We start from the raw sequence: 57345 nt of genomic DNA on the forward strand, positions 1-57345 counted from the left end.
CCGACCAGGCACGAGGTCAATCAATAAATTGGCATTGACAATGTGCACGCTGTTGAGTTCTCAAGGACCAGACGCACTCCCCGCTCGACCCATCACAGGTTCCGCCAGAGAGGCATTCGTCTTGTACAACGTCCTGGGCGCACAACCAGAGGTCGTGGTTCCGAGGAGTTGGTTGCCTGAGCGGGACCCCGTCCGGACTGCATCTCCAGGTGTTCAACCCGGTGATCGTCTCGGCCGTTCCGTTCTCCGCCTCAGCGGCAACGAGTGATTACTTTACGCAGAGGTGAACGGCAGCGCCAAGCCGGGCCACATCCCGGGCGTGTCGCCCACTGCGCCCGCGCTGAGCACTCCCCCGAGAACGACGAACGGCCCGTTCCCCACCTGGGGGAACGGGCCGTTCGGCAGCGCTGTCAGTGCCGGGCGATGACAGGGTTCTTGAGCGAACCGATGCCGGAGATGGTGACCTCGACGATCTCACCGTCGCGGATCTGTCCGACACCGGCCGGGGTCCCGGTCAGGATGACGTCACCGGGCAGAAGGGTCCAGATCGAGGACACGAACTCGACGAGCGACGGGATGTCGTGCACCATCTCGTTCGTCGACGCAGCCTGCCGGAGGTCACCGTCGACACGGGTCTCGATGCGGATGTCCGACGGGTCGATCTCGGTCTCGATCACGGGGCCGAGCGGGCAGAAGGTGTCGAACCCCTTCGCCCGGGTCCACTGACCGTCGCGCGCCTGCAGGTCTCGGGCGGTCACGTCGTTGGCGATCGTGTAGCCGAGGATGACGCTCGCGAAGTCCTCACGCCGGACGTTCTTCGCGAGTGAGCCGATCACGATGGCGAGTTCGCCCTCGTGGTCGACGCGTCCGATGTCGGCGGGGAGGCGGATGGGTTCGTCCGGACCGATCACCGAGGTGTTCGGCTTGAGGAACACCACCGGGTCGTCGCCGGCGCGCTCGTCCATCTCCGAGGCGTGCTCCGAGTAGTTGAGCCCGACGCCGATGACCTTCGAGCGCGGGATGACGGGGGCGAGGAGCTTGGCGTCGGCGAGTGCCACGCGCTCCCCCGTGGTCTCGAACCCCTGGTACATCGGGTCTCCCGCGAGCACCACCAGAGCGCGCTCGTCGAGGATGCCGTACCGGGGGTCTTCACCCTTGCTGCTGAACCGTGCGATCTTCACCGTTCGACCCTACCCACGCCCGCCGGTCGATCAGGACGCGTCGGTCAGCTTGGTCATCCACCCGTGGGGGTCGGGACGACGGCCGTACTGGATGTCGGTGAGCTCGTCGCGCAGGGACATCGTGAGTTCGCCCGCCCCGACGGTCGGCGAACCGATCGTGAAGCCGTCGCCCCGGAGTTCGGCGATCGGGGTCACCACGGCGGCGGTCCCGCACGCGAACGCCTCGGTGATCGAACCGTCGGCAACGCCGTCACGCCACTCGTCGAGGGTCACGCGGCGCTTCTCGACGGTCAGGCCGCGGTCCTCGGCCAGCTGCAGGATCGAGTCACGCGTGATCCCTTCGAGGATCGAGTCGGAGTCGGGCGTGACGAGGGTGCCGTCGGACTTGACCAGGACGACGTTCATGCCGCCGAGCTCTTCGAGGTACTTGCCCTCCACCGAGTCGAGGAACATCACCTGCTGGCAGCCGTGCTCGTAGGCCTCTTGCTGGGGCAGCAGCGACGAGGCGTAGTTGCCGCCGGTCTTCGCCGCACCGGTCCCGCCTTTGCCTGCCCGGGCGTACTGCGTCGACAGCCAGATCGACACCGGCTTCGGGCCCGAGGTGAAGTACGCACCGGCCGGGCTCGCGATGCAGTGGTACGCGACGGCCTGTGCCGCGCGCACCCCGAGGAACGACTCCGTCGCGATCATGAACGGCCGCAGGTACAGGCTGGTCTCGGGCGCCGAGGGCACCCAGTCGACGTCGGTCTGCACGAGCTGCCGGATCGACTCGACGAACGCCTCCACCGGGAGTTCCGGGAGCGCGAGCCGTCGGGCGGACCGCTGGAATCGCCGGGCGTTGGCGTCCGGCCGGAACGACCACACCGAACCGTCCGCGTGCCGGTAGGCCTTGAGCCCCTCGAAGATCTCCTGGGCGTAGTGCAGCACGCTCGCGCTCGGATCGAGGGACAGCGGCCCGTACGGGTGGATCGACGCACTGTGCCAGCCGTCGTCGAGCGTCCACTCGACCGTCGCCATGTGGTCGGTGAAGTGCTTGCCGAAGCCCGGGTCGGCGAGGATCTGCTCACGCTCGGCGGCCGCGCGGCGGTCGGCGGACGGGGTGCTGGCGAACTCGAGTCCGAAGGCGGTGTCGGTGCTCATGGGGAGGACTCCTTCTCAGGCGGTGGTGGTGCGTACCGTGGCCGCGGCGGCGATCGCGTCGCCGATCTCGGCCGTGCTACGCGGCGTGGTGCCCCGGTCGGCGAGGTCGGACTCCACCGCAGCCGTGACCGCGGCCGCCAGGTCACCGCGACCGAGGTGGTCGAGCAACAGGGCGACGGAGCGGATCGCGGCGGTGGGGTCGGCCAGCTGCTGACCTGCGATGTCCGGCGCGGAACCGTGGACCGGCTCGAACATGCTGGGGAAGGTGCCGTCCGGGTTGATGTTCCCCGAGGCCGCCAGACCGATGCCGCCGCTGATCGCGCCGGCAAGGTCGGTGATGATGTCGCCGAACAGGTTGTCGGTGACGATGACGTCGAACCGGGCGGGGTCGCGGACCATGTGGATGGTGACCGCGTCCACGTGCTGGTAGTCGACCGTGACGTCCGGGTACTCGGCGCCGACGGCCGCGACGGTGCGCTGCCAGAGGGCTCCGGCGTGTACCAGGACGTTGCTCTTGTGCACGAGGGTCAGGTGCCGACGCGGGCGTCGGTCCGCCAGCGCGAAGGCGTACCGGACGACCCGCTCGACCCCGAGGGCGGTGTTCAAGGAGACCTCGGTCGCGATCTCGTGCGGGGTCCCGGTCCGGATGGCACCGCCGTTGCCGACGTACGGCCCCTCGGTGCCTTCGCGCACGACCACGAAGTCGACTTCGCCGGGGTCGGCGAGCGGCGTCGGGACGGCCGGGTGCACCGTCGTCGGCCGGAGGTTCACGTAGTGGTCGAATGCGAAGCGGAGCTTGAGGAGCAGCCCGCGCTCGATGATGCCGCCGGCGAGCCGCGGGTCACGGGGGTCACCGCCGACCGCTCCGAGCAGGATCGCGTCGTGCTGCGCGATCGCCGCCATGTCGTCGTCGGTCAGGACGTCACCGGTCTCCAGGTACCGTGCGGCACCGAGGGAGAACGGGGTCTCCTGCACCACGAGGTCGTCCGGCAGGACCGCGTGCAGGACCTTCAGGGCCTCGTCGACGACCTCGGGGCCGATGCCGTCGCCACGGATGACCGCGAGTCGGATGGTCTGCGCGCTGCTCATGTCCGCCACTCCCTAGAGCGTGATGTCGATCTCGCGGAGCGAGGACGCGTCGATCGCCGAGCGGACGTGCTCGAGGATCTCGGCCGGGACCGGCGAGTCGACGGTCAGGACGCTCAGTGCCTGGCCACCGGCGGCTTCGCGGGAGATCTGCATCGCGGCGATGTTGATGCCGGCCTGGCCGAACTCCTTGCCGTAGACCGCGACGATGCCCGGTCGGTCGGTGTACTCCATCACGACGTGGTGCCGGTCGAGCGGCACTTCGACGTCGTGCCCGTTGATCTCGACGAGCTTCTCGACCTGCTTCGGGCCGGTGAGTGTGCCGGACACGCTGATGGCCGGGCCGTCCGACTGGGCACCGCGGATCGTCAGCACGTTGCGGTACTCGGGGCTGTCGGTCTCCGTGATGAGGCGGACGGTGACCCCGCGCTGCTCGGCGATGAGCGGAGCGTTGACGTACGAGACCTGGTCGCTGACGACGTCGGTGAAGACGCCCTTGAGCGCCGCGAGCTTCAGCACGCTGACGTCGTACTCGGCCAGCTCGCCGTGCACCTCGACGTCGATGCTCGTGACGGGCGAGGTCGCCAGGGCGGTGAAGACCTGGCCGAGCTTCTCGACGAGCGGGATGCCGGGACGCACGTACGGGTCGATGACCCCGCCGGCGACGTTCACCGCGTCGGGCACGAGTTCGCCGCCGAGGGCGAGACGGACCGACTTGGCGACCGAGACGCCTGCTTTCTCCTGCGCTTCGTCGGTGGAGGCACCGAGGTGCGGCGTCACGACGACGTTCGGGAGCGCCAGGAGCGGCGAGTCCTTCGGGGGCTCGGCGACGAAGACGTCGAGGCCGGCGCCGGCGATGGTGTTCGCCGTGAGTGCCCGGTGCAGGGCGTCCTCGTCGATCAGGCCGCCGCGGGCCACGTTCACGACGAACGCGGTCGGCTTCATCAGGGCGAACTGGGCGTCCGAGATCATGCCGAGGGTCTCCGGCGTCCTCGGCATGTGGATCGTGGTGAAGTCCGCCCGGCGCAGCAGGTCGTCGAGGGAGACGAGCTCGACCCCGAGCTGCTGCGCACGTGCCGTGGTGACGTACGGGTCGTACGCGATGACCGTCACGCCGAAGGCCTGCAGCCGCTGGGTGATGAGCGCGCCGATGCGGCCGAGGCCGATGATGCCGACGGTCTTCTCGTAGAGCTCCACACCGGTGTACGACGAGCGCTTCCACGCACCGGCGGCCAGCGAGGCGTGGGCGGCCGGGATGTGCCGCGCGAGCGACAGGATGTGCCCGACCGTGAGCTCCGCCGCCGAGATGATGTTCGAGGTCGGGGCGTTCACCACCATCACGCCGGCGGTCGTCGCGGCCTTGATGTCGACGTTGTCGAGGCCGACGCCGGCGCGGGCGACGACCTTGAGGCTCGGTGCCGAGGCGATCGCCTCGGCGTCGATCTTGGTGGCGGACCGCACGAGGACGGCGTGCGCGTCGGACAGCGCCGCCAGGAGCGCCGGACGGTCGGTGCCGTCCACGTTCCGGATCTCGAAGTCGGGCCCGAGGGCGTCGACCGTTGCGGGCGAGAGTTCTTCGGCGATCAGGACGACCGGCTTCGACACAGCAGCTGTTTCCTCACTCGAGACGGTTGGTATCCCACCATGCTATCGACGCGGGCCGGTGGTGACGACCGCGGGAGCGGTCCTGTGGAGAACCACACGACGGCAGGAGGCGCGGGGCGGGGCCGCACCGAGCCTCCTGGCCGTGGGCGGGTCGCGTCAGAAGTCCAGCAGCGTCGGGACGAACAGCTGGAGGTCGAGCCAGAGGGCGCCGGCGCCCGCGAACGCGACCACGAACACCGCGATCGTGACGGGCAGGCTCGCGCGCCGGGTGATGACGATCGCCGCGACGAACGCGACCGGCGCGATGAGGATGTCGAGCACGAGCCACAGCCACGGGGTGCTGGTCTGCAGCGAGTCTCCACCCGAGGTCGTCTGGAGGAACGCGTTGAAGGCGTCCACCCGCTGGTTGATCTGCGTCAGGTTGCCGACGGCCTGCACCGTCATGTACGCGAACAGCGCCGCGAACACGACCCAGACCACGATCTTCGCGAGCACGGGGGCGCTGGTCCGACGGGTCGTCGCCGGCACCGCCCCGGTCACCCGAAGCTCCGCGTCAGGAGGAACGGCCAGGGGAAGAGCACGACGGCCCCGAGGAGCATCCACAGCAGGCGGGTCCGCGTGCGGCTGCTGCGCGCTGCCCAGAGCACCACCGTGAACCAGAGTGCCGGCGCGAGGATCGCGAGGAAGCGGAGCACCTCGACGAAGAGCGTCAGGACCGTGTCGACGCCGGAGACGTACGCGGTCGACGCGGTGAGGAGCCAGGCCACCGTGTAGAGCAGGTAGAGGCCCCCGAAGACACCGAACCCGACGAGCGCGCCGGAGGTCTCGGGCGCCTCGGGGTCCCGCTCGCCGCGCTCGCGCACCGCCACCGGGTTGTGCGCCGCGTCGACGTGGGTGGCGTCGTCGGCGTCACCCCAGCTGAGGGCGGCGGCGTCGGTGTCGACGGCGTTCGGCACGTCCGGGTCGATCGACCCGTCTGGTGGGGATGCTGCCGTGGTCATGCCCCGATTCTACGAGGGACACGACACCGGGGAGACCAGCGGCGCCCGGGAGGCCGACGTCAGACGTCGGCCGGCTGCGTCGCGAGGACCTCGGCGACGACGTCGCGGACGGCCGGGAAGAGCGGGTGGCTCTCCATCAGGCCCGTGAGGATCTCGGTGAGCGCGTGTGCGGTCGCCCCGGAGCGCAGGAGGGCGTGCAACTCGATCGACTCCGGGTCGTTCTCGTCGTCGAACGCGAGCGCCGCGCGGACGGCACCGAGCAGGTGTTCGACGGGCAGACCGCGCTCGGCGAGCTGCGACGCCGGGCCGACGAAGCGTTCACGACGGCCGAGCTTGCGGAGCGGGTTGCGGCCGACGCGCGCCGTGGAGTCCGGCAGGTGCGGGTTCGCGATGCGGGAGAGGTTCGCGGCGACGTAGCGCGCGTGGTCCTCGGGGTCGAAGCCGTGCTTCGCGATCAGCAGTGCGGTGGTCTCGGCGAGCACCCCGTCGACCTCGGCGCGGACGGCGTCGTCCTCGAGTGCTTCGCGGATGAGCCGGATGCCCCGCACGTAGCCGTGGTAGGCGGCGGTGGCGTGCGCCGTGTTGACCGTGTAGAGCTTGCGCTCGACGAACGGCTGCAGGTCGTCGACCCAGGTGACGCCCTCGATCGTCGGCGGTTCGGCGTCGGAGCCGAGGAACGGGGTGCGCTCGATGACCCACTCGTAGAACGGCTCGAGCACGACGTCGAGGCCGCCGGACTGACCGAGCACACCGGACTGGTCCGGGACGATGCGGTCGATCGCGCAGTTCGCGAAGACCGCGGCGATGTCCCGGTCTTCGAGGATCGGGGCTCGGCGGATGCTGGCGTGCAGGGAGTCGGTCGCGTTGAACGCGTTCTCGCAGGCGACGATCGTGACGTCGCCGCGCTCGAGCGGGCGTGCCGCGAGCCCCTCGGCGATGAGCGGCGCGACGAGCGGGAGCGTGCGGGCTCCCACGGCGGTCGTCACGACGTCGGCCTCGGCGATGGCCTGCACCACACGCTCGCGGTCGGTCTTGCTGCTGAGCGCACGGAACCCGTAGACGAGGTGCTCGACCGGCATCTCGCCGACCTCGTGCACCACGAACCGGCCGGCTTCGTTGAGCGCCGAGACCACGCGTTCGTCGACGTCGACGAAGGTGAGGTCGTAGCCGCTCGCCACGAGGAACTGGCCCACGAACCCGCGCCCGATCTTGCCGGCGCCGATGTGGACCGCTCGCTTCGTCACCGCCATCGAACGATCATCCCATGCTGGTCGGGGCGGTCCTGACCGCGGGTGCGCAGCACGGCCGACGGGTGTCGGGAATCGTCCGCGCGCACGGCGGAGGGACGCCGGTCCGCGGCGTCGGGGCTGGAGAAGGGCTGCTGCATAACGTTCGGGTCACATCGCGAGGCGGCGGTGCAGGTGCACCGCCGCCTCGCAGGTCGAGTGGTTCTCGGAAGACTACCGCGCGGCCGAGCCGTCCACGTAGTCGCCGTCGTTCTGCTTCCACGCGAAGAGCGCGCGGAGCTCACGGCCGGTGGCCTCGATCGGGTGGCCTTCGCCCTTGGCACGGAGCGCCTTGAACTCCGGAGCGCCGGCGTCCTGGTCCTCGATGAAGCGCTTCGCGAAGGCACCGTTCTGGATGTCCGCGAGCACCGCCTTCATGTTCTCCTTGACGTCCGGCGAGATCACGCGGGGGCCGGAGACGTAGTCACCGAACTCGGCGGTGTCGGAGATCGACCAGCGCTGCTTGGTGAGGCCGCCCTCCCAGATGAGGTCGACGATGAGCTTGAGCTCGTGCAGGACCTCGAAGTAGGCGATCTGCGGCTGGTAGCCCGCCTCGACCAGGGTCTCGAAGCCGTACTGGATGAGCTGCGACGTACCACCGCAGAGGACGGCCTGCTCGCCGAACAGGTCGGTCTCGGTCTCCTCGGTGAAGGTCGTCTTGATGCCGCCGGAGCGGAGGCCACCGATGGCCTTGGAGTACGACCACGCGAGGTCCCACGCGGAACCGGACGCGTCGACCTCGACGGCGACGATCACGGGGACGCCACGGCCGGCCTCGTACTCGCGGCGCACGGTGTGGCCCGGGCCCTTCGGAGCGACGAGCGACACGTCGACGCCCTCGGGCGCCTCGATGTAGCCGAAGCGGATGTTGAAGCCGTGGCCGAAGACGAGCGTCGCGCCCGGCTTGAGGTTCGGGCGGATGTCCTCTGCGTAGACGATGCGCTGGACCTGGTCCGGCGCGAGGATGACGACGACGTCGGCCCAGGCGGTGGCGTCGCCCGGGGTGTGGACCTCGAAGCCCGCCTCTTCGGCCTTCTGCCGGCTCTTCGAGCCCTCCTGCAGGCCGATCTTGACCTCGACACCCGAGTCACGGAGGTTGAGGGCGTGGGCGTGGCCCTGCGAGCCGTAGCCGATGACGGCGACCTTCTTGCCCTGGATGAGCGTCAGGTCGGCGTCGGCGTCGTACACGATGTCAGTCACGAGGGTGTGTCTCCTTGGTTCTGTGGTCGGTGCCGGGCACCGTCGGCGCCCGGGAAGGGTGTGACGGGCGCTCAGCGCACCCGGTCGGTGATGCTCTTCGGTCCGCGGCCCATGCCGAGGAGGCCCGCGCGGGCGAGCTCCTTGACGCCGTAGGGCTCGAGCACGCGGAGGATCGCCTGGATCTTGCCGGGGTCGCCGGTCACCTCGACGATCAGGGAGTCGGTCGCCACGTCGACGACCTGGGCACGGAACAGGTTCACTGCTTCGAGCACCGCCGAGCGCGTCTGGTTGTCGACGCGCACCTTCACGAGCATGTGCTCGCGCTGGACCGACTGCGAGAAGTCCAGTTCGACGATCTTGATGACGTTCACCAGCTTGTTGAGCTGCTTCGTCACCTGTTCCAGGGGGAGGTCCTCGACGTCGACGACGACCGTGATCCGGCTGAGGCCGTCCACCTCGGTGTTGCCGACGGCGAGCGACTCGATGTTGAACCCGCGGCGGGCGAAGAGTCCGGCGACACGGGTCAGCAGACCGGGCTTGTCCTCCACGAGGAGGGAGAGGACGTGGCTCATGCGGTTTCTCCCGTCATGTCGGCGTCCTCGTCGTCCCAGGTGGGGGCGAGTGCCTGGGCGTACTCGATGGAGGAGTTGCTGACGCCCTGCGGGACCATCGGCCAGACCATCGAGTCACGACTCACGACGAAGTCGATCACCACCGGGCGGTCGTTGGTCGCCAGGGCGAGCTCGATCGCGGCGTCGACCTCGTCGGCCTTCTCGACGCGGATGCCGAGGGCACCGTACGCGTCGGCCAGCTTCACGAAGTCCGGCACGCGACGCGAGTCGTGCCCCGTCTCGAGGTCGGTGAAGGAGTGCCGGCCGTCGTAGAACAGCGTCTGCCACTGCCGGACCATGCCGAGCGAGGAGTTGTTGATGATCGCGACCTTGATCGGGATGTCGTTGATGACGCAGGTCGCGAGCTCCTGGTTCGTCATCTGGAAGCAGCCGTCGCCGTCGATCGCCCAGACCACGCGGTCCGGCTGGGCCACCTTCGCGCCCATCGCCGCGGGGACCGAGTAACCCATCGTGCCGGCGCCACCGGAATTGAGCCAGGCGTTCGGCCGCTCGTACTTGATGAACTGCGCCGACCACATCTGGTGCTGACCGACACCCGAGGCGTACACGGCCTCGGGACCGGAGAGCTCACCGATGCGCTTGATGATGCCCTGCGGTGCCAGGAGCCCGTCGGTCGGCTCGGCGTACCCGAGCGGGAAGTCGGCCTTGAGCTGGTGGAGCTTGGCCCACCACTCGTCGGTCGATGCGCGGTCCTCGACGGCGATGCCGCCCCAGGCGTCGAGCAGGTCGACCAGGACCTCGCGGGCGTCACCGACGATCGGGACGTCGGCGAACCGGATCTTCGAGATCTCGGCCGGGTCGATGTCGACGTGCACGACCTTGGCGTCCGGCGCGAACTCGTCGGCCTTGCCGGTCACGCGGTCGTCGAAGCGGGCCCCGAGGGCGACGATGAGGTCGCTCTCCTGCAGGCCGAGCACCGCGGGCACGGTGCCGTGCATGCCGGGCATGCCGAGGTGCTGCGGGTGCGAGTCCGGGAACGCGCCGCGCGCCATCAGGGTCGTGACGACCGGCGCCCCGGTGGCCTCGGCGAAGCGGAGCAGCTCGGCGGTCGCGCGGGAACGGACGACCCCGCCGCCGACGTAGAGCACCGGACGCTCCGACTCGGACAGCAGCTGCGCGGCCGCGGTGATCTGCTTGCCGTGCGCCTTGGTCACCGGGCGGTAGCCGGGCAGGTCGATCTTGGGCGGCCACACGTACGGCGCCGACTTCTGCTGGGCGTCCTTGGTGATGTCCACCAGCACGGGGCCGGGCCGACCGGTCGTTGCGATGAGGTGCGCCGCGGCGAGGGTCGCAGGCACGTCGGCCGGGTCGGTCACCAGGAACGAGTGCTTCGTGATGGGCATCGTGATGCCGACGATGTCGGCTTCCTGGAACGCGTCGGTGCCCATCAGCGTCGAGAACACCTGACCGGTGATCGCGATGAACGGCACCGAGTCCATGTAGGCGTCGGCGATGGCCGTGACGAGGTTCGTCGCGCCGGGGCCGGACGTCGCGATGGCGACCCCGACCTTGCCGGACGACGAAGCGTAGCCCTCGGCGGCGTGGCCGGCGCCCTGCTCGTGACGGACGAGGATGTGGCGGATCGTGGTCGACGCCATCAGCTCGTCGTAGAACGGGATGATCGCGCCGCCCGGCAGGCCGAAGACGTCGGTGATCCCGAGGTGCTCGAGCGTCCGGAGGACGGCTCCCGAGCCGGTCAGGATCTCCGGCGACCGGCGTGCACCGGCGGCCGCGGACAACGGAGTTGCTTCCGTGGGCATGAGTGGTCCTTGCCTGAGTGGTGGCGGTGGTGCGGGTGTCGGACGCTAGCCCGTGACCGCGCCCTGGGCGGCGGACTTGACGAGCTTGGCGTACTTCGCGAGGACTCCGCGGGTGTAGCGCGGGGGCAGCGGGGCCCAGCCGTCACGGCGGGCCTCCAGCTCGGCCGGGTCGACCAGTAGGTCGAGCGAGCGAGCCGCGATGTCGACACGGATGCGGTCGCCATCACGAACGAAAGCGACTGGACCTGCGTCCACTGCTTCCGGTGCGATGTGGCCGATGCACAGGCCGGTTGTGCCGCCTGAGAATCGACCGTCGGTCAAGAGTAGTACATCCTTGCCGAGGCCCGCGCCCTTGATGGCCGCGGTGATGGCGAGCATCTCGCGCATCCCCGGACCGCCCTTCGGTCCCTCGTAGCGGATGACGACGACGTCGCCCTTCTCGATCTTGCCCTCGGTCAGGGCGTCCATCGCGGCACGTTCGCGGTCGAACACCCGGGCGGGGCCCTCGAAGACGGAGGCGTCGAAGCCCGCGGTCTTCACCACGGCGCCCTCGGGGGCGAAGGAGCCCTGGAGGACGGTGAGGCCGCCGGTCTCGTGGATCGGGTTGTCGAGCGTGCGGAAGACCTCACCGTCGAGCGCCGGCGGGTCGATCTCGGCGAGGTTCTCGGCGACGGTCTTGCCCGTCACGGTCATGCACTCGCCGTGCAGCAGGCCCGCGTCGAGCAGCGCCTTCATGATCACGGGGATGCCGCCGTTGCGGTCGACGTCGACCATGACGTACTTGCCGAAGGGCTTCATGTCGGCAAGGTGCGGGACCTTGGAGCCGATGCGGTTGAAGTCGTCCAGCGACAGCTCGACCTCGGCCTCGTAGGCGATGGCGAGCAGGTGCAGGATGACGTTGGTCGAGCCGCCCAGGGCCATCGCGACGGCGATCGCGTTCTCGAAGGCTTCCTTGGTGAGGATCTGCCGCGCGGTGATGCCGTGCTCGAGCATGTTCACCACGGCCTCGCCGGAGCGGTGCGCGTAGTAGTCACGGCGGCGGTCGGCGCTCGGCGGGGCCGCGGAGCCCGGGAGCGACATGCCGAGGGCCTCGGCGACGGAGGCCATCGTGTTCGCCGTGTACATGCCACCGCAGGCGCCCTCGCCCGGGACGATGGCGCACTCGATCTTCTTGAGCTCTTCCTCGCTCATGGTGCCGGCCTTGCAGGCGCCGACGCCCTCGAAGGAGTCGATGATCGTGACTTCCTTCATCGTGCCGTCGGCCTGCTTCACGTAGCCCGGCATGACCGAACCCGCGTAGAGGAACACGCTCGCCAGGTCGAGGCGCGCGGCGGCCATCAGCATGCCGGGGAGCGACTTGTCGCAGCCGGCGAGCAGGACGGTGCCGTCGAGGCGCTCGGCGTTGACGACGGTCTCGACGCTGTCCGCGATGACCTCACGCGAGACGAGGGAGAAGTGCATGCCCTCGTGGCCCATCGAGATGCCGTCCGAGACGGAGATGGTGCCGAACTGCAGCGGGTAGCCGCCACCGGAGTGCACGCCCTCCTTCGCACCCTGTGCGAGGCGGTCGAGCGACAGGTTGCACGGCGTGATCTCGTTCCACGAGGACGCGATGCCGATCTGCGGCTTGCTCCAGTCCTCGTCTCCCATACCGACGGCCCGCAGCATGCCACGCGAGGTGGTTGCTTCGATCCCGTCGGTGACGACCCGGCTGCGCGGCTTGACGTCGATATCAGGCATGGGATGAGTCTAGGACGCTTTGGGATACCAGCTGTGCACCCCCGTGCATTCTCATGCTCCGGGCCCGCGATCAGCGCGTCGCGCGGAGCCTCGCCAGCTGCTTGAGCACCCCGGTCAGGGCCGCCGGGTCGGCGATGCGGTAGCCGGCACGGGTCTCCCCGGGTCCGACCTTCACCCCGACGTCGCCGTCGCCGAGCACGCGGAACGCGTCCTCGTCGGTGACGTCGTCGCCGGCGAAGAACACCGCGTCGGCACCGTGCAGCTCGCGGAGCCTGGCGATCGCGTCGCCCTTCGTGACGTGGCGGACCGCGAACTCGACGATGTCCTTGCCACCGCGCTCGAGCACCTCCGGGTCGGCCTCGTGCGCAGCACGGCTCGCCGCCGCGTTCGCCTCGGCTGCGACCTCGGCGGAGACGCGGCGCGTGTGCACGCCGTGCCCGGCGGGCTTGTGCTCGATGACGACGCCCGGGAACCGTTCGCCGACCGCGTCGAGCGCGGCGCCGATCCGTGCCACACGACCGACCTCGTCATCGGACAGCGCGGCCTCGTCGTGGCCGTCCACGCGCCACTCGACACCGTGCGAGCCGACGAGCGCCATGTCCTCGGGTGCGTGGGTGACCGCGGCGAGGCTGCCGAGCGGACGCCCGGACACGAGCACCACCTCGGTGTCCTTCGCACGGTGCAGGGTCAGGACCGCGGCCCACGAGCCCGGCAGCGCACCGACCTGCGAGGGGTCGTCGGCGAAGGGGGCCAACGTGCCGTCGAAGTCGAGGGCGACGATCAGTCGCGGCGAAGCCGCGAGCGTCTCGAGGGCCGCGTCGATGGCGGTCGGGTCGGTGGTGGTCTCAGTCATCACGTGCCTCCCGGGTGTCCTCGGCAGCACGCGCGGACTGGGCGTCCTGGTCGAAGATCGACATGTTGTCGGTCTGTGCCTCGCGGTGCTGCTCGCGTGGGTCGGCGGCGGACGGGTCGATCTGGGCGTTCCGCGGTGCGTGGCGGTCGAGCGCCTCGAGGAACGAGCGCGACCAGCGGGCCACGTCGTTGTCGCGGACCCGCTTGCGGAGCGCGCGCATGCGCGTCGACCGCTCGCGACGCGGCATCTGGATCGCGCGCTCGATCGAGTCCTTGAGCGCGCCGATGTCGTGCGGGTTGACGATCACAGCCTGCTTGAGCTCGTCGGCGGCACCGGCGAACTCGGACAGGATGAGCACCCCGTCGTTGTCGAAGCGGGCGGCGACGTACTCCTTCGCGACGAGGTTCATGCCGTCGCGCAGTGCGGTGACGAGCATGATGTCGGCGGCCAGGTAGAGCGCCACCATCTCCTCGCGCGGGTAGCCGTGGTGCAGGTACGAGATCGGCTGGTGGCCGATGACGCCGAGGTCGCCGTTGATGCGGCCGACGCTCAGCTCGATCTCGTCACGGAGCGCCGCGTACGAGTCGACACGCTCCCGACTCGGGCTCGCGACCTGGATGAGGGTGGCGTCCTCGACCGCGATGCGGCCGTCCTCCACCAGCTCACCGAAGGCCTTGATGCGGTGGCGGATGCCCTTGGTGTAGTCGAGCCGGTCGACGCCGAGCAGCACCGTCTTGGGGTTGCCGAGGCTCTCGCGGATCTCGCGCGCACGCTCCTGCACCTCGGGCTTGCGGGCGATCGCCTCGAAGCTCTCGGCGTCGATGGAGATCGGGAAGTGCCGCGCCTCGACGTGGCGCACCGTGATGCCCTTGCGGCTGCGCGGGGCTGCCGGGTCGTCCACCGGGACGTCGATCGTGGTGCCCTTGGTCGTGTAGCCCTTGATGTGCCGGACGGCGCGCAGGAAGTCGCTGGCGTCGTCGTGGCGCTGGAAGCCGATGACGTCGGCGCCGAGCAGCCCGTCGAGGATCTGCGCACGCCACGGCAGCTGTGCGTAGATGCCGACCGGCGGGAACGGGATGTGGTTGAAGAAGCCGATCGTCAGGTCGGGACGCTTCGCGCGGAGCAGGGCCGGCACGAGCTGCAGCTGGTAGTCCTGCACCCACACGATGCCGTCCTGCTCGACGATCTCGGCGATCTGCGCGGCGAAACGCTCGTTCACCCGCTTGTACGCGTTCCACCAGTCGCGGTGGTAGCTCGGGTGCTCGATGACGTCGTGGTAGAGCGGCCAGAGCGTGTCGTTGCTGAAGCCCTCGTAGTACTCCTCGACGTCGTCGTCGGAGAGCGGGACGGGGACGATGTGGATGCCCTCGTTGTCGAACGGTGCGACCTCGACCTCGGCCTGCCCCACCCAGCCGACCCAGGCTCCGTCGTTCGCGCGCATCACGGGTTCGAGGGCGGTGACGAGGCCGCCCGGCGAGTGCCGCCAGCCCTCGTTGCCGTCCTGGTCGACGACGCGGTCCACCGGGAGGCGGTTGGAGGCGACGACGAACGAGTAGCGGGTCTGTTCGGTGCGGTCTGCAGGCATGGGGTGGTGTGATCTCCGTTCCGCCCGGCCGGGGCCGGGTGCGTCGGGTGCGTCGGTGCGTCGGGTGCGACGGCTGGCGTGGTGCGACGGCTGGCGTCGTGCGACGACCGGCGTGGTGCGCCGGGCGCGCTGCCGAAGTTACCAGCGTGGGGACAGCGCATTCACGGCGGATCGGCGGTTCCGCTACGCTGCAGGCACGTGTCGGGGGGACACGGGTGCTGGAGTGCGGCGCCGGCCTCCCGGTCGGAGAGGACCCCCAGCCGTGAGCGAGAACCCGCCCAACCAGCCCGTCCCGCCGTCGCAGCCCGGTCCCGGCCAGCCCGGTTCCGGCCAGCCCGGTCCCGGCCAGTACGTTCCCGGCCAGCCGGCCGGGAACGGCCAGTCCGCCTGGCAGCAGCAGCCTGGAGGCCCGCAGCAGTGGTCGGGTCAGCCCGCCCCCGCCGCGCAGCCGTCCGGTGCGTTCGGTCGCTTCCTGCGCTCGGTCTCCGGTCGCGACTGGCTGGCGGCCGTGCTCGCCGCCGTCGGCGGCTGGGTCGCGGCGTACGTCGTCGCCGGACTCTCACTGCTCATCACCGTGGGCCTGCTCGCATCCGGCGGCAGCGGTTCGGCCGTTCCGTCCACCGGGTCCGGCACCGACCTCGGCGCGGGCTCGGCCCCCGACGTGGAGTCCCTGCTCTCCGGCGTGAGCGTCCTGCTCGGTGCGCCGGCGCAGCTCGTGGCCCTCGCCGACCTCGGCCGTCTGCACCTGTCCGGGTCGATCGGGTTCCTCGGTTCCGGTTCGGGCTCGCTCGCCGTGGTACCCGCACTGGTGCTCACCGCGCAGGTCGTCCTGGCCGTCGTGCTCACCCGCCGGATCCGCACGCGAGGCCTCGGTCGCACGCAGGTGCTCGTCACCGCGGTGGTCTCCGGCCTCGTGACCACCGTGCTCACGAACGTCGCGGCCGCCCTGTTCGCGATCCGGTTCCCGTCGGTGTCCGGCGCGGTCATCGAGCCGGTGCACGCCGTCGGTGTCGGCAGCATCCTCGGCGCGTTCGTCATCGGTGCCCTGGCCGCGCTCCTCGCCCGGCCCTCCGTGCTCGCTGGTGGCAACGTCTTCGCCGCCCGCCTGCTCGGCACACTGCGTGTCGCCGCGTCGCAGCTCACGGTCCTCGTCGTGCTGGTCGCCCTCGTCGTCCTCGTCGTCGCCGTCATCGCCCAGCCCTCTTCCGGCTCCGCGTTGCCGCTGCTGCTCGGCAACGTCGCGGTCGGGCTGACCGCGCTCGGGTTCTTCGGTGGGGTGGGGACCTCCGGCTTCGGGTCCGCCAGCGACACCGCTTCGGTGTTCGGCGGGGCCGGCGGCTGGACCTGGCTGGTCGTGCTGTTCGTCGTCGTCACCTCGGTCGCGGCCGGGCTCGCACTCGCCGTCCGCCGCAACGACCGGATCCGCACCACCCTCGACTGGGTCGTCACCCCGCTGGTGTGGTTCGCACTCGGTCTGCTGTTCTTCGTCCTCGGCACCGGCGTCGCCTCGTACCAGGTGAGCAGCACGAGCTCCGTGGACGCATCGGGGTCGATCGGCGTCGCGCCGTGGACGCCGATCGTCTTCGCCCTGTGGGGCGGCGTGATCGAGGTCGTCGCCCGGTACCTCGCTCCGGTGCTCCTGCCCCGCCTCGGTGGTGCCGCGGTGCTGCGGACGTCGCGTCTGGTCGGGGCGGACCCCCGCCCCGTCGTGCCGCAGGCGTTCCCGGCCGGGCCCGTCGCCGGCCAGGGTGCTCCCGTCGCGCCCACCGCGACCGTCGACCCGGCCGCTCCCGTCGCGCCCGACGCGCCTGTCGCCGCGGACGCGCCGGCTGCCGCCGCGTGGAACACTCCCCCGGTCGCTGACCAGCACGCGTCGTACCCGCCGGCCGGGCCTGCCCAGGAGCCCGCGTACGGCGTGCAGTCGAACTCCGGCGCGCAGCCGTCGTACGGGTCGCAGCCGCCCTACGGCACGCAGCCCCCGTACGGCGCACAACCCGCCTACGGGTCGCAGCCGTTCATCGGCGGTGGTGCCCCGGCTCCGGCACCGATGTCCCCGCGGTCCAAGAAGATCCTGGTCCGTTCGCTCATCGCCGGTGGCGCCGTGATCGTGGTCGTCATCGCCGGCGCGGTCACGACGAGCGTCCTCCGCGCCAACGTGTGGGGTCCGGCCCCGACCGTCAAGTCCTACGTGCAGGCCATCGCCAGCGGTGACGCCGACACCGCCGCCGACCTGAGCGAGGTCCCCGACGACGCCGCGATGCTCGACTCGAAGGTGCTCGGGAGCGCGAAGGACCGCCCGTCGGACATCCGCGTCGGCCGGGTCGCCCGGACCGGTGACACCGCGATCGCCACCCTGAGCTACACGCAGGACGGCAAGAACCGCTCCGGCCAGGTGTCGTTGCGGCGCACGGGCACCTCGTTCCTGGTGAAGGACGAGTGGCGTGTCACGCAGCCCCTCGCCCAGCAGGTCACCCTGACGGCCTCCGACGTGCTCGAGGGTGCACCCGTGACCGTCGGCGGCAAGGAGATCGGGAAGATCAGCGAGGGCACGTTCACGTCCCTCGCCTACCCCGGCACCTACCAGGTCTCGGTCGGCGGTTCGAAGTACTTCACAGGCGGCACCGAGAAGGTCTCCGTGGGCGCGGCCACGTCGGGCTACGTCGACTTCGCGCCGAAGGCGACCAAGGCACTCGAGCAGGACGCCGAGCAGTACGTGACCGACCTGATCGACGACTGCGCCGAGAAGACCGAGCTCCGGGCCCTGAGCGGTTGCCCCTGGTACGGGCCCTACGACGCCGACGGCGGCGTGCAGTACGACGTCACGTCGATGCCCGAGCTGGAGGTCGAGGCGTCCCGCGCCGGCACCGTGATGGTGACGAGCACGAAGGACGGGAGCGTCTCGTACAGCTACACCTCGTACCTCGGTGACAAGAAACGCGGCGAGGACTCGTTCGATGTGAACCAGTACCTGAAGGTGGAGGACGGCAAGCTCGTCTCCGCCTACTGAGCAGGAGCCGGCTGAGCGGCTCTGCAGCACCACGACGGCCGACCCGGGAGATCCCGGGTCGGCCGTCTCAGTAGGCTGACGAGCATGGTCAGGACACGGGCGTGGTGCAAGGGCGACACGGTCGAGCGGGACTTCCCCGTCGACCGGATCTCCGACCTCGTCGCCGATCCGGACACCTTCGTCTGGATCGACTACACCGACCCGACCTCGGCCGACCTCGAGCAGATCGAGGAGGAGCTCGGCATCCACGCGCTCGCGGTCGAGGACGCCGTCGAGCACGGTCAGCGCCCGAAGCTCGACCGGTACCGGGACAGCCTGTTCCTGGTCGTCTACGACGTGGGCGGCACGGACGACGAGGGTGACCTGATCACGCACGAGGTCAAGGCCTTCGTCACCGAACGGGCCCTCGTCACCATCCACGGGTCCGACGTCGACACCGCCCCGATGGAGCACCGGCTCACGGCGAACTCCGACATCGCCGAACACGGCGTGCCCTGGCTCGTCTGGGCACTGCTCGACGCCGTCGTCGACCGGGCCACCGACACCGTCGAGGACCTCGAGCGGCAGATCGATGCGCTCGAGGACGACCTGTTCGTACCGGGCGACCCCCGCGAGCAGCAGATCCAGCGGCGGTCGTTCCGGCTCCGCAAGACCCTCGGGGTGCTCCGGCGGCTGGTCGTCCCGACGCGGGACAGCGTCGCGTCGTTGCTGCACGGTGACGCGGAGACGATCTCGAACGGCATCCGCCCGTACTTCCGCGACGTCGAGGACCACCTGGTCTCGATCGCCGACTCGGTCGAGCAACTCCGCGACGCCGTGTCGAGCGTGCTCGACACGACCCTGAACCTGGCGTCGAACCGGCAGAACACCGTCATGAAGAAGGTCACGAGCTGGGCGGCGATCATCGCGATCCCGACCGGTGTGACGAGCTTCTTCGGGCAGAACGTCGAGTTCCCGGGCGAGGGTGCCTGGAGTGGTCTCTGGGCCTCGCTCGCGATCATCACCGCGTCGTCGCTCGTGCTCTACCGCGTCTTCAAGACCCGCGACTGGCTCTGACCGCGCAGGGCTCCGGCACCCGAACGGTCCGAGGCCCCGCCGACGTCAGAGCGCGAGTGCCAGGACCCCGGCGACGACGGTGAGCGGGGCGACGACGCACCCGAGCGCCATGTACCGGCCCCACGACAGGTGCACGCCCTCGGCCGACAGCCGGGCGTGCCACAGGAGCGTCGCGAGCGAGGCCCACGGCGTGATGAGGCAGCCGGCGTTCACGCCGATGAGCAGCGCCGCGTACCGAACGGCCTCGTGCCCGGCGGCCGGTTCGAGCACCAGGTACGCCGGCAGGTTGTCGATGCCGTTCGCGGCGACCGCGCCCGCGCCGCCGAGCAGCAGCAGCGGGCCGGTCCCGGTGCCGCCCTGCAGCGCGTGCACGATCGGGTCGGTGATGCCCGTCGTGTGCAGCGCCTCGACCACCACGAAGAGCCCGGCGGCGAACAGCAGGGTCGACCACGGCACGCGGGACACCCGGAGTTCGGACGGTGACCGGAACGCCGCGACCACGACGAGCACCACGGCGGCCAGGACCGCAGCGATCCACACGGTCACCCCGGCGGTCAGGGCGACGACGAGCGCGACCAGCACGGCGGAGGCCGCCCAGAAGAACACCGGGTCCTTCGGCGTGCGGACGGACACCGGCGCGTAGCGGCCGAACAGCTTGCCGCGGAACACCACGAGCAGGACGACGCACGGCACGACCACCCCGGCGACCGCGGGCCACGCCAGCAGCCCGGCGAACGGCAGCGGGCCGCCGAGCCCCATCCGGTCGACGGCGAGCAGGTTCGTCAGGTTGGACACCGGCAGCAGCAGTGAGGCCGTGTTCGCGAGCCAGACCGTGGTCAGGGCGAACGGCATCGGGGGCAGCCCCACACGCCGTGCGAGCGAGATGACGATGGGGGTGAGGAGCACCGCGGTGGTGTCGATCGACAGGAAGACGGTGCAGAGCACGGCGAGCACGACGACCGCGCCCCAGAGCCCGATGGTGCGTCCGCCACCGACCCGGGCGGCGACGTCGGCGAGCCGGTCGAACACCCCGGCGTCCGCAGCGAGCTCGGCGACCACGGTCAGCCCGAGCACGAACCCGAGGACCGGCAGGACCCGGTCGGCGAGCACGGCGAGGTCGTCGAGTGGCAGCAGCCCGAACACGACGCAGACCGCGCCGACCACGAGCAGGGCCGCTCCGATGACCGCTTGACGCACGAACACTCCTCTGGCAGACACCGCGGCAGGGTGACCGGCGGCGCTCCAATGTACGGGCCGGTAGCGTTGTCAGCACGACGACAGGAGGCCTCTGTGCGCAAGTTCATGTTCAACGGTGCGGTGTGGAGTTCGCTCATCAGCGGCTACAGCGTGCTGCAGACCACCCGCCAGGGACCGCGCGACTGGCGGCTCGCGCTGACCTGGGTCGCGTGGCTCGCCACGACGATCGTGGCGATCGGCACGGTCGTCGAGGACGACCGCGCGGTCAAGGCGCGCCAGTAGGACCAGACGCGGCAGGCGGTCGCAGACGCGACCGGACTGACGGACGGACGGGAGGCACGGTGCCAGCTGGCACCGCGCCTCCCGTTCGTCGTCCTGGCCGTGCAGGGCACGCCGATCCCGTCACCGGGTCAGCGCTCGGACTCCGGGATGCCGGAGGTCTGGATCGGTCCGGTGAAGAGCGCACCGCGCTCGTCGTCGCCGAACAGCTGCGAGTCCCCCTCTGCCGGGCGTCCGCGTCGCCGCGGCGCCGTCGTGCTCGGCTCGGTGAGCTGCACCCGCTGGACCGGCAGGGCGTCCGGGTGGGTGCGCTGGATCCACTCGACCATCTCCTCGCGGACGTAGCAGCGGAGGTCGAACAGGCCACCGGCATCGGGTGCGGTCACGAGGATGCGGACCCGGACGAGTCCCCCGACGGCGTCCGTGACCTGGAGCACCTTGACCCGGCGGTCCCAGATCGTCGAGGTGTCGAGGATCCGGTCGAGCTCCGCGCGCATGTCGGCCGGGCTCACCCGCCAGTCGAGGTCGAACTCCACGGCGCCGAGCAGCTCACTGCCGGTCCGTGTCCAGTTCTCGAACGGCGTGCTCGTGAAGTACGTCGACGGCAGCACGAACCGACGGTCGTCCCACAGGTGCACGACGACGTAGGTCAGCGTGATCTCCTCGATCCGTCCCCACTGCTGCTCGACCACGACGACGTCGTCCACCCGGATCGACCCGGAGAACGCCAGCTGCATGCCGGCGAACACGTTGCCGAGCGTGGACTGCGCGGCGAGGCCCGCGACCACGGAGATGAGACCGGCGCTGGCGAGCACGCTCGCGCCGGCCGCCTCGACCCCGTCGAAGGTCAGCAGGATCGCGCCGACCGCGATGATGACGAGTACGGCGACGGTGAGCCGCCGGATGATGAGCACCTGGGTGCGGATGCGACGCGCCTGCCGGTTGTCGGGCACGTCGATGCGGAACCGGTGCAACCCGAGGTCCTCGAGGAAGATCGCGACCTGGCACGCGAGCCAGCAACCGGTCGCGATCGTGACGATGAGGAAGGCGTGCGCGACCTCGTCGCGCCACGGGTACGCGTCGGCGTTCCGCGGGATGCTCGACGTGAACGCGATCCAGAGCAGGACCACCAGCAGCACGGTGCGGAAGGGGTGCTTCGTCCGTCGCGAGAGCACGCCGGCCCAGCGTTCCCGGCGCGCGATCGCCCGGAGGACCAGGTGCAGGACGAGGGCGACGACGGCGGTGACGAGCAGGGCGAACCCGATCGCGACGAGGAGTCGGAGGAGGATGTCCATCCCTCCATGCAAGCAACGGACGACGGTCGTCGTTCAGGTTCGGGCCGCCGTCAGCTGTGCGGACGTTCAGCAGTCGCGGTTCGCCCGAACCGGGGTTTGCGTGACGGCCCGGTCCGGTGCGCATGTAGGTTCTCTCGCATGACAGCGCAGAACGACACGGGTGGCAACCGAGCGCCGGCGAACGACTTCTCGCACGAGCAGGAGGGCTACCAGCACGGCCTGAAGCCCCGGCAACTGCAGATGATCGCGATCGGCGGCGCGATCGGCACCGGCCTCTTCCTCGGTGCCGGTGGACGCCTGCACACCGCGGGCCCCGCGCTCGCGCTGACCTACCTGGTCGCCGGGATCTTCGCCTTCTTCATCCTCCGTGCCCTCGGCGAGCTGGTGCTGCACCGCCCGTCCTCGGGGTCGTTCATCTCGTACGCTCGCGAGTTCTACGGCGAGAAGTTCGCGTACGCCGCCGGCTGGATGTACTTCCTCAACTGGGCGATGACCTCGATCGTCGACACCACCGCGGTCGCGATCTACCTGCAGTACTGGTCGGCCTTCACCGCCGCACCGCAGTGGCTGCTGGCGCTGATCGCCCTGGTCGTCGTCCTCGCCGCGAACATGGTCGCCGTGAAGGTGTTCGGCGAGCTCGAGTTCTGGTTCGCCCTCATCAAGGTCGCCGCGCTCGTGGCGTTCCTCGTCGTCGCGATCGTCTGGCTCGTCTTCGCCTTCCCCGTCGAGGCCGGCGGCGAGGCCGTCCGCACCGGGTTCTCGATCTGGGGCGACAACGACGGGCTGTTCCCGAACGGGCTGCTCCCCGCGGTCATCGTGATCCAGGGCGTCGTGTTCGCGTACGCGGCGATCGAGCTCGTCGGAACCGCGTCGGGCGAGACGCAGAACACCGAGAAGGTCATCCCCCGCGCGATCAACTCCGTGGTCTTCCGCATCGCGGTCTTCTACGTCGGCTCGATCATCCTGCTCTCCCTGCTGCTGCCGTACACGGCCTACAAGGAGGGCGAGAGCCCGTTCGTCACGTTCTTCTCGTCGCTCGGCAACCCGCAGGTCGGTTCGATCGTCGGTGGGATCATGAACTTCGTCGTGCTCACCGCGGCCCTGTCGTCCCTGAACGCCGGCCTGTACTCCACCGGACGCGCGCTGCACTCGATGGGCATGAACGGCTCGGCGCCCAAGTGGACCACGAAGATGTCGAAGGGCGGCGTCCCCTACGCCGGCATCCTGCTCACTGCGGCGTTCACCGTCGCGGGCGTCGTACTGAACTACTTCGTGCCGAGCCAGGCGTTCGAGATCGCCCTGAACATCGCCAGTCTCGGCATCATCACGGCGTGGGGCACGATCATCCTGTGCCAGATGCGGCTCCGTCAGTGGGCCAAGCAGGGGCTCGCCAAGGAACCCACCTTCCGGCTACCGGGTGCGCCCGTCACCGCCTGGCTCACCCTGGCGTTCCTCGCCTCGGTCATCGTGCTGATGGCGATCGACTACCCCGTCGGCACGTACACGATCGCGTCGCTCGTCATCGTGATCCCCCTGCTCATCGTCGGGTGGTTCCTGCAGCGTGACCGCATCCTGCGCATCGCCGCCCTGCGCGAGGGCGTCACGGGTCCCTACCCGATCGGCGTCCGCGACCCCGCCGCCTCGGTGCGACGCGACGGCGACGGGAGCTAGCGCTCCGCTTGTCCCCGGAACGCAAGGCACCCCGGCGGGAACACGAACGGTCCGGCACCCCTCGCTACCATCAGCAGGTGCCGGACCGCTCTGCTTCGCCCACCCTCGACCTGCAGCTCAGCTGGCGAGGTGCCTACGGACGCCTCCGGGTGTTCGCGGATCGTCTCGAGGCCGAGACCGACTACCAGCGAGGGACGCGAACCATGGTGCCGATGGACGCGGTGCAGGGGTGGCGCCTCGGACCGTGCGACGAGGACGCCGTCTGCGTCGAGTTCCTCACCGGGCAGGACACCTACCGCGTGCTGCTCGACACCCCGGACGAGCAGCTCGCTGCGCTGGCGATCCGGAAGGTGCTCGGCCCGCCGCTGGAGTCCTGAGGACGCGAGTGCCGCGCGGGCGACAGCGGTGTCCGGTTCGCCTGCAGCAGGACCGTCGGTCAGTCGTCGGTGTCGACGCGGTCGGTGACGACGTCACCGGATCCGGCGTCGATGCGCACGCTGTGCTTGGTGCCGGACGAGTCGAGCACGTCGCCCTCCCAGACGACGGTGCCGACGTGGTCGTCGAGGCCGAGTTCGGTCACGGTCCCCGCGTGCAGGTCCTGGAAGGCGTCGACGGCCTGCTCGACGCTCAGGTCGGCGGCGGCGACGAAGCGCTCGTGCTCGGCCTCGTCGTCCGCGTCGGCGGCCTCGGTCTGCGGGGTGCCGCCGACCGAGGTGCCGTCGGCGTTCGTGTGCACCTCGTGCTCGGTGCCGTCCTTCGTCACGACCAGGACCTCGTAGGCGGAGGCGCCCTGCTCCTGCTCGACCGAGATGACGGTGCCCGAGCCGACCTCGCCGCGTGCGGTGGCGACCGCTGCGAGCAGTGCCGTGTTCGAGCCGTTGGACGCGACGCCGGACGCACCGGACGACGACGAACCGGAGCCCGACGAGTCCGTCGCCGACGAGCCGACCGAGCCGGAGCCGGCCGAGCCGGTGTCGTCGTCGGAGTCGTCGCTGGCGCAACCGGTGAGGGCGAGCGCCGCGACGATCGGCAGGGCGGCGAACGCGGCGATGCGGCGGGCGGAGGGCTTCTGGTGCTGGGTGCGGAAGTTCATGTGGACGAGCATCGCGTCGGGGTGCTGAAGCAGCCCTGAAGCCACCTGTTCAGCCGCCGAGTGCGATGCGGACGACGAACCGCGCGCCGCCGAGCGGGGACGTGACCACGGTCGTGTCGCCGCCGTGCGCCCGCACGGCGTCGCGGACGATGGCGAGGCCGAGCCCCGCGCCACCGGCGTCCCGGCTGCGGGCCTCGTCGAGACGGACGAAGCGCTCGAAGACGCGCTCGCGCTCGTCCTCGGGGACGCCGGTGCCGTCGTCGTCGACCGTGAGCACCGCGGACCCGTCGTGCTCGGTGAGCGACACGGCGACGCGTGTGCTCGCGTGCCGGACGGCGTTGTCGACGAGGTTCCGGACCACCCCTGCCAGCACGCGCTCGTCGCCGAGGACCCGCGCTGCCGAGATCGCCGAGCCGTCCACCCGGACCGCCGCGGCGTCGCCGTCCTGCGCGGGCGCGTCACCGGCCCTCGACCGTGCTCGCGCGCGGGCCACCGCGTCCAACGCCAGGTCGTCGAGGTCGACGGAGCGCCGCGTGCGGATCCCGCCCTCGTCGAGGCGGGAGAGCTCGAGCAGCCCGGTGACCAGGTCCTGCAGGCGCACCGCCTCGGACCGGACGACGTCGGCGAGGTCGGCCACCTCGGTCCGCTCCGGGTGCGCGACGGCGACCTCGGCATGCTGCCGGATCGACGCGATCGGCGACCGGAGTTCGTGGGAGGCGTCGGACACGAAGCGCCGCTGGCTCTCGGCAGACCGTTCGAGTCGGTCCAGCATGGCGTTCATGGTGCTCGCGAGCCGGGCGACCTCGTCGCCGGTGTCGGGCACCTCGACCCGGGCGTCCGGACGGGCCGCCCGGATCGTCTCGACCTCGGTGCGCATCCGCTCCACGGGCCGCAGCGAGCGTCCTGTGACGGCCCAGGTGACCGCGACCAGCAGGAGCACCAGCACGGGTACCCCCACGGCGAGGAGCGCGACGGCGGTGCGGACCGCGGTGTCGGCCTGGTCGAGCGTGGCGCCGTAGACGAGCGTCGCCTCGCCGCCGCCGGGCAGGTCCACGTCGTCCGCGACGAGCAGCCAGCGTTCGCCGTCGTGGGTCCACCGGGACTCGTCGGCGGTCGGCAGGGCGGCCCCGTCGGCGTCCTCGCCGTGCGCCAGGACCGCCCCGCCGTCGCCGATCACCTGCACCAGGACGTCCTCGTAGCCGGTCACTGCGGCCGCACCGTCCGCTTCGACCCGGGAGGACACCTGCTCGAGACCGGCCTCGGCCGAGGTGCGCACGCCGTCGAGCAGCACGAGCCGCAGCACGAGTACGAACGCGACGGCACCGATGACCAGCGCCGCGAGGACGACGACCCCGGCGCCGAGGGTGGTGCGTGCCCGGACCGACCGGGGGCGACGAGGCCGGTTCGGTGTGGCCCCGCTCACACGGGGGGCCGGCCGCTCAGCCACCGTCCGCCGCCAAGCGGTACCCGGCGCCACGGACCGTCTTGATCGCGGCGCGCCCGAACGGCCGGTCGAGCTTCCGGCGGAGGTGCCCGACGTACACCTCGACGATGTTCGGATCCCCCTCGAAGTCGACGTCCCAGACGTTCTCGATGACGTCGCGCTTCGACCGGACCTGACCCGGGTGCCGTGCGAGGTACTCGAGCACGGCGAACTCGCGGCTGGTCAGCTCGACCGGGGTCTCGCCGCGAACCACGGTGCGGGCTGCGGGATCGACCACCAGGTCGCCCAGCGTCAGCACGGTGGGGCGCTCACGCGCACCCCGTCGGACGAGCGCCCGCAGCCGTGCGACGAGCACCGGGTGCGAGAACGGCTTGGTGACGTAGTCGTCGGCGCCCGCGTCGAGCGCCTCGACCTGGTCCCACTCGCCGTCCTTGGCGGTCAGCATGAGCACGGGGGTCCAGTCGCCGTCCGCGCGGAGCTGCGCGCACACGGCCCAGCCGCTCAGGCCGGGCATCATCAGGTCGAGCACGATCGCGTCGTAGCGGAACTCCCGCGCGTGCCACAGCCCGTCGACGCCGTCGTTCGCGACGTCGACCGCCCACCCCTCGGCCTCGAGGCCGCGGCGCACGCCGTCGGCGAGCCGGACCTCGTCGTCGACCACCAGCACACGCATGGGGTCGATCCTGCCGTGCCCCGCTGAAGCAGGCCTGAAGCGGCCGGCGAGTGCGGCGGGGCGGACGGGAGGCCAGTGGCGGCGCCGCCACGGGCCTCCCGTCCGACGGTGGTCCGGACCAGGGCCGCGCCGCCTCGGCGGGCTCAGACCAGCAGCAGGATCCCTGCGATCACGGAGGCGACGGCGATGGCGAGCGCGAGGAGCAGGAGCACGAGGTGCACCGTGTAGAACGTCGTCGGCTTGCCGGCGGCGTCGCGGGCACGGGAGTCCTTCGCGACGCGCTGGAAGAAGCGCGGCCAGGTGACGACGTTGAAGACGGCGCCGATGAACAGGACGACTGCGGCGAAGACGAGCACGGGACGATCCTAGTGAACGTCCGCGGCGACGATGCCGGTACGGCGACGCCGGGCGGGTGGTGCTCGGCCGCCCCCAACGCGGCCGAGTCCCGACCCGGCAGGCCACAGGATCTGTAGCACTTGCTACAGACTGTACACGGCCTGCTCGACAGCGTCGAGGGACTACGCGGTCTCGAGCGCGGCTTCGGCGTCCGCGAGGGCGGCACGCTCGGCGCCGGTCAGGGACGCCCGTGCACCCCGGACGCCGTCGTTGATCTCGACGATGCGGCGGCTGAGCCGGGTCGCGGGGTCGTCGGTGGGCGGGTAGGCGTTGTCAACGCCGACACGGTCGTGCAGCGGCGCGAGGAGGCGCAGTGCATCGTCGACGCGGCGTGCCCGACGTCGGCGGGAGATCCGGCGCCCGACGACGAGCAGGAGCATGCCGGACGCCACGCACAGCACGGCTCCCGGCGTGGTGACGTCGTAGGGCAGCGAGAGCGCGTGCGTGACGTCCAGGTCGCCGGTGACGTGCGCGACGTCCATCACGACGACCACGACCATGCGGACGACCCCGAGCACCCCACCGAGGACCAGCACCCACAGTCCCACCAGGTCGGTGGTCGTCCGGGCCTCGCGCAGGTGGAGCACGCAGATGAACCCCGTCGCCCCGAGGGCGACTCCGAGGTAGACGGTCTGCGCGATCGCGTAGACCGTCGCCGCCGGGTGCGAGCCGGCGTCGAGCATGAACGTCGTCGTGGTCGCGGGCTTGTCGAGCACCGTGAACGCGACGACGACCACCACGACGACCGCGGCGAAGGAGACCACGACCGCGTTCCGGAGCCACGGGCGCGCCGCGCCGACCGCCTTCGCCACGCCCCACAGCAGCGTGCTCGTCCCGGCCACCATGAGGCAGTCGCTGATGAGGGTCACGACGTTGTGCCCGCCCAGCAGCGGGTCGAGCCACCGGTACAGCGGGTCGACGTTCGTCACGATGGTGGCGGCGAACAGCAGGAACGTGAACGCCAGGGTGCGGTCCTGCCCACGCTGCAGGACCAACAGCACGATCGTCCCGACGATGAGCAGCACCGCCTGGACGACGGCGATGATCACCCGAAGACCCCGCGGAAGGCGCTCGGGCGGCCGCGGTGCCGACGGATCACGGTGGCCAGGCGGTCCGCGAAGACCTCGGCCTCGTGCTCGTAGGTGTTCGAGAACATCCCCCGGGCGAGTGCCCGCTCCACCTTGTACTCGGGCAGGTCGGGGATGACGTCGCGGATGTAGGCGCTCTGCGACGCGTGCTCCTGGTGCCGGTGCAGGACGTGCCCGAGCTCGTGGCCGATGACGAACGACCGGAAGGTCGGTGAAGAGGTCGGCGAGATCATCACGAGGTGCGCGTGCTCGAGGGTGGCCACGAAGCCGCACACGGGCTCGGCAGCCAGGAACGACTCCTCGCGCACCACGATCGGCTTGCCGACGACGTCAGCCGCGGCGGCGACGGCCTGGTCGACGTCCGACCACCCCTCGGCGGCACCACGAGCCCAGAACGCCTCGATGAGGGCATCGGTCATGCGACGCTCCCCCGCTGTGATTCCTCCTCGAGCACCTCGGCGATGCGCCGCAACGCGTCGGGTGAGAGTTCGCCGGGGAAGGTCCGGGCCGCGAAGCCGCTCACGCGCGCGGACCGCAGGGACCGGACGAGGGCGAGCTGGGCACCGATCCGTTCCGGTACCTCGCTGTCCTCGAGCAGGAAGCGTTCGTCGACCTCGAAGTACCCGGCCAGCAGGCGCAGGAGCTCGGTGTCGCGGTTGCGGCGGCCGTCGCCGGAGAGCATGTAGGTCCACTTCGCCCGCGACAGCGACCCACCGTGGGCCGCGACGTACTCCTCGATGGAGGAGAACGGCACCGGAGCGCCACGCTGGGACTCCTCGAAGTCGAGGAGCAGGTTGAGGCGGCGCGCGAGCTCGGCGGCGTCGAGCGCCCCGCCCTTCAGATCACCCGTGTCCATCTCGGACTCCTCCCCAGCCGTGTCCGCGCGACCTGTGGGTCCGGCGCGTGGACGCCATGTTAGCGCGGGCGCCCGGCACGCGCGCCGCTACCCTCGTGGGCATGCCCCGCCGCTTCCCCGCCACCGTCGCGGCGCCGGTCGAGCACGAGCTCGTCATCACGAAGTCCCGGTTCATCACCACCGTCGCACCGGTGTCCGGGGTCGAGGACGCCGACCGCGTGATCGCCGAGGTCCGCCGGCGGTACTGGGACGCCCGGCACAACTGCACGGCGATGGTCACCGGCGTGCTCGGCGACCAGGCGCGTTCGTCGGACGACGGGGAGCCCTCCGGCACAGCGGGTGTGCCGATGCTCGAGGTCCTGCGACGCCGCGGTCTGACCGACGTCGTCGCAGTCGTCACGCGGTACTTCGGCGGGGTGAAGCTCGGTGCCGGCGGACTGGTCCGGGCCTACTCGACCTCGGTGTCCGAGGCACTCGACACGGCGGTCCTCGTGCGTCGCGAGGCCCTGACGCAGGTGCGCTTCGACGTCGACCACGCCGACGCCGGGCGGCTCGACAACGTGCTGCGCGACTGGGTCCGGCACCACCACGCGACGCTCGGTCCGACCGAGTACGGTCGGGCGGCGACCTTCGAGGTGTGGGTCCCCCGCGAGGCGCTCGGAGCCCTGACCGCCGACCTCGCCGCCGCGTCAGCCGGTTCGCTCGAACCCGTCATCGGCGAGGAGCGGATCGTCGACGTCCCCGCCGACTGAATCCGCGGTTCCTGCACACCTCGGGCGTGTCACCGCTTCGGCGTGAGAACCTGCCCGGAACGCACGAACGCCCCGACTCGATGAGCCGGGGCGTTCGTTCTGCGGTGCACCCCCTCGGACTTGAACCGAGAACCCACTGATTAAGAGTCAGTTGCTCTGCCAATTGAGCTAGAGGTGCATGTTCCGGCTTCCGTGCCGCAACGGGAATCAACAATAGCATGGGTTTCGCGCGCCCACGACCACTCGTGTGCGCACGACGCGAACAAGGAGCACCATGACCGACCGTCTCGTCCCCGGCGACACCGCCCCCGACTTCACGCTGCCCGACCAGGACGGCACCCGGCACTCCCTGGCTGCCCTGCGCGGCAAGAAGGTCATCGTGTACTTCTACCCGGCGGCGTCGACCCCGGGCTGCACCACCGAGGCCTGCGACTTCCGCGACAACATGTCCTCGCTGCAGGCAGCCGGCTACGAGGTCCTCGGCGTCTCGAAGGACGAGCAGGCGAAGCTCAAGACGTTCCAGCACGAGCAGGCGCTGACCTTCCCGCTGCTGAGCGACCCCGATCTCGCCGTGCACAAGGCGTACGCGGCCTGGGGCGAGAAGAACAACTACGGCAAGATCGTCACCGGCACGATCCGGTCCACGATCGTGGTCGACGAGGACGGCGCCGTCCAGCTGCCGCTCTACAACGTCAAGGCCACCGGGCACGTGGCGAGCCTGCGGAAGAAGCTCGGCCTGGCCTGAGGACCGGCCACGCACCGGAGGCCCGGTGCCAGTTCTCGGAACCGGCACCGGGCCTCCAGTGCGCTGTCTGCAGACCGCCCTCGCAGGCTCGGCCGGCGCTGGCGCCGCGCGCCGCTGGCGCGTCGCCCCGTGCGGGGCGCGCGCTACTCGGCCGGACGCGCGAGCGCGGCCGTCACCGACCGCGACAGCACCAGCGTGATGCCGAGCAGGGCCGGGACGAGCAGCACCCAGCCGACCGCGGCGACCCGGAAGACGCCCTGGAACGCGCCGATCGCGATGGCTCCCTGCAGGACCTGCCAGACGATGATCCCGGAGCGCACCCACGACCGGCCCTGCCACAGGCCGTTCAGCAGCGCACCGAGCCAGAGCGCAGCGATGGCGACGAGGACGGTGAGGGCGATGCCGGAGGCGATGCTCGTGGCCGGGGCGACGAGCAGTTCGACGACCAGGACGACGGTCACGACCACCAGCGCGAGGAACTCGAGGCCGACCACCGCGAGCAGCCCCAGCATCGCCGGCGACCGGCGCGCGACGGCTGCGGAGGGATCGGTGTCGTTCGGAGTGTCGTCGTGCACAGTGATCCTCCAGCATCGGAACCCTTGATTTGGCCCTACCAGTATGGAACGATATTGGAGGTCGTTTGGACGGCACGATGTGGTGTGCGTCTCCCGTGGTTCATCGCTCCTCCCCCGAGCGTCTCGCGGGCGTCAGACACGCTTCCTGCGGACTCCTCCCCACAGTTGTCCCCTCCATGCCGCATGCATGGTCAGCGGTCCGATCCCCCGAGCCACGGCCCCGGCCTGCCGTTCGAGCATCGACATCAAGGAGCACCACACATGGACTGGCGTGACAAGGCTGCCTGCCTCACCGCAGACCCCGAGCTCTTCTTCCCCGTCGGGAACACCGGGCCCGCCGTCGACCAGATCGAGAAGGCCAAGTCGGTCTGTGCGCGTTGCACGGTCACCGAGATGTGCCTGCAGTACGCACTCGAGAACAACCAGGACTCGGGTGTCTGGGGTGGTCTCAGCGAGGACGAGCGTCGTGCGCTGAAGCGTCGCGCCGCCCGCGCTCGCCGCGCGTCCTGACCCCGGTCGCCCGACACCACGACGCCCGCCGTCCCTCCGGGGGCGGCGGGCGTCGTCGTGCGCGCGGAGCGGCTTCTGCAAAACACCGGTGTTCACGCGTCGAACACCGGAACGCGGGTGTTCGACCGGTGAACACCGGTGTTTTGCGGACTCGAACCGGGCGTCAAGCGGGGGCGGTCAACCAGCGGAACGGGATGGTGATCGTCACCTCGGTGCCGCTGCCCGTCAGGGTGTGCCAGTCGATGGTGCCGCCGAGCTCGCCCTGGATGAGCGTGCGGACGATCTGCGTACCGAGCCCCGAGCCGACCTTGCCCTCGGGGAGCCCCACCCCGTTGTCGCGGACCTCGATCTCCAGGTGGTCGTCGAAGCGGCGGGCGACGATCTCGACCTCGCCGTCACGGCCGTCCAGCCCGTGCTCGACGGCGTTCGTCACGAGCTCGGTGAGCCCGAGGGCAAGTGGTGTCGCAGCCTCGGAGGGCAGCACCCCGAACTCTCCGGTCTTCTTCGGGTGCACGGTGGTGTTGTGCGACGCGGCGACCTCGGTCACGAGCTTGAGCACCGAGTCGAACACCTCGTCGAAGTCCACCGTCTGGCTGAGGCCACTCGACAACGTGTCGTGCACGACGGCGATGGCGGCGACGCGACGCATGGCGTTCTGCAGCGAGGTCCGCGCTTCGTCCGAGTGCGTGCGACGCGCCTGGATCCGCAGCAGGGACGCCACCGTCTGCAGGTTGTTCTTCACCCGGTGGTGGATCTCGCGGATCGTGGCGTCCTTGGTGATGAGCTCGCGCTCCTGGTGCCGCAGCTCGGACACGTCGCGGCAGAGCACGATGGCGCCGATGCGCTCACCGTGGTCGCGGAGCGGGATCGAGCGGAGCGACACCGTGACGCCCTTCGACTCGATGTCGGCCCGCCACGGTGCACGGCCGGTGACGACGAGCGGCAGGGACTCGTCGACGTCGAGCTGGGCGCCGATGAGCTCGGTGGTGACCTCGGCGAGGGACTTCCGCTCGAGTTCCCCCTCGAAGCCCATCCGGTTGAACGCGCTCAGGCCGTTCGGGCTCGCGAACGTGACGATGCCGGCGGTGTCGAGGCGCAGCAGACCGTCGCTGGCACGGGGCGCACCACGACGGGGACCGGCCGGTGCCCCGAGGTCCGGGAAGTCACCGGTGGCGATCATGCCGAACAGGTCGTTCGCGCTCGCGGTGAAGTTGAGCTCCTGGCGGCTCGGGGTCCGCATCTCGTCCTGGTTGGAGTGCCGGGTGACGACGGCGATCGGTCGCTCGGTGGTCTCGGCGCTCTTCGCGCTCAGGCGGCGGAGCACCGGGATCGCGCGGACGCGGGTCGGGGTGTCCTCGTACCAGTCCGGCTCGGCGGAATCGACGACCCGTGACCCGGCGAAGCTCTCGGTCACCTGGCCGCGCCACTCCTCGCGGATCTCCTGCCCGACGATGTCGCGGTAGAACAGCGTCGCCGCGGAGCTCGGTCGGGCGTGCGCGACGGCCACGAACGAGCCGTCCTCGGCGGTCGGGACCCAGAGCACCATGTCGGCGAAGGACAGGTCGGCGAGGAGCTGCCAGTCCCCCACGAGCAGGTGGAGCCACTCCACGTCTGCTTCCGAGGAACGGCCTTGCGCGAGGACGAGGTCACTGAGGGTCGACACCCAGCCAGTCTAGGTCCGGCGCCTTGTGGAGAACGTCGCCCTGTCCACAGGGCAGACCGGTAAGTATTTTGTATGTCGCACGCCCCATACGCTCGCTCCAACGACGGAAGGGGCAGGGGTGGCAGAGCAGGCACGCCGCATCGATCACGAGACGACGACGGCGCACCCACCGCCGCTGCGCATCGTCGAACCGGCACCGGAGCCCGCCGTGGCGACCGGCCTCCCGGACCCGGCGACGACGGCGCGGGCGCTCGGGCTCTGCGTCGCCGAGGTGCTCACCGGCGCGCGGGAGGTCGACAGCATCGCCCGGTGGATCAGCGACGACGTGCAACGCCACCTGCAGCAGCGGGCCGCGGTGGCAGCGCACGCCCGAGGTTCCGGTCGGCGGGCACGCGGGCGCCCCGTGCTCCGGGTCGGCAGCGTGCTCGTCTGCCGCCCCGCGGCAGGCGTCGCCGAGGCGACGGTGGTCGTGCACGCGCGCAGTCACGCTCGGGCGGTCGCCATGCGGCTCGAAGAGCGACACGGACGGTGGCAGGCGACCGCGATCGGGGTCCTGTAGCCGGGTGGCGGGCAGACGGGAGGCACGGTGCCAGCTGGCACCGTGCCTCCTGTCCGTCCTGTGTGGACGCTAGTTCTTCTTGGCGGCCTGACGACGCTCGGCGCGGTTGCTCGCCGCGGCCTGACCGGAGGCCGTGGCCGCGTTGCCGAACGCGGAGCCCTGCTCCGGCTCGGCGGCCGCTTCGGCCTCGGCCTGGGCGCGCTGCGCGCGGGCGGTCGCCGCCTGCTCGAGGCGACCCTTCTCGTCGCGGACCTCGACCTCGCCGTCGATCGACGGTGCCGAGTACTCCAGGCCGGAGACCTCGTCCTCGCCGAGACCCTTGGCCTCGATCACCGCGTTCTCGCCGTCGGACTGCACCTGGACCTCGAGGTTGAAGAGGTAGCCCACGGACTCCTCGCGGATCTGCCCCATCATCGTCTGGAACAGGGCGTAGCCCTCGCGCTGGTACTCGACCAGCGGGTCACGCTGCGCCATCGCGCGGAGGCCGATGCCGTCCTTCAGGTAGTCCATCTCGTACAGGTGGTCGCGCCAGCGGCGGTCGATCACCGAGAGCACCACGCGACGCTCGAGTTCACGCATCGCCTCGTCGCCGAGGAGCTCCTCACGCTGCTGGTAGGCCAGCTTGGCGTCGGAGAGGATCTCGCGGGCCAGGAAGTCACGCGACGCCTTGCCCTTCGAGCCGGCCTCGGTGATGACCTCGTCGATGGAGATCGAGATCGGGTAGAGCGTGCCGAGCTCGGTCCACATGGCGTCGAGGTCCCAGTCGTCCGGGGAGCCTTCGCCGGTGTGGCTGTCGATCACGTCGTCGATGACGGCCTTGAGGAACGACTGCGCGCGGTCGTGCAGGTCGTCGCCCTCGAGGATGTGGCGGCGGTCGCTGTAGATCGCCTCCCGCTGGCGGTTCAGGACGTCGTCGTACTTCAGGACGTTCTTGCGGATCTCGGCGTTGCGGCCCTCGACCTGCGCCTGGGCGGACCGGATCGCGCGGCCGACGAGCTTGTTCTCGATCGCCAGGTCGTCCGGGACGTTCGAGCGGCCCATCAGGCTCTCGGCGGCACCGGAGTTGAACAGGCGCATCAGGTCGTCGGTCAGCGACAGGTAGAAGCGGCTCTCGCCCGGGTCACCCTGGCGGCCGGACCGGCCACGCAGCTGGTTGTCGATGCGCCGCGACTCGTGGCGCTCGGTGCCGAGCACGTACAGGCCGCCGACGGCGCGGACCTTGTCGCCCTCTTCCTCGACCTCGGCCTTGACGCGGGCGAACACGTCGTCCCACTCGGCCTCGTACTCGTCGGGGGTCTCGGTCGGCGACAGACCCTTGGCGTACATCTCCTGCACGGCGAGGAACTCCGCGTTGCCGCCGAGCATGATGTCGGTACCACGACCGGCCATGTTCGTCGCGACGGTCACGGCGCCGAAGCGACCGGCCTGGGCGACGATCGCGGCTTCGCGTGCGTGGTTCTTCGCGTTGAGGACCTCGTGCTTCACGCCCTGCTTGGCGAGGAGCTTCGACAGGTACTCGGACTTCTCGACGCTCGTGGTGCCGACGAGGACGGGCTGGCCCTTCTCGTGGCGCTCCGCGATGTCCTCGGCGACCTGCTCGAACTTCGCCTTCTCGTTCTTGTAGACGAGGTCGGTCTGGTCGATGCGCTGCATCGGCTTGTTCGTCGGGATGGGCACGACGCCGAGCTTGTAGGTCGACATGAACTCGGCCGCCTCGGTCTCGGCGGTACCGGTCATGCCGGAGAGCTTCTGGTACAGGCGGAAGTAGTTCTGCAGCGTGACGGTGGCGAGGGTCTGGTTCTCGGCCTTGACCTCGACGCCCTCCTTCGCCTCGATCGCCTGGTGGATGCCCTCGTTGTAGCGGCGGCCCATCAGGATGCGGCCGGTGTGCTCGTCGACGATGAGCACCTCGCCGTTCATCACGACGTAGTCCTTGTCCTTCTTGAACAGGGCGACGGCCTTGATGGAGTTGTTCAGGAACGAGATGAGCGGGGTGTTCGCCGACTCGTAGAGGTTCTCGATGCCGAGGTAGTCCTCGACCTTCTCGATGCCGGGCTCGAGGACGCCGACGGTGCGCTTCTTCTCGTCGACCTCGTAGTCCTCGCCCGGGGTGAGGCGCTTGGCGATCGAGGCGAACTCGGTGAACCAGCGGTTGGCCTCGCCCGAGGACGGACCGGAGATGATGAGCGGCGTGCGGGCCTCGTCGATGAGGATCGAGTCGACCTCGTCCACGACGGCGAAGAAGTGACCGCGCTGCACCATGTCGGACGCCTGCCACGCCATGTTGTCGCGCAGGTAGTCGAAGCCGAACTCGTTGTTCGTGCCGTACGTGATGTCGGCGGCGTACTGCTCGCGGCGCTCGGCCGGGGTCTGGTTCGCGATGATGCAGCCGGTGGTCATGCCGAGCGCGCGGAAGACGCGGCCCATGATCTCGGACTGGTACGACGCCAGGTAGTCGTTGACCGTGATGACGTGCACCCCGCGCGACGGGATCGCGTTGAGGTACGCGGCGGTCGTCGCGACGAGGGTCTTGCCCTCACCGGTCTTCATCTCGGCGATGTTGCCGAGGTGCAGGGCCGCGCCGCCCATGAGCTGCACGTCGAAGTGCCGCATGCCGAGGGTCCGCTTCGCGGCTTCTCGAACAGCGGCGAACGCCTCGGGCAGGAGGTCGTCGAGGGTCTCGCCGTTGGCGTACCGCTCGCGCAGCTCCTTGGTCTCGTCGTGGAGTTCCTCGTCGGTGAGGCTCGAGAAGTCGTCCTCGAGGTCGTTGATGGCCGAGGCGTACGCCTTCAGCCGACGGAGGGTTCGTCCTTCGCCGATGCGGAGGACCTTCTCCAGCACGTTTGCCACGTGAACTCCTTACGAGGTCGTCGCGCGCGACCTGCGCGCCCGATCGACCAGTCATGCTAGCAACCCGCGAACGCACGGCGCTGTGAGCGGCGCGGCTGTGGCGGACACGGGTGTGCGCGGCCCGCGAACGGGCCGCGCACACGGTGCGGAACGCAGGTTCCGCGTCGGGGTCAGGCGATCGCGGCTGCACGCTCCGCGTCGGCGTCCACGTCGGCCGACGCCTGGCCGGCGGGCACCTCGTCGATGCCGATCACCCCGTAGTCCCAGCCCTTGCGTCGGTACACGACACTCGGACGACGGGTCTCGGCGTCGAGGAACAGGTAGAAGTCGTGCCCGACGAGCTCCATGTAGTACAGGGCGTCGTCGACCGTCATCGGGGCGGCCTCGAAGACCTTGTGGCGGATGACGACCGGGCTGTAGACCTCGTTCTCGTCCTCGGCGGCCTCCTGGTCGACGACCGGGACGGCACCGGTCGCGACGTCCTCGATGAGCTTGCCGTCGGCCGGGACGACACCCATGCCGTCGAAGCCGCTGCCGGCGGCCTCGGCGACCGAGGTGGGGCGGTGCCGACCGTGGTGCACCTTGCGGCGGTCACGCGCCCGACGGAGGCGTTCCATGATCCGCGCGAAGGCGAGGTCGAAGGCGGCGTACTTGTCCGACGCCGCGGACTCGGCCCGCACGAGCGGCCCCGGTCCGATCAGCGTGAGCTCCACGCGGTCCTCGCCCTGGCTGCCGCTCGACTTCTCGTTGTGGCGGCTGATGCGCACCTCGAAGGCGAGGGCGCGGTCGGCGAGCACGTCGATCTTCTCGGACTTCTGTTCGACGTAGGTGCGGAAACGGTCGGTGACCCCGACGTTCCGGCCCGTGATCGTCACGTCCATGTGGCGGCTCCCATCCAGTGTCGGCGCGTCGCCTCCGTCCGGCGACCCGAACGCCTTGTCGCGAGGCTAGACCCGGCGCACCGTCGGCGTCACGGGGAGGCGGCGAGTCCGTCGGACACTCACCGGACACACAGCGGCCACCGGGTGTTCACCAGGCGTCAGGCGTCGACGGTCGCCACGGCGACGCAGCGCACCACCCGGCCACCGGCGGCCCGCACCGCGCGGACGCCCTCGGCCATCGTGACGCCCGTCGTGACGACGTCGTCGACGAGCACGACATCGCGGCCGTCGACGCCGGTCGCGTGCAGGGTCCCGACGGTCGCCGCGACGCGTTCCACCGCCGACCGCTCCTTCTGTCCCGGTCCGGATCGCCGTCGTCCGGCCGCGGTGCGGACGAGACGCCCCGTGTGCCGGACACCACCACGGGCGAGCAGCAGCACGACCGGGTCGAACCCACGTCGTCGGGCACCCGCCCGGGACGGCGGCACCCGGAGCACCACGGTGCCGTCCGGGGCCGCGGCGAGCGCCGCACGGACGAGTGCACCGAAGCGGACGCCGAGCGGACGGGCGACGTCGACCCGCCCCCGGAGCTTGAGCTCGAGGACCAGGGTGCGGACCAGCCCCTCGTACTCGAAGGCCGCGTCGAGCCGGACACCGGCGACCAGCCGGACCCGCCGGGGCCGTGCTGCGAGCGCCGCCCGGCACGGTGGGCAGAGCGCGCGGTCCTGGCGGCCGCAGCCCAGGCAGGTGACGGGCAGGAAGAGCCCGAGCACGGCGAGCAGGGCATCACGCCACGGGGTGGAGTCGTCGTCAGGGGGCATGCCCACGACTGTGGTGGTGACCGGACGGTGGTGGTGGGCCGTGGTGCCGGACGGTGGACGGGCCTCCAGGCCGGCTGGGGTGTGGAGGACCGTCGCGTCAGCGCTGGACGCCGAGCACGTCGGCGGTGACGCCCGTCGTGTCCCAGCCACCCCCGGTGGACTGCAGGACGTCGCCGTCCGACATCCGGAGCAACAGCGCGCCGCCGCCGCCGCCGCTGATGGCGGTGGCGCGCCCGTCGGGCTTCGGCAGGGTGCTCGACTTGCCGCCGATCGTCGTGCGCACGATGTTCGGACCGGTGGGGGTCTGCCCGACCGAGGCGACGTCGGTGTCGTTCACCCATGCGGCGTCGACCGCGGTGCCGCTGGCCGCCTGCACCCGGACCGGGGCGCCGAACGAGGTCGGTGACCGGTCGGACCCCCGGATGATCGCCATCACGTACAGGCCGGGGCCGTCCGAGGTCTCGATGAGTGCGAGGGCCCTGGTGGAGTCGCGGGACACCTGGAACGACACGAGGTCGCCGCGCGGCAGGGTGGTGCGCACCTGGTGGGGGTCGCCGCCGAGCCCGTACGCGGTGATGCGGCGGGTGTCGGACTGCTGTCCCACCCAGACGAAGCCGAGGTCGTCGACGGCGGGGGCGATGAGGCCTTCGCGGGCATCGACGCGCAGGCGGTCCTTGCCGCGCACGACGATGACGCCGTCCCGGTTGCCGACGGCGGCGGTGGTGCCGGACGCCGACAGGGCGATCGACGTCGGGTCGAGGCCGGCGATCGCGGCGCCGACGCCGCTGCCGAGTTCGGCGACCTTGCCGGTTCCCGAGGCGGCGTAGCCGACGACGCCGTCCTCGTCGACCAGGGGTCGGGGATCGACGTCGGGGTTCTGCTGGGCGTCCGCTCCCCCGGAGTCCGGCACCGACAGCGTCGCGCCCTCGATCGTCATCGAGACCGACGAGATGGTGGCGACCGAGGCAAGCGACTTGCTGAGCTGTTCGCGCATCCGGACCCTGTCGACGGTGCTCGCGCCCAGGGCGTCGCGCGACAGGTCGACGAGGGCCGTGCCGCTGTCGATCGTCACCGCGTTGAGGGACAGCTGGGTGCCCTCCGGGAACGACGAGACGACGGCGCCCTTCAGCCAGTCGGTGGGGCCGGCGAGCAGGGCGCTCGCGATGCGCGTGCTCGTGGAGGACCGGGCGAGGAACCAGCGCTGGTCGGGCACCAGGAACCTGTAGGTGGGGTCGTAGAAGTACAGCGCGTGCGGTTGGAACACCGACTCGAAGCTGACCGGCGACAGGATGATGCCGTCCGGGGCGTAGGCGATGCGCCACTCGCCGTCCTCGCGGACGAACTGGAACGTCAGCGTCGACGAGGTCGGGCGGACGGCCTGGGTGTACTCCCCTTCGGAGTCGACCGTGGCGCTGGCCGTCATCGTGTAGGTGAGTTCGCGGTCGTCGGCGCGTTCGACGGTGCCGCTGCCGTCGCGGATCGTGACGCCCTGCCGTGGGTTCCACTGCTGGGCGAAGTCGGCGGCCAGGAACTGCCGGGCGATGGCGTAGTTGTCCTGGGCGCCGGTGGCGGCGGCAATGAACCCGCGGAGGATCGCCGTCTGGTCGGACCCGGTGATCGGCTTGTCCGGCCGGAAGTCGACGCCCGAGAGTGACTCGTCCTTGATCGTCTGCCCGGTGCGGACGGCACCGTCGGTCGGGATGGCCGCGCAGGCGGTGACCGCGAGCAAGCTGACCGCGGCGAGCGCGACGGCGAGGACGTGGCGGATCCGGTGGCGCATCAGGACTCCTCTCGCACGGCGCGGGGGCCGTCGTACGACTCGTCGAGCTCGGGCAGCGGGATGGCCGAGGTGGCGGTGGTGCCCTGCTCGTTGCGGGGCAGGGTGAGCACGAACGTCGAGCCCTCGCCCGGTCGGGACCACACGTCGATGCGCCCGCCGTGGAGCTTCGCGTCGCCGAGGCTGATGGCCAGACCGAGGCCGGTGCCGCCGATGGTGCGCTTCCGGCTCGGGTCGGCCCGCCAGAACCGGTCGAACACCCGTGCGGCGTCCTCCGGCGGCATGCCGACGCCCTGGTCGCGGACGGCGATGGCGACGGTTCGTGCGTCGCTGTCGACGACGACCTGCACCGGCTTCGCGTCACCGTGCTCGATGGCGTTGCCGACGAGGTTGCGCAGGATCCGGCGGACCCGCTTGGCGTCGAGCCGCATCGTGGTGTGTCCGCCGGGGGTCGCGAGCTGCAGGTCGATGCCGGCACGCTCGGCCAGCGGGCGGAACTCCTCGACGATGTCCGCGGCGAGCGCCGCCGGCACCGACGGTTCGGTGTCGAGCTGCACCGCTTGCGCGTCGTAGCGGGAGATCTCGAGCAGGTCGGCGAGGAGCAGCTCGAACCGCTCCACCTGGGCGTGCAGGAGCTCGGCGGACCGGCCGACCGACGGTTCGAACGCGTGCCGGGAGTCGTAGAGCATGTCGCCGGCGAGGCGGATGGTGGTGAGCGGCGTGCGCAGCTCGTGCGAGACGTCGGACACGAAGCGCTGCTGCACGCGGGAGAGCTCGGCCAGCTGGGTGATCTGGCGGCTGACCGCCTCGGCCATCCCGTTGAAGCTCCGTGCCAGGGTCGCCAGGTCGTCCTGGCCGCGCACCGGGATGCGCTCGTCGAGGCGCCCCGCGGCGATCTTCCGGCTCGTCTCGGCGGCACCGCGGATCGGCACGACGACGAGCCGGACGACGAGCGACGTGACCAGGGCGATGAGCACCATCAGGGCCACACCGCCGATGGAGAGCGTCTGGGAGACGAAGTCCAGGGTCTGCTGCGCGTCGGACAGGTCGTAGACCAGGTAGAGCTCGTACTGGCCGGCGCTCGGGATCTGCAGTGTGGACCCGACGGCGAGGCCCGGCACCCGGCGCCCGTCGTCGTCGAGCTCGACGGGCTGCAGGCTGAGCCGACCGGTGTTCTGCCCGACCTCCTTGCGCAGGGCATCCGTGATGACCGCGTCCGGGAAGTCCTGGCTGGCGATCGTCTGGAGCGTCTGCGGGGTGGACTGGTCCGGGCTCCGCTCGATGGCGATGCTCGTGCCACCCGGACTCGTCGTGTTCGACAGGATCGCCTGCTGCGCCTCGTTCTGCAGGGTCTCGAGCTCGGACTGGTTGTTGTCCTCGGCTGCGGTCGCCGCGTCGAAGATCCCCTGGGCGACGATGGTGGCCCGGGCCGACTCCGACTCGATCTGGTCGCGGCGCTGCGAGTAGACGTTCGTCGAGATGCTCACCATGACCGCGGTGCCGATGATCGCCACCGCGAGTCCCGTCGTCATCACGGTGATGGCGACCGAGCGGAACATGAGCGAGCGCCGCCACAGGTAGGCGATCGGACGCCAGGCGCGTCGGAGCCAGCGTCGCATCCGGCGACGGCTGCGGTCGACGACACCGATCGAGACGGTGGTGCTGCCGGCCCCACCGGCGCCGCCGGCCCCACCGACCCGGCCGGAGCGTGCCGAGCCCGACGGGCGCGTCGAGGGCGGCACGGTGCTCAGGCTCCTCCGGCGCGGTACCCGACGCCGCGGACCGTGGTGACGGTCTTCGGGTTGTCCGGGTCGTGCTCGATCTTCGCGCGGAGCCGCTGCACGTGCACGTTCACCAGGCGGGTGTCCGCCTTGTAGTGGTAGCCCCAGACCTGCTCGAGCAGCATCTCGCGGGTGAACACCTGGTTCGGCTTCTCGGCGAGCGCCCGGAGCAGGTCGAACTCGAGCGGCGTGAGCGCGATCACGGTGTCGCCGCGGCGCACCTCGTGCCCGGCGACGTCGACCGTGACGTCGCCGACGTGCAGGACGGTCGCGTCGGACGCGCTCGGTCGCAGACGGGTCCGGATGCGGGCGACGAGCTCCTTCGGGTTGAAGGGCTTCACGACGTAGTCGTCGGCACCGTTCTCGAGCCCGAGGACGACGTCGGCGGTGTCGCTCTTCGCGGTGAGCATGATGATGGGCGTGCCGCTCTCGGCGCGGATGCGCTTGCACACCTCGATGCCGTCGATGCCGGGCAGCATGACGTCGAGCAGGACGAGGTCCGGCTTGGTGGCGTGGAACGCGTCGACGGCGTCGTTGCCGTCGGCGCTGAACTCGGGTTCGTACCCCTCGGAGCGGAGCACGATGCCGATCATCTCGGAGAGGGCCTGGTCGTCGTCGACGACGAGGATGCGCGGTGTCATGTGATCTGGACTCCGGGTGGCGTGCGGGTGCCGTGGTCGGCACGTGTCCCCACACGATAGCCGAGGCCCCGCCGCGCCGGGTTTTCCGCCAGGATGGGGGTGGACCGTGCATCGCTGGCACGGTCCGACACGACGAGGGGGCTGGAGTCATGTCCGATTGGCACACACCGGGCGGTGGGCAGCAGGGTGCGCCGACGCCGCCGGCGTCCGGACCGGCGCAGGGACCAGGACCCCTGCCTGGAGGCCCGCCCCGCTTCTCCGTGCCGCCGCAGCCCGCCCCGGGGCCGGGTCCGGGGCGACCGGGCGGCCCGTCCGGCGGCTCGCGTCCGGTGATCCCGCTGCGCCCGCTCGGCCTCGGGGACATCCTGGCCGGCGCCTTCATGGTCTTCCGCCGGAACGCCCGCGTGCTGCTGCTGTGGAGTGTGCTGTTGAGCGGTGTGCTCGGTCTGCTCTCGACGTTGGCCAGCACGTTCGGCCAGCAGGCGCTGCAGTCGCGGATGTTCTCGGCGCTCGACGGCGGCAGCGGTGCCGACTCGGTGGTCGCGGGCACGCTGACGCTCACGGCACTGCTCTCGGTCGTGCTGCCGTTCCTCGCCTACCTCGGTCGCGGGTTCCTGGTGGCGCCGGTCGCCGCGGACACCGGGCAGCGGGTGCTCGGCCGTCGCGCCACGTTCCGGGGGCTGTGGGCGCTGCTCGCCGGCCGCCGGTGGTCCGTCGTCGCGTGGATGCTCGTGCAGATCGGGGCCGGCGTGGTCCTCGCGATCCTGGCCGGACTCGTGTTCTTCGGGGTGTTCGCGGCCATGGGTGCCGCCGACTCCGGCACCGGGTGGTTCGTGCTGGCGCTCGTGCTGTTCGTGCTCGGCATCGGTGTCGTCGTCGTGTGGCTCGCCACGCGCTTCGTGCTCACCGTCCCGACCATCGCGCTCGAGGGCCGGCCGGTCTTCGCCGCAGCCGCACAGTCGTGGCGTCTGACACGCGGGGCCTTCTGGCGGACCTTCGGCATCCTGCTGCTCGTGCAGCTCGTGTTCGTGTTCGCGGCGTCCATCGCGTCGATCCCGCTCACCATCGGCGTCGTGCTCATCGGGGGCACCTTCGACCCCCTCGGCCAGATGGGAGGCACGTCGGGAGTCGGCACCGGTGCGGGCATCGCCATCGTCGTCGGCAGCCTGCTCGCGATCGCGGTGCAGTGCATCACCGACGTGCTGAGCGCGTCGATCACCACGTTCCTCGCCGTCGACCGGCGGATCCGCACCGAGGCCCTCGACCAGCGGATCGCGTCGCACCTGGACTCCGGGCAGCCGGCCGACCCGTTCGCGCCGTCCGCGCCCGTCGCGCGCCCGCCGTGGCCGCCGCAGCAGCAGTGGGGCGGTCAGCAGTGGCAGGCGCAGCAGTGGCAGGCGCAGCAGCAGCCGTGGCAGCCCGGTCAGCAGCAGCAGCCGTGGCAGCAGGGTCCGGGCCAGGCGCCGCCGGACGGCTCCGCGTGACGGCGGTCGACCCGGACGAGGCGCGTCGCCTGCTCGAGCGCGAACTCGACCGCGCCGCCTACGACGGTGCCCGGCCGACGTGGTGGGACCGTGCCTCGCGCTCCTTCCTCGACTGGCTCGGGTCGCTCCGTGCCGACGGCCTCGACTCGCCCGCTGCGGCACGCACCGCGCTCGTGATCGCGATCGTGGTGCTCGTCGCCGTCGTCGTGCTCGTCGTCGTCGCCCGCGGGCTTCCCCGCCGACGCGCCCGGGCCGGTGACGGCGACACCGGCGGGGTGTTCGACGCCGACGACCTGCGCTCCGCCCGGGAACTCCTCGAAGCGGCCCAGGCCGCCGTCCGTCGCGCCGACTGGTCGGCAGCGGTGCTCGACGGGTTCCGCGCGATCGCCAGAGGGCTCGGCGAACGCGACCTGGTGCCCGACGTGCCCGGAGCCACCGCGCGGACGATCGCCGCACGGGGCGCCGTGCCGTTCCCCGCGTCGGCGGGTGCGCTCGATGCGGCAGCGACCGCCTTCGACGCGGTGCGGTACCTCGGTGCCGAGGCCGACGAGGCCGCTGCCCTCCGCGTGCTCGACACCGAGCGCTCCGTCCGGCAGGCCCGGCCCGCCCGGGCCGACGGACCGGTGGTGCCGGCATGACGACCGACACCGCCACGCGGACGAGCGCCGGGCCGGCGCGGGCTCACGCTCCGGCTCCGGCCGAGGGACGCCGGTTCCGCGTCGGGTTCTGGGTCGCCATCGTCCTGGTCGGCGTCCTGCTCGCCGCCCTGACCGCCCTCGTGCAGGGCACCGACCCGGACGCACCGCGCGCACTCGACCCGACCTCGACGACGGCCAGTGGTTCGGCCGCCCTGGTCCGGGTGCTCGAGCAACGGGGCACCGCGGTCTCCGTCACCGACACCGTCGACGGCGTCGGCGGCATCGACGGCGGCACGGTGTTCATCGACGACGCGGACGGTGCGCTCGACCCGGCCGTCGCGGAACGCATCGCCCGCACGGCCCGGCACGTCGTGGTCGTGGGCACGAGCGGCGCCGGACTCGAGGCACTCGGACTCCGGGTCGACCCGGCGGTCCAGGTCGACGGTGACGCCACCGTCTCGACGGCCTCGTGCGGGATCCCGGCGGCGGCCTCGGCAGGCCGGGTCACCACCGCCGGCTCCGGGTACACCGTGCACGACGACGCCGCCGAACGGTGCGCGCCGACGGGCGAGGGCGGCTCCCGGGTCTGGGGTCTCGTGCGCACCGCCACGCCCGGCGGCGACGTCACGCTGCTCGGCACCACCTCGGCGTTCCGGAACGACACGATCGCCACCGCCGGGAACGCCGCGCTCGCCCTCGGCCTGCTCGGCGCCGACGAGCGGCTCGTCTGGTACACCCCGGCCGTCGGCACCCCCGACGCCGCTCCGACCCTCGGCGAGCTCGCCCCGCCGTGGGTCCCGAGCGCGCTCGCTCTGCTCGCCCTCGTCGCCGTGGCGGCCGGCGTCTGGCGGGGCCGACGGCTCGGCCCCCTCGTCGTCGAACGGTTGCCCGTCGTCGTCCGTGCTGCCGAGACCACCGAGGGGCGCGCCCGGATGTACGCCCGCACCCGCGACCGCACCCACGCCCTCGACACCCTGCGCGTCGCCGCCGTCCGCCGCATCGGCAGGATGCTCGGTCTGCCCCGCTCGGCACACGTCGACGAGGTCGTCCGGACCGCGGCCCAGGCCACCGGCATCCCGCACACCCGTGTCGGAGCCCTGCTCGTCGGCGGGACCACCGACGACGACCGTGCGCTCGTCGACGGCACCGCCGCCCTCGACGACCTCGAACGCGCCGTCCGCCGGGCGACCTCCGGCGACCGACCGACCTCCGACCCCGACCGACCAGGAGCACGACCGTGACCGACCTGCCCCCTGCCACCACCGAACACACCGCACCGGAACACGACCCCACGTCCTCGGACGGTTCCGACCTGCGCGACGCGTTCGGCCGGGTCCGCACCGAGGTCGCCAAGGCCGTCGTCGGCCAGGAGGGCGCGGTCTCCGGCATGATCGTCGGACTCCTCGCACAGGGGCACGTGCTGCTCGAGGGCGTCCCCGGTGTCGCGAAGACCCTGCTCGTCCGCAGCCTCGCCGCCGCGATGACGCTCGACACGAAGCGCATCCAGTTCACCCCGGACCTGATGCCCGGCGACGTCACCGGGTCGCTCGTCTACGACGCCTCGACCGGCACGTTCCCGTTCCGCGAGGGTCCCGTCTTCACGAACGTCCTGCTCGCCGACGAGGTCAACCGCACGCCGCCGAAGACCCAGTCGGCCCTGCTCGAGGCGATGGAGGAACGCCAGGTGAGCGTCGACGGCGACGCCCGGGCGCTGCCGGACCCCTTCTTCGTCGCCGCGACGATGAACCCGATCGAGTTCGAGGGCACGTACACGCTGCCCGAGGCGCAGCTCGACCGGTTCCTGATGAAGCTGACCCTCGACATCCCGCCGCGCGACGTCGAGTGGCAGGTGCTCCGACGCCACGCCGACGGATTCGTGCCGCGCGACGTCCGGTCGGCCGGCATCACCCCGGTGGTCGGCGTCGACGAGGTGATCCGTGCGCAGCGTGCCGTCCGCGGTGTCGGGGCCCGCGACGACGTGCTCGCCTACATCGTCGACCTCGCCCGGGCCACCCGGCAGGCACCGTCCGTCCGCGTCGGCGTGAGCCCCCGCGGTGCGACGGCACTGCTCGCGGCCGCCAAGGCCTGGGCGTGGCTCACCGGCTACGACGCGATCACCCCGGACCACGTGCAGGCCATGGCCCTGCCGGTCTGGCGGCACCGCCTGCGGGTCGCCGCCGACGCGGAGCTCGAGGGCGTCGGCGCCGACGGCGTGCTCCAGCAGGTGCTCGAGCAGGTGCGGGTGCCGATCTAGTGGCGGTCTCCGGCCGGTTCGTCGCGCTCCTCGCCGTCGCCCTCGTGCCCACCGTGCTGCTCGGCAGTGGGTGGGCCGGTCTGGCGTGGGTCGGGGTGGTGCTGCTCGCCGCGGCGCTCGACGTCGTGCTCGCCGCCGACCTGCGACGGGTCCGCGTCGAGCGTCGGATGCCGCGGCTCGCTCGGCGCGACAGCACCGCGGACGGCACCCTCGTGCTCGCCAACGACGGCGCCCGGACGATCCGCGGTGTGGTCCGGGACATGTGGGAGCCGTCGGCCGGACACCGTCCCCGTCGGATCCGGATGACGGTCCCCGCCGGGGAACGTCGGACGGCCCGGATGCGGTTCACGCCGTTCCGTCGTGGTCGCCGCCGCACCACCGGGGTCGCCGTGCGGTCCTTCGGTCCCCTGGGCCTCGCCGCACGGCAGCGGGTCGTCGCGGCCCCGGGCGAACTGGTCGTGACGCCGCCGTTCCGCTCCCGGCGGCACCTGCCGTCACGGTTGGCACGTCTTCGTGAGCTCGACGGCGAGACCACGCTGCAGCTCCGCGGGCACGGCACCGAGTTCGACTCGCTGCGCGACTACGTGCGCGGCGACGACGTGCGGTCGATCGACTGGCGCGCGACCGCGCGGCGGCAGGACCTCGTCGTCCGCACCTGGCGACCCGAACGCGACCGGCGCGTCGTCGTCGTGGTCGACGCGGGCCGGGCGGGTGCCGGCCGCGTCACCGACGAGCCCCGACTCGACACGTTCATCGAGTCGGCGCTGCTCCTCGGCGCCCTCGCGGCTGCCGCCGGTGACCGCGTCGACCTGGTGGTCCTCGACGACACGGCACACGACCGCGTGCACGGCGCCACCCGCGCCGACGTCGTGCAGCGCTTCGGCGAGGCCCTCGCGATGGCCGAACCCGGGCTCGCCGCGACCGACTGGGCATCCGTGCCCGCGCTCGTCGACTCGATCACGACCTCGCGCGCCATGGTCGTCCTCGCCTCGAGCCTCGACTCCGTCGGTGCCTCGGGCGACCTGCTCGCCGTGCTCCCCCGGCTGTCCCGGCGGCACGCGGTCGTCGTGACGAGCATCGAGGACCCGGCCGTCCAGCGGATGGCGCGCGGCGGGGTGGACCCGACCACGGCGATCCGCACCGCGCGCGGCGGACGGGTGCCGGGCCTCCCCACCGGCGCGGAGCGCGACGTCTACCGACGCGCGGCCGCCGAGCGCACCCTGCTGGACGCGGACGGTGCGGCCGACGTCGCACGGCGCTCCGGCGCCGAGGTCGTGCGCGGCGCACCGGCGGACGTCCCGCCGCTCGTCGCGGACGCCTACATCCGTGCGAAGGCCACCGGCCGGCTCTGAACCGGGACGGACGTCAGCCGGCCACCAGGGCGGTGGAGCCGCGCTCGAACTCCTCGAGGTCGCCGCGCTCCCCCGCTCGGTACGCGCGGCCGCCGAGCACCCACTGGTAGGCGAGCACCGCGACGAGGGCGACCGTGCCGATGCCGATCTTGATCGGCCACGGCCAGTCCTGCCGCGTCACCACGCCCTCGACGATGCCGGACAGCAGCAGGGTCAGGGTCAGGCCGATCGCGATGGTGATGAGGGCCCGGCCGTCCTCGGCGAGGGCCTGGGCACGCGTGCGTCCAGGCCCCGGTGCCACCCACGACCAGAAGATCATCAGCCCCGCACCGCCCGCGAGGAACACCGAGTAGAGCTCGAGCTGTCCGTGCGGGGAGATGTAGAGGAAGAAGTCCGCCAGGCGGCCCTGGGAGTGCATGATCGCCGCGGAGACCCCGAGGCTGACGGCGTTCTGCATGATCGAGAACGGCACGAAGAGCCCGGTGATGCCGAACGCCACCATCGTCGCCGCGATGTAGGCGTTGTTCGTCCAGACCTGCGCGGTGAAGGCCCCGAGGCCTCGGTCGGAGTAGTAGTCGACGAAGTCCTGCGTGGCGTACCGGCGCAGGGCCTCGTCGCTGCCGAACGTCGCCGTCGCACCGGGGGTGGTGGTGATCCAGACGGCGACGATCGCCGCGATCGCCACCGTCGCGAGCGCGACCCAGATGGTCACCCAGCGGATCCGGTAGAGCGCGGCGGGCAGCTGCCGCGTGAAGAACAGGGCGATCGCGGTCAGCGGGTCGACGGGGGTGCCGGTGAAGCGCAGGCGGGCGCGGAACAGCGTGAGCGAGAGCCGGTCACCGGTCACGGTGCGCGGTGCGGCGCCCCGGATGCGGGCGAGGTCGGTCGCGGCCTCCTGGTAGCCGGCGACGAGCCGGTCGACGTCCGCGCCGGACCGGTGACGGGCACGCGCCAGACGGTCGAGCTCCTGCCACCGGTCACGGTGCACCTCGGCGTAGGCATCCAGGTCCACGTGTTCCCCCTCAGATCGCGCGATCTCCGACAGAATGATCCCATGCCGAAGCCCCGCACGCCGCGTGACCTCGCCGATGCCCGGTTCTCGCGCGACCTCGACGAGACCGCCGACGAGCTGGTGGTCGGCGAGGGCGTCGCGCTCGACGTCCAACCCGCCGGACTCGTGCTGCGGCTCGCGGCCGCCCTGCTGGACGGCCTGTGCGTCATCGTCCTGTTCGTGCTCGCGCTGTTCGGCGTCTCGCGGCTCTGGCCGAGGGGACTCGAACCGGCCTGGGGCGCGGCGCTCGGAATCGCGCTGCTCGTCGTCGTGCTCGTGCTGGTGCCCGCGGCGGTCGAGACCGTGACGAAGGGGCGGAGCGTCGGACGGTTCGCCACCGGCACCCGCGTCGTCCGGCTCGACGGCGGTGCGATCGGCTTCCGGCACGCCTTCACCCGGTCGCTCGTCGGCCTGTTCGAGCTCTGGATGACCTTCGGGTCGGTCGCCCTGCTCGTCGCACTGTTCGGCAGTCGGCCTCGGCGCCTCGGGGACCTGCTCGCCGGCACGATCGTGCAGCACGAACGCCTGCCGAAGCAGCGGGACCCCGAGGCGCTGCTGCCCCCGGAGCTGACGGCGTGGGCCGGCGTCGCGGACGTGTCGGCGCTGCCGCAGCGGTTGGAGAACCGCCTGGGTGCGTTCTTCCGCGGGGCTGCACTGATGCGCCCCGAACTGCGCGAGGCGGCGGCGCAGACCCTGGCGGCCGAGGTGTCCGCGTTCGCGAACCCCGTGCCGCCCGTGCCGCCCGAGGTGTTCCTGGCCGGGGTCGTCGTGCTGCGGCGTCGACGGGACGTGCGGGCGCTGGGGGCCCGAGCCGAGCTGCTGTCCCGGGCCGGGGCGACCGCGACGGCGCCCCCGCCGGGCTTCCCGCGCTGACTCCCACCGCGGCGCGGCGCTGGGACTGCTCGCACGACACCGGTGTTCGCACTCCGAACACCCGCGTGCGGGGGTGCAACGTGCGAACACCGGTGTTCGGCGGAAGCGGAAGCGGAAGCGACAGCGGAAGCTCCGCCGCGCTCAGTAGCGGTAGTGGTCCGGCTTGAAGGGCCCCTCGACGGGGACACCGATGTACGCAGCCTGCTCCGGACGCAGCGACGTCAGCTGCACCCCGAGGGCATCGAGGTGCAGCCGTGCGACCTTCTCGTCCAGGTGCTTCGGGAGCACGTACACGCCGGTCGGGTACTCCTCGCGCCGGGTGTGCAGCTCGATCTGCGCGAGCACCTGGTTCGTGAACGAGTTGCTCATGACGAACGACGGGTGCCCGGTCGCGTTGCCGAGGTTCATGAGCCGACCCTCGGACAGCACCAGGATCGATCGCCCGGTCGGCAGCCGCCACTCGTGCACCTGCGGCTTGATCTCGACCTTCGAGACGCCGGGCAGCGCCTCGAGCCCCGCCATGTCGATCTCGTTGTCGAAGTGCCCCACGTTCGCCACGATGGCCAGGTGCTTCAGCCCGAGCATCTCGTCGACCCCGACGACGCCCAGGTTGCCGGTGCACGTGATGACCATGTCGACGGTGTCGACGACGTCCGCCAGGCGCGCGACCTGGTAGCCGTCCATCGCCGCCTGCAGCGCGCAGATCGGGTCGACCTCGCTGACGATGACCCGGGCGCCCTGCCCGCGGAGCGCCTCGGCCGCACCCTTGCCGACGTCGCCGTAGCCGACGACGAAGGCGACCTTGCCGCCGATGAGCACGTCGGTGGCGCGGTTCAGGCCGTCGGGCAGCGAGTGCCGGATGCCGTACTTGTTGTCGAACTTCGACTTCGTCACGGAGTCGTTGACGTTGATCGCCGGGAACTTCAGCTCGCCGTTCCGGAACAGCTCGTACAGGCGGTGCACGCCCGTGGTGGTCTCCTCGGTGACGCCCTGGACGTCGGCGGCGATGCGGGTCCAGCGGTCCGACGAGGTCTCGAGCGACCGCGCGACGGTGTCGAGCACGATCTTCCACTCGGTGCTGGCGTCCGGTTCGGCCACCGGAGCGGCACCGGCCGCCTCGGCGTCGGCACCGGTGTGTACGAGCATCGTGGCGTCACCGCCGTCGTCGAGGATCAGGTTCGGCCCGGTCCAGCCGGCACCCGCGGCGGCGGCCTCGTCGCTCCAGTCGAAGATGCGGCTGGTGCACCACCAGTACTCCTCGAGCGTCTCGCCCTTCCACGCGAACACCGGCACGCCGGCGGGGGCCTCCGGGGTGCCGGTCGGCCCGACGGCGACGGCGGCCGCGGCCTCGTCCTGGGTGGAGAAGATGTTGCAGCTGGCCCAGCGCACCTGCGCGCCGAGGGCGACGAGCGTCTCGATGAGCACCGCGGTCTGCACCGTCATGTGCAGGGACCCGGCGATGCGCGCGCCGGCGAGTGGCTGCGACGCGGCGAACTCGTCACGCAGGGACATCAGGCCCGGCATCTCGTTCTCGGCGAGGCGGATCTGGTGCCGGCCCGCTTCGGCGAGGGACAGGTCGGCGACACGGAACGCAGCAGCGGTGCGGGTTTCGGTGGGCATGCCCACCAGTCTTCCATGCCGGGAGGCGCGGATCACCAGCAGATCCCGGTCACGTCCCACGGGCCTCCGGTCCGACCACCGCGGCACGTCGCGGACGCGAGCCGTCAGTCGGCGTCGCGCGGCAGCGGCTCGCGCCGCACCACCTGCCAGCCGCGCGGGACGCGCAGGGCGGCAGCGTGCCGGGCGCAGAGGTCGTAGCCGTGCGGCTCGACCCGGGTCGACAGCGGCCCGACGACGACCATGGAGTCGCCGTAGTCGTACGTCAGGGTCGACGAAGCACTGTTGGCACACGCCACCTTGCTGCAGATCCGCACGTCCATCTCGACAGGGAGCCTAGCGGAGCGTCCGGCGCGTACCCGTCCCCGCGTACGATGTGGGGATGCGTCGGAAGCCTCGCCTCGTCACCCCGGTCGACCGCGCTCGGGGGCGCTCCCGGCACGGCCGCGGTGGGCGTTCGAGCGTGACCGGGCCCGAGCTCGCCCCGATCATCACCCGCGCCGAGGCGTTCGACCGGATCGTCGGCGACAGCGCGCACTACCTGCTCGGTCTCTGGCCCGAGGAGCTCTCCGGCGTCGTCTTCCAGGTGGCGGACATGCCCAGCGACACGAACGTGCCGGACGAGATGCCACGCTGGCGGATCGACCGCGACAGCCGCCGCGTGACCGTCTTCCGGATCCCCGTCGAACGGGTGAACCGGAGCCCCGAGAAGGACGACTCGGACCGCCGCATCATCATCGAGACCGCGGTGTTCCGCGCGGTCGGCGAGCTGATCGGCAAGGACCCGTGGGACCTGGCACCGGACCGCTACCGCCACTGGTGAGCCGCCCGCGCCGGGACGACCGCGCCGGCCGTCGTGCCCGGCGTCAGGGGTAGACGCGGACCGGGGTGGAGACGTCGGTCGCCGGCCGCACCGGGAACCCGGCGATGCCGTCGGCCCCTCGGTAGGTCACGCCCGCGACAATGCCCTCCGTGCCGGTCAGCGTGAGCTGCTTCGCGGTCTGCACCGGGAGCGTCACGGTCGCACCGGACAGGATCTCCAGCGTCCGACGCTCGTCGCCCGACCGCACCGTGACGGAGCGGTCCTGACGGGTGGGGTTCACGAAGTTCAGGCGCACGCCCTCACCCGGGGCGATGGCGGTGATCGTCCGGTCCCCCAGCGGCTCGGCCGAGGCGAACCACCCGAGGTCGGTGCCGCTGCTGGCACCGTCGGTCGGCGTCGTGGTGCGTGCACCGGTGACGACCGGCTCGGTCGAGGTGACGGTGAACGAGTACCGGCCGTCCGGGAAGTCGTCGAGCGCGACGTCGGTGACGACCCCGGGCTCGGCGGTGGCGTTGACGGTCGTGCCGCCGCCGTCGGCCGTGCTGATGCCGAGGGTGACGCGGGCCGACTTCGTGCCGGGGACGAACAGCCGGACGATCGGCGCCGCGTCGGCCGTATCGTCCCCGCGCTGGGCGGCCTGCGCGTCGGCGAGGGCGACGGCGGGGATGACCTGCGAGCGGGACGGGGCGGCCCCACCGGAGACGATGTCGTAGCCGCCCGGGGTGAGGGTGCGGACGACGGACTCCTGCATGTGCGCGACGATCTGACCGCCGGACGACGTGACGTGCACGACGGTGGAGGCGGCGTCGGACACGAAGCCCGACAGCGGGACGACCTTCTGCGTGTTCGGTGCGACGACGATGCCGGTGGTCCCGGGCGCGCTGACCGTCCCCGAGCCGTCGAAGATCGTCAGGTCGACCGTGGCGTTCACGTCGGTCGGGTTCGAGAGCGTGACGAGGCTCGTCCGACCGGTCTCCGTCGAGCCGCCGACGAGCCACGTGGACTGGGTCGGGTCGTCGCACGAGGCAGCGCCCGCCCCCACCAGGTCGCCGCTCGAGACGCTCTGGAAGCTGCTGCCCGCGACCTGCGGCGTCGTCTCGCCGGCGGGGGCCGTCAGGAGCCGGGGGTCGCTGCCGCCGGTGGTGGAGGGGTCGAGCGAGGACCGCTCGACCGTCGAACCGGTCGTCGCCGTCGCGACGGTCGCGGTGCCGACGGTGCTCGCCTGCGTCGCGTCGTTGCCGGCGTCGTCGGACAACCGCAGCGCACTGCCGGCGCAGACGCGCTCGGCGGCTGCGGGGACCGGCGTCACGGTGCGCCCGGCCGGTCGACCCGGTTCGGACTCGGTGCCGATGGCGTGGGCCGCGGTGACGGCACCCGCGGCGACGACGACGGCGACGGCCGTGGCCGTGCCGCGGACGATCCAGCGCCGGACCGAGGACGGGTTGGTGCTCATTCGTCGCGCTCCTCGTCGAAGGTGGTGGCGGGTTCCTCGGCCTCGATGACGTTCGAGGTGGCACGGCGGCGGCGCGGGGCCGTCGGGACCGCGAGCAGGGCCGCGGCGCCGAAGACCACGCCGAGCACGACGAGGTACAGCACGTGGGTGGCCTGGGTCGCCGCGGAGCCGGAACGGGTGCGGTCGACCTCGCCCTCGTAGTGGAACAGCTGCCCGTTGGTGGTCTCGCCGATGCTCGTGAAGAGCGCGTTCTGGCCGATCGCACCGGCGGCCCGGTCGTGCACCGTCTGCGCCTCGGGGTCGTCACCGGCGTCGTCGATGAGCACGAAACTCACGCCGAGCTCGCGGAGCGCCGGCCGGGGGTCGTACCCGCTGCGGCTCGCCAGGTTGCCGGCGAGCGTGGTCAGCCGGGCGCCGGACTCGCTCAGCCGGAGTGCGGTCGCGTCGAGCGTCGACTGGTCGTCCAGGGTGGACCCCTGCCCGCGCTCGAGCGTGACGGCGAGCGAACCGTCGTCCTGCGGGACGACCACGAGCGTGCCGACGTCGGGGTTCGCCTGGGCCTCGGCGTTGACGTACGCGCTGAGCACCCGGCCGGTGGTCGGCTCGATCGTGGCGGTGCCGAGGTAGAACGCCGCGAAGGCCGGAGCCACGGCCACGCCGGCGAGCACGGTCGCGACGAGCCCGGTGACCGGAGCGGCCTTCGGCAGCACGTCGATGCCGATGCAGGCCGCGACCACGAGGGCGAGCCAGTACACGGACAGACCGCTGCCGGGCCAGACGATGGTGGTGGTCGAACCGACACCGGTGACCGTGACGTGGGTGGCGGCGAAGGCCGTGGCGAAGCCGAGGAGCGCGATGACGAGCGCCGAGCCCGCGACCGCCCAGCGGTGGCCGAGCACCGCCCCGATCGCGGCGGCGGCCACGGGGAGCGCGAGGACGGCCATCACGATCGGCAGGACCGCCGCGACCAGCGCGAGTCCGGACGTCGCGGGGAGCCAGCCGCTCCAGTCGGGCAGGGGCTGCCCGATGGCCAGCTGGAGCGCGGACGGCGCCCGGGTCGCGGACGGCGCGCCCGGGTCGGCGAACACCGCGAGCAGGTTGCCGCGTGCCGCCTGCGCCAGGATCAGCGGCAGGAAGAGCACCGCGGTCGGCACCGGGATGAACAGACGACGGTGGGCCCGGCGCCAGCCGACCAGGAGCGCCACGAGCCAGCCCACCAGCAGGACCGGCAACAGTGACGGTGCCGAGGCGGCGACGACGGCGAACAGGAGCGACGCACCAGAGGCCCAGGCCCACGAGCGGTGCGCCTCGAGCACGGCGACGAACAGCCACGGCAGCACCAGGTGCGCGATCACGGCGCCGAGGTGTCCGGTCGTCACCGCGCCGACGAGCGACGGGGCGATCGCGTACAGCGACGCACCGATGACCGGCACCCAGGTGCGGGTCGTGACCTTGCGGACCGCGAACCAGGCGCCCAGTGCGGACAACGGGAACGCGACGAGCATGACGAGCACGACCGCGGTGGAGGGCGACCAGAACACGATCGAGCCGAGCACGGCGAGCACCGCGGCGAAGGGGTCGGACGGGCCGGTGAAGCCCGTGCCGAGCGAGTGGAAGCCGTACCCGACGTTCTGCCAGAGCTGTCCCGGGGTCGCGGAGAGCGGCAGGAGTCCCCCGCCGGTCAGGGCCGGCGACCCGAGCAGCGGGTAGAGCGTCACGACGCTGAGGACCGCGGCGGCCAGGACCACCCAGATGCCGCCGTCGCTCAGGAACGACGCCCGGGCGATCGGGGCGTCCTCCGCCCGGGCGAGTTCGACGTCCCGCGAGGTGGTGCGGTGTTCGTGCACACGACGCCAGCTCACGCGGAGCGGTTCGACCGCCGCCCAGCCGAGCTTCTTCGTGCGGGCGAGGTTCTTGCGCGCGCGCCCCGTGCCGCCACCGAACGCGACGGCGAACGCGGCGGAGAGCTCGGGGACCACGGCGGCGGGGTGCTTCGCGACCAGGTGCCCGAGCGCGCGGCCGATCGCGAACGGCACGAGCGTGAGCCAGTGCAGCCAGACCAGCGCGGCGGGGGCGTACGTCATCCGACGGTGCAGCTGCGCGTGCCGGTGCATCCGGACGCGCCGCGCCTCGGACACGCGCTTGCGACCGAACTCCTCGATCGGTCCGGCGCTGGTGACCCTGGCCTCCGGCACGAGGGCGACGCGGTGCCCGGCGAGGCGGACCCGCACCGAGAAGTCGAGGGCCGCGTCGACGTCCGGCAGCGCCGGGTCGAAGCCGCCGAGCTCGTTCCAGACCGAGCGACGCACGAGCATGCCGCCCGCGGCGACACCGAGCACGTCGGTGTTGCGGTCGTGCTGGCCCTGGTCGAGTTCGTCCTGCACCAGCACGATCGACCGGCCGAAACGGGTCATGCTCTCGCCGAAGTCGCGGATGACCGAGGGATCGTCGTCGGCGACGAGCTTCGGACCGGCGACGACGACCGACGGCGCGATCTCGACGGCGGACAGCAGGTCGGCGAGCGCGGTCGGTGCCGGCGCGTTGTCGTGGCCGAGGATCCACAGCCACTCGTCGACCGGCTCGTCGGTCGCCGCTGGCGGCGCGCTGCGCTCGCCCTGTCGGACGGCGTCACCGAACGCGGTGCCGGCGGGCAGCCGGACGAGCTGGGCAGACCCGCCGAAGGACAGTTCGGCGGTCGATCCGTCGGTCGTGCCGACGTCGACGACCACCAGGTTCTCGGGGTGGCGGGTCTGGGCGGCGAGCGCGTCCAGGGTCCGGTCGAGGTGGGCCGCCCCGTTGGCGGCGACGAGGATCGCGGTGACTCTGGGCTGCATGACGGGCGTCACTCTACGGTCTGGAGGCGCGGTGTCGGCTGCGGACGGCGGCGCGCCGTGAACCTTTGGATGCGCTCACTGCACGGTGCGGGACGGGCGGAGGTGGCCGCCTTCCGGCGCCTTCGTCGCAGGCTCCTCAGGGGCGCAGTCGCACGGCGCTGGCGCGCCGAGAACGCTCCTACGCCCGTTTCCGCAGCTTGCGGCGTTCGCGCTCGGAGAGGCCGCCCCAGATGCCGAAGCGTTCGTCGTTCTCGAGCGCGTACTCGAGGCACTGCGCCCGGACCTCG

General features: G+C 71.5%; 52 protein-coding genes and 1 tRNA gene (1 of these 53 only partly in view). 16 read left to right on the top strand and 37 right to left on the bottom strand.

Features of this window, described 5'->3' with window-relative positions:
* Window positions 1-410: 410 nt before the first annotated feature.
* From H7A73_RS10545 to otsA, 13 genes are all read right to left on the bottom strand, one after another.
* The gene (locus H7A73_RS10545) at window positions 411-1181 is read right to left on the bottom strand and encodes a fumarylacetoacetate hydrolase family protein (protein ID WP_027466538.1); all 771 of its coding nucleotides are present in this window, start codon (window positions 1179-1181) and stop codon (window positions 411-413) included.
* 30 nt (window positions 1182-1211) lie between these two features.
* The gene (locus tag H7A73_RS10550; RefSeq protein ID WP_027466537.1) at window positions 1212-2321 is read right to left on the bottom strand and encodes a branched-chain amino acid aminotransferase; all 1110 of its coding nucleotides are present in this window, start codon (window positions 2319-2321) and stop codon (window positions 1212-1214) included.
* 15 nt (window positions 2322-2336) lie between these two features.
* Window positions 2337-3410, bottom strand: a complete 1074-nt coding sequence (locus H7A73_RS10555; RefSeq protein ID WP_182065916.1) for a 3-isopropylmalate dehydrogenase — start codon at window positions 3408-3410, stop codon at window positions 2337-2339.
* 12 nt (window positions 3411-3422) lie between these two features.
* Window positions 3423-5012 carry a phosphoglycerate dehydrogenase gene (gene serA, locus H7A73_RS10560; protein ID WP_182065917.1) on the bottom strand — a complete coding sequence of 530 codons (1590 nt, stop codon included), beginning with the start codon at window positions 5010-5012 and terminating at the stop codon, window positions 3423-3425.
* 156 nt (window positions 5013-5168) lie between these two features.
* Window positions 5169-5552, bottom strand: coding sequence for a hypothetical protein (locus H7A73_RS10565; RefSeq protein WP_182065918.1), 384 nt, complete (start codon window positions 5550-5552; stop codon window positions 5169-5171).
* The gene (locus H7A73_RS10570) at window positions 5549-6013 is read right to left on the bottom strand and encodes a hypothetical protein (RefSeq protein WP_182065919.1); all 465 of its coding nucleotides are present in this window, start codon (window positions 6011-6013) and stop codon (window positions 5549-5551) included. Before H7A73_RS10570 ends, H7A73_RS10565 begins: the two co-directional genes overlap by 4 nt.
* Window positions 6014-6072: 59 nt before the next feature.
* Window positions 6073-7263 carry a mannitol-1-phosphate 5-dehydrogenase gene (locus H7A73_RS10575; protein ID WP_182065920.1) on the bottom strand — a complete coding sequence of 397 codons (1191 nt, stop codon included), beginning with the start codon at window positions 7261-7263 and terminating at the stop codon, window positions 6073-6075.
* A 210-nt stretch (window positions 7264-7473) separates the two neighbouring features.
* Window positions 7474-8499 carry a ketol-acid reductoisomerase gene (ilvC, locus tag H7A73_RS10580; protein ID WP_027466530.1) on the bottom strand — a complete coding sequence of 342 codons (1026 nt, stop codon included), beginning with the start codon at window positions 8497-8499 and terminating at the stop codon, window positions 7474-7476.
* Window positions 8500-8570: 71 nt separating this feature from the next.
* Complete coding sequence (ilvN, locus tag H7A73_RS10585) at window positions 8571-9071, bottom strand: acetolactate synthase small subunit (protein ID WP_017888842.1); 501 nt, start codon at window positions 9069-9071, stop codon at window positions 8571-8573.
* Entirely contained in the window at window positions 9068-10891 is a 1824-nt protein-coding gene (locus H7A73_RS10590; RefSeq protein WP_182065921.1) for an acetolactate synthase large subunit, read from the bottom strand. The genes ilvN and H7A73_RS10590 overlap by 4 nt, the downstream gene beginning before the upstream one ends.
* A gap of 45 nt (window positions 10892-10936) precedes the next feature.
* Window positions 10937-12631 carry a dihydroxy-acid dehydratase gene (ilvD, locus tag H7A73_RS10595; RefSeq protein ID WP_071246395.1) on the bottom strand — a complete coding sequence of 565 codons (1695 nt, stop codon included), beginning with the start codon at window positions 12629-12631 and terminating at the stop codon, window positions 10937-10939.
* A gap of 70 nt (window positions 12632-12701) precedes the next feature.
* Window positions 12702-13484: a trehalose-phosphatase gene (gene otsB, locus H7A73_RS10600; protein WP_182065922.1), complete on the bottom strand. Its 783-nt coding sequence runs from the start codon at window positions 13482-13484 to the stop codon at window positions 12702-12704.
* Entirely contained in the window at window positions 13477-15069 is a 1593-nt protein-coding gene (otsA, locus tag H7A73_RS10605; RefSeq protein ID WP_071405817.1) for an alpha,alpha-trehalose-phosphate synthase (UDP-forming), read from the bottom strand. The genes otsB and otsA overlap by 8 nt, the downstream gene beginning before the upstream one ends.
* A 262-nt stretch (window positions 15070-15331) precedes the next feature.
* On the opposite strand from otsA, the gene H7A73_RS10610 reads away from it, so the two are divergent.
* The gene (locus H7A73_RS10610) at window positions 15332-18076 is read left to right on the top strand and encodes a hypothetical protein (protein ID WP_182065923.1); all 2745 of its coding nucleotides are present in this window, start codon (window positions 15332-15334) and stop codon (window positions 18074-18076) included.
* Window positions 18077-18160: 84 nt separating this feature from the next.
* Window positions 18161-19132 (top strand): magnesium transporter CorA family protein, encoded by a 972-nt coding sequence (locus tag H7A73_RS10615; RefSeq protein WP_182065924.1) that lies wholly within the window; start codon window positions 18161-18163, stop codon window positions 19130-19132.
* A 45-nt stretch (window positions 19133-19177) separates the two neighbouring features.
* On the opposite strand, the gene H7A73_RS10620 is transcribed toward H7A73_RS10615, so the two are convergent.
* Window positions 19178-20329, bottom strand: a complete 1152-nt coding sequence (locus tag H7A73_RS10620) for an SLC13 family permease (RefSeq protein ID WP_182065925.1) — start codon at window positions 20327-20329, stop codon at window positions 19178-19180.
* Between the two features lie 93 nt (window positions 20330-20422).
* Here H7A73_RS10620 and H7A73_RS10625 point away from each other — a divergent pair, with 93 nt between their 5' ends.
* Entirely contained in the window at window positions 20423-20611 is a 189-nt protein-coding gene (locus H7A73_RS10625) for a hypothetical protein (RefSeq protein WP_027466522.1), read from the top strand.
* A gap of 128 nt (window positions 20612-20739) precedes the next feature.
* Here the strand turns inward: H7A73_RS10625 and H7A73_RS10630 are convergent, their stop codons facing one another.
* Window positions 20740-21903, bottom strand: a complete 1164-nt coding sequence (locus tag H7A73_RS10630; protein ID WP_182065926.1) for a mechanosensitive ion channel family protein — start codon at window positions 21901-21903, stop codon at window positions 20740-20742.
* Between the two features lie 138 nt (window positions 21904-22041).
* Here H7A73_RS10630 and H7A73_RS10635 point away from each other — a divergent pair, with 138 nt between their 5' ends.
* Both H7A73_RS10635 and H7A73_RS10640 read left to right on the top strand, forming a co-directional pair.
* Window positions 22042-23574: an amino acid permease gene (locus tag H7A73_RS10635; RefSeq protein ID WP_182065927.1), complete on the top strand. Its 1533-nt coding sequence runs from the start codon at window positions 22042-22044 to the stop codon at window positions 23572-23574.
* 77 nt (window positions 23575-23651) lie between these two features.
* Window positions 23652-23951, top strand: a complete 300-nt coding sequence (locus tag H7A73_RS10640; RefSeq protein ID WP_182065928.1) for a hypothetical protein — start codon at window positions 23652-23654, stop codon at window positions 23949-23951.
* Between the two features lie 59 nt (window positions 23952-24010).
* On the opposite strand, the gene H7A73_RS10645 is transcribed toward H7A73_RS10640, so the two are convergent.
* From H7A73_RS10645 to H7A73_RS10675, 7 genes are all read right to left on the bottom strand, one after another.
* Window positions 24011-24667, bottom strand: a complete 657-nt coding sequence (locus H7A73_RS10645; protein ID WP_182065929.1) for a PepSY domain-containing protein — start codon at window positions 24665-24667, stop codon at window positions 24011-24013.
* 49 nt (window positions 24668-24716) lie between these two features.
* On the bottom strand, window positions 24717-26090 hold the full coding sequence (locus H7A73_RS10650; RefSeq protein WP_182065930.1) for a sensor histidine kinase: 1374 nt from the start codon (window positions 26088-26090) through the stop codon (window positions 24717-24719).
* A gap of 16 nt (window positions 26091-26106) precedes the next feature.
* Window positions 26107-26784, bottom strand: coding sequence for a response regulator transcription factor (locus tag H7A73_RS10655; protein ID WP_182065931.1), 678 nt, complete (start codon window positions 26782-26784; stop codon window positions 26107-26109).
* A 143-nt stretch (window positions 26785-26927) separates the two neighbouring features.
* Window positions 26928-27140 carry an SCO4848 family membrane protein gene (locus H7A73_RS10660; protein ID WP_182065932.1) on the bottom strand — a complete coding sequence of 71 codons (213 nt, stop codon included), beginning with the start codon at window positions 27138-27140 and terminating at the stop codon, window positions 26928-26930.
* Between the two features lie 162 nt (window positions 27141-27302).
* On the bottom strand, window positions 27303-28229 hold the full coding sequence (locus H7A73_RS10665; protein WP_182065933.1) for a hypothetical protein: 927 nt from the start codon (window positions 28227-28229) through the stop codon (window positions 27303-27305).
* Entirely contained in the window at window positions 28226-28687 is a 462-nt protein-coding gene (locus H7A73_RS10670) for an ImmA/IrrE family metallo-endopeptidase (protein ID WP_182065934.1), read from the bottom strand. Before H7A73_RS10670 ends, H7A73_RS10665 begins: the two co-directional genes overlap by 4 nt.
* Window positions 28684-29124 (bottom strand): hypothetical protein, encoded by a 441-nt coding sequence (locus tag H7A73_RS10675; RefSeq protein WP_051596928.1) that lies wholly within the window; start codon window positions 29122-29124, stop codon window positions 28684-28686. The genes H7A73_RS10670 and H7A73_RS10675 overlap by 4 nt, the downstream gene beginning before the upstream one ends.
* Before the next feature lie 101 nt (window positions 29125-29225).
* On the opposite strand from H7A73_RS10675, the gene H7A73_RS10680 reads away from it, so the two are divergent.
* On the top strand, window positions 29226-29876 hold the full coding sequence (locus H7A73_RS10680) for a YigZ family protein (protein ID WP_371830601.1): 651 nt from the start codon (window positions 29226-29228) through the stop codon (window positions 29874-29876).
* Between the two features lie 105 nt (window positions 29877-29981).
* Here the strand turns inward: H7A73_RS10680 and H7A73_RS10685 are convergent.
* Window positions 29982-30054, bottom strand: a tRNA-Lys gene (locus H7A73_RS10685).
* 96 nt (window positions 30055-30150) lie between these two features.
* Between H7A73_RS10685 and bcp the strand changes: the two genes are divergently transcribed.
* A complete protein-coding gene (gene bcp, locus H7A73_RS10690; protein WP_182065936.1) occupies window positions 30151-30621 on the top strand; it encodes a thioredoxin-dependent thiol peroxidase in 471 nt (156 codons plus the stop codon).
* Between the two features lie 143 nt (window positions 30622-30764).
* On the opposite strand, the gene H7A73_RS10695 is transcribed toward bcp, so the two are convergent.
* The gene (locus tag H7A73_RS10695) at window positions 30765-31196 is read right to left on the bottom strand and encodes a hypothetical protein (RefSeq protein WP_182065937.1); all 432 of its coding nucleotides are present in this window, start codon (window positions 31194-31196) and stop codon (window positions 30765-30767) included.
* A 261-nt stretch (window positions 31197-31457) separates the two neighbouring features.
* Between H7A73_RS10695 and H7A73_RS10700 the strand changes: the two genes are divergently transcribed.
* Window positions 31458-31706: a WhiB family transcriptional regulator gene (locus tag H7A73_RS10700; RefSeq protein WP_017888820.1), complete on the top strand. Its 249-nt coding sequence runs from the start codon at window positions 31458-31460 to the stop codon at window positions 31704-31706.
* 163 nt (window positions 31707-31869) lie between these two features.
* On the opposite strand, the gene H7A73_RS10705 is transcribed toward H7A73_RS10700, so the two are convergent.
* Window positions 31870-33369: a sensor histidine kinase gene (locus H7A73_RS10705; protein WP_027466510.1), complete on the bottom strand. Its 1500-nt coding sequence runs from the start codon at window positions 33367-33369 to the stop codon at window positions 31870-31872.
* A gap of 118 nt (window positions 33370-33487) precedes the next feature.
* Here H7A73_RS10705 and H7A73_RS10710 point away from each other — a divergent pair, with 118 nt between their 5' ends.
* Window positions 33488-33928, top strand: coding sequence for an Rv3235 family protein (locus H7A73_RS10710; RefSeq protein WP_182065938.1), 441 nt, complete (start codon window positions 33488-33490; stop codon window positions 33926-33928).
* 69 nt (window positions 33929-33997) lie between these two features.
* Here the strand turns inward: H7A73_RS10710 and secA are convergent, their stop codons facing one another.
* From secA to mtrA, 6 genes are all read right to left on the bottom strand, one after another.
* Window positions 33998-36778, bottom strand: coding sequence for a preprotein translocase subunit SecA (gene secA, locus H7A73_RS10715; RefSeq protein ID WP_182065939.1), 2781 nt, complete (start codon window positions 36776-36778; stop codon window positions 33998-34000).
* 170 nt (window positions 36779-36948) lie between these two features.
* Window positions 36949-37659, bottom strand: a complete 711-nt coding sequence (hpf, locus tag H7A73_RS10720; protein WP_182065940.1) for a ribosome hibernation-promoting factor, HPF/YfiA family — start codon at window positions 37657-37659, stop codon at window positions 36949-36951.
* Window positions 37660-37817: 158 nt separating this feature from the next.
* The gene (locus H7A73_RS10725; protein WP_182065941.1) at window positions 37818-38480 is read right to left on the bottom strand and encodes a ComF family protein; all 663 of its coding nucleotides are present in this window, start codon (window positions 38478-38480) and stop codon (window positions 37818-37820) included.
* Window positions 38481-38577: 97 nt separating this feature from the next.
* Complete coding sequence (locus H7A73_RS10730) at window positions 38578-40260, bottom strand: LpqB family beta-propeller domain-containing protein (RefSeq protein WP_182065942.1); 1683 nt, start codon at window positions 40258-40260, stop codon at window positions 38578-38580.
* The gene (gene mtrB / locus H7A73_RS10735; protein WP_259362835.1) at window positions 40260-41999 is read right to left on the bottom strand and encodes an MtrAB system histidine kinase MtrB; all 1740 of its coding nucleotides are present in this window, start codon (window positions 41997-41999) and stop codon (window positions 40260-40262) included. Before mtrB ends, H7A73_RS10730 begins: the two co-directional genes overlap by 1 nt.
* Window positions 42000-42004: 5 nt before the next feature.
* Window positions 42005-42679: an MtrAB system response regulator MtrA gene (gene mtrA, locus H7A73_RS10740; protein WP_017888813.1), complete on the bottom strand. Its 675-nt coding sequence runs from the start codon at window positions 42677-42679 to the stop codon at window positions 42005-42007.
* A 149-nt stretch (window positions 42680-42828) separates the two neighbouring features.
* On the opposite strand from mtrA, the gene H7A73_RS10745 reads away from it, so the two are divergent.
* The 5 genes from H7A73_RS10745 to H7A73_RS10765 are packed head-to-tail and all read left to right on the top strand — an operon-like array spanning window position 42829 to window position 48407.
* A complete protein-coding gene (locus tag H7A73_RS10745; protein ID WP_182065943.1) occupies window positions 42829-44163 on the top strand; it encodes a glycerophosphoryl diester phosphodiesterase membrane domain-containing protein in 1335 nt (444 codons plus the stop codon).
* Window positions 44118-44801, top strand: coding sequence for a DUF4129 domain-containing protein (locus tag H7A73_RS10750; RefSeq protein WP_182065944.1), 684 nt, complete (start codon window positions 44118-44120; stop codon window positions 44799-44801). The genes H7A73_RS10745 and H7A73_RS10750 overlap by 46 nt, the downstream gene beginning before the upstream one ends.
* Entirely contained in the window at window positions 44798-46042 is a 1245-nt protein-coding gene (locus H7A73_RS10755; protein ID WP_182065945.1) for a DUF4350 domain-containing protein, read from the top strand. The genes H7A73_RS10750 and H7A73_RS10755 overlap by 4 nt, the downstream gene beginning before the upstream one ends.
* Before the next feature lie 5 nt (window positions 46043-46047).
* Window positions 46048-47055: an AAA family ATPase gene (locus H7A73_RS10760; RefSeq protein ID WP_411469312.1), complete on the top strand. Its 1008-nt coding sequence runs from the start codon at window positions 46048-46050 to the stop codon at window positions 47053-47055.
* Window positions 47055-48407 carry a DUF58 domain-containing protein gene (locus H7A73_RS10765; RefSeq protein WP_182065946.1) on the top strand — a complete coding sequence of 451 codons (1353 nt, stop codon included), beginning with the start codon at window positions 47055-47057 and terminating at the stop codon, window positions 48405-48407. The genes H7A73_RS10760 and H7A73_RS10765 overlap by 1 nt, the downstream gene beginning before the upstream one ends.
* A gap of 13 nt (window positions 48408-48420) precedes the next feature.
* Here the strand turns inward: H7A73_RS10765 and H7A73_RS10770 are convergent, their stop codons facing one another.
* Complete coding sequence (locus H7A73_RS10770; RefSeq protein ID WP_182065947.1) at window positions 48421-49419, bottom strand: stage II sporulation protein M; 999 nt, start codon at window positions 49417-49419, stop codon at window positions 48421-48423.
* Window positions 49420-49461: 42 nt separating this feature from the next.
* On the opposite strand from H7A73_RS10770, the gene H7A73_RS10775 reads away from it, so the two are divergent.
* Window positions 49462-50331: an RDD family protein gene (locus H7A73_RS10775; protein ID WP_182065948.1), complete on the top strand. Its 870-nt coding sequence runs from the start codon at window positions 49462-49464 to the stop codon at window positions 50329-50331.
* A gap of 141 nt (window positions 50332-50472) precedes the next feature.
* Here the strand turns inward: H7A73_RS10775 and ahcY are convergent, their stop codons facing one another.
* Window positions 50473-51951, bottom strand: a complete 1479-nt coding sequence (gene ahcY, locus H7A73_RS10780) for an adenosylhomocysteinase (protein ID WP_182065949.1) — start codon at window positions 51949-51951, stop codon at window positions 50473-50475.
* A 104-nt stretch (window positions 51952-52055) separates the two neighbouring features.
* The gene (locus tag H7A73_RS10785) at window positions 52056-52271 is read right to left on the bottom strand and encodes a DUF3499 family protein (protein ID WP_111039893.1); all 216 of its coding nucleotides are present in this window, start codon (window positions 52269-52271) and stop codon (window positions 52056-52058) included.
* Between the two features lie 59 nt (window positions 52272-52330).
* Here H7A73_RS10785 and H7A73_RS10790 point away from each other — a divergent pair, with 59 nt between their 5' ends.
* Window positions 52331-52771: a metallopeptidase family protein gene (locus H7A73_RS10790; RefSeq protein ID WP_182065950.1), complete on the top strand. Its 441-nt coding sequence runs from the start codon at window positions 52331-52333 to the stop codon at window positions 52769-52771.
* Between the two features lie 43 nt (window positions 52772-52814).
* Here H7A73_RS10790 and H7A73_RS10795 read toward each other — a convergent pair whose 3' ends face one another.
* The 3 genes from H7A73_RS10795 to H7A73_RS10805 form a co-directional block, all read right to left on the bottom strand.
* Entirely contained in the window at window positions 52815-54224 is a 1410-nt protein-coding gene (locus tag H7A73_RS10795) for a DUF5719 family protein (protein WP_182065951.1), read from the bottom strand.
* Entirely contained in the window at window positions 54221-57058 is a 2838-nt protein-coding gene (locus H7A73_RS10800) for a glycosyltransferase (RefSeq protein WP_182065952.1), read from the bottom strand. Before H7A73_RS10800 ends, H7A73_RS10795 begins: the two co-directional genes overlap by 4 nt.
* Window positions 57059-57236: 178 nt before the next feature.
* A protein-coding gene (locus H7A73_RS10805) for a WhiB family transcriptional regulator (RefSeq protein WP_411469311.1) crosses the window boundary here: on the bottom strand, window positions 57237-57345 show its 3' end. 224 nt of this gene lie beyond the right edge of the window; only the last 109 of its 333 coding nucleotides appear in the window; its start codon lies off the right edge, out of view — the gene reads right to left on this strand; it ends in the stop codon at window positions 57237-57239.

Origin of the sequence: Curtobacterium sp. ME12 (assembly GCF_903970855.1) — a bacterium.
Classification (GTDB): Bacteria; Actinomycetota; Actinomycetes; order Actinomycetales; family Microbacteriaceae; genus Curtobacterium; species Curtobacterium poinsettiae_A.

Excerpts from the sequence above, each read along its gene's own strand:
- H7A73_RS10755 (WP_182065945.1), top strand. The coding sequence starts at position 44,798 with ATGACGACCGACACCGCCACGCGGACGAGCGCCGGGCCGGCGCGGGCT.
- H7A73_RS10680 (WP_371830601.1), top strand. The coding sequence starts at position 29,226 with ATGCCCCGCCGCTTCCCCGCCACCGTCGCGGCGCCGGTCGAGCACGAG.
- ahcY (WP_182065949.1), bottom strand. The coding sequence starts at position 51,951 with ATGCCCACCGAAACCCGCACCGCTGCTGCGTTCCGTGTCGCCGACCTG.
- H7A73_RS10790 (WP_182065950.1), top strand. The coding sequence starts at position 52,331 with ATGCGTCGGAAGCCTCGCCTCGTCACCCCGGTCGACCGCGCTCGGGGG.
- H7A73_RS10570 (WP_182065919.1), bottom strand. The coding sequence starts at position 6,013 with ATGACCACGGCAGCATCCCCACCAGACGGGTCGATCGACCCGGACGTG.
- H7A73_RS10785 (WP_111039893.1), bottom strand. The coding sequence starts at position 52,271 with ATGGACGTGCGGATCTGCAGCAAGGTGGCGTGTGCCAACAGTGCTTCG.
- H7A73_RS10775 (WP_182065948.1), top strand. The coding sequence starts at position 49,462 with ATGCCGAAGCCCCGCACGCCGCGTGACCTCGCCGATGCCCGGTTCTCG.
- H7A73_RS10550 (WP_027466537.1), bottom strand. The coding sequence starts at position 2,321 with ATGAGCACCGACACCGCCTTCGGACTCGAGTTCGCCAGCACCCCGTCC.
- ilvN (WP_017888842.1), bottom strand. The coding sequence starts at position 9,071 with ATGAGCCACGTCCTCTCCCTCCTCGTGGAGGACAAGCCCGGTCTGCTG.
- H7A73_RS10630 (WP_182065926.1), bottom strand. The coding sequence starts at position 21,903 with ATGGACATCCTCCTCCGACTCCTCGTCGCGATCGGGTTCGCCCTGCTC.
- mtrA (WP_017888813.1), bottom strand. The coding sequence starts at position 42,679 with ATGACACCGCGCATCCTCGTCGTCGACGACGACCAGGCCCTCTCCGAG.
- H7A73_RS10655 (WP_182065931.1), bottom strand. The coding sequence starts at position 26,784 with ATGCGTGTGCTGGTGGTCGACGACGAGGTCCGGCTCGCCGACGGCGTG.
- H7A73_RS10725 (WP_182065941.1), bottom strand. The coding sequence starts at position 38,480 with ATGCCCCCTGACGACGACTCCACCCCGTGGCGTGATGCCCTGCTCGCC.
- H7A73_RS10575 (WP_182065920.1), bottom strand. The coding sequence starts at position 7,263 with ATGGCGGTGACGAAGCGAGCGGTCCACATCGGCGCCGGCAAGATCGGG.
- H7A73_RS10800 (WP_182065952.1), bottom strand. The coding sequence starts at position 57,058 with ATGCAGCCCAGAGTCACCGCGATCCTCGTCGCCGCCAACGGGGCGGCC.
- ilvD (WP_071246395.1), bottom strand. The coding sequence starts at position 12,631 with ATGCCTGATATCGACGTCAAGCCGCGCAGCCGGGTCGTCACCGACGGG.
- H7A73_RS10700 (WP_017888820.1), top strand. The coding sequence starts at position 31,458 with ATGGACTGGCGTGACAAGGCTGCCTGCCTCACCGCAGACCCCGAGCTC.
- bcp (WP_182065936.1), top strand. The coding sequence starts at position 30,151 with ATGACCGACCGTCTCGTCCCCGGCGACACCGCCCCCGACTTCACGCTG.
- H7A73_RS10645 (WP_182065929.1), bottom strand. The coding sequence starts at position 24,667 with ATGAACTTCCGCACCCAGCACCAGAAGCCCTCCGCCCGCCGCATCGCC.
- H7A73_RS10555 (WP_182065916.1), bottom strand. The coding sequence starts at position 3,410 with ATGAGCAGCGCGCAGACCATCCGACTCGCGGTCATCCGTGGCGACGGC.
- H7A73_RS10795 (WP_182065951.1), bottom strand. The coding sequence starts at position 54,224 with ATGAGCACCAACCCGTCCTCGGTCCGGCGCTGGATCGTCCGCGGCACG.
- H7A73_RS10590 (WP_182065921.1), bottom strand. The coding sequence starts at position 10,891 with ATGCCCACGGAAGCAACTCCGTTGTCCGCGGCCGCCGGTGCACGCCGG.
- H7A73_RS10745 (WP_182065943.1), top strand. The coding sequence starts at position 42,829 with ATGTCCGATTGGCACACACCGGGCGGTGGGCAGCAGGGTGCGCCGACG.
- otsA (WP_071405817.1), bottom strand. The coding sequence starts at position 15,069 with ATGCCTGCAGACCGCACCGAACAGACCCGCTACTCGTTCGTCGTCGCC.
- H7A73_RS10615 (WP_182065924.1), top strand. The coding sequence starts at position 18,161 with ATGGTCAGGACACGGGCGTGGTGCAAGGGCGACACGGTCGAGCGGGAC.
- H7A73_RS10730 (WP_182065942.1), bottom strand. The coding sequence starts at position 40,260 with ATGCGCCACCGGATCCGCCACGTCCTCGCCGTCGCGCTCGCCGCGGTC.
- H7A73_RS10675 (WP_051596928.1), bottom strand. The coding sequence starts at position 29,124 with ATGGACACGGGTGATCTGAAGGGCGGGGCGCTCGACGCCGCCGAGCTC.
- hpf (WP_182065940.1), bottom strand. The coding sequence starts at position 37,659 with ATGGACGTGACGATCACGGGCCGGAACGTCGGGGTCACCGACCGTTTC.
- otsB (WP_182065922.1), bottom strand. The coding sequence starts at position 13,484 with ATGACTGAGACCACCACCGACCCGACCGCCATCGACGCGGCCCTCGAG.
- H7A73_RS10635 (WP_182065927.1), top strand. The coding sequence starts at position 22,042 with ATGACAGCGCAGAACGACACGGGTGGCAACCGAGCGCCGGCGAACGAC.
- H7A73_RS10670 (WP_182065934.1), bottom strand. The coding sequence starts at position 28,687 with ATGACCGATGCCCTCATCGAGGCGTTCTGGGCTCGTGGTGCCGCCGAG.